This is a genomic window from Nocardioides zeicaulis, from assembly GCF_042432345.1.
Taxonomy (GTDB): Bacteria; Actinomycetota; Actinomycetes; order Propionibacteriales; family Nocardioidaceae; genus Nocardioides; species Nocardioides zeicaulis.
In genome coordinates, this window is record NZ_JBHLXH010000001.1 from 2,633,689 (window position 1) to 2,677,434 (window position 43,746).

Annotated in this window: 41 protein-coding genes and 1 pseudogene (1 of these 42 only partly in view); 29 read left to right on the forward strand and 13 right to left on the reverse strand. The window is 73.4% G+C overall.

All coding sequences use genetic code 11. The features are described from left to right. Positions 1–613 carry the 5' portion of a sigma-70 family RNA polymerase sigma factor gene (locus ACFFJG_RS12940; protein WP_378519142.1) on the reverse strand. The gene continues 158 nt to the left of window position 1, outside the view, so 613 of the gene's 771 nt are visible here — the first part of the coding sequence; it begins with the start codon at positions 611–613; its stop codon lies off the left edge, out of view. Positions 614–696: 83 nt separating this feature from the next. Beyond that, complete coding sequence (locus tag ACFFJG_RS12945) at positions 697–1,584, reverse strand: HAD family hydrolase (protein ID WP_378519143.1); 888 nt, start codon at positions 1,582–1,584, stop codon at positions 697–699. Between the two features lie 31 nt (positions 1,585–1,615). Here ACFFJG_RS12945 and ACFFJG_RS12950 point away from each other — a divergent pair, with 31 nt between their 5' ends. Genes ACFFJG_RS12950 through ACFFJG_RS12965 form a run of 4 tightly spaced genes read left to right on the forward strand, consistent with a single transcriptional unit; the run spans position 1,616 to position 4,854 of the window. Then, positions 1,616–3,163, forward strand: coding sequence for a class I adenylate-forming enzyme family protein (locus ACFFJG_RS12950; RefSeq protein ID WP_378519144.1), 1,548 nt, complete (start codon positions 1,616–1,618; stop codon positions 3,161–3,163). Further along, positions 3,160–3,399 carry a glutaredoxin family protein gene (locus tag ACFFJG_RS12955; protein ID WP_378519145.1) on the forward strand — a complete coding sequence of 80 codons (240 nt, stop codon included), beginning with the start codon at positions 3,160–3,162 and terminating at the stop codon, positions 3,397–3,399. Before ACFFJG_RS12950 ends, ACFFJG_RS12955 begins: the two co-directional genes overlap by 4 nt. A 52-nt stretch (positions 3,400–3,451) precedes the next feature. Beyond that, complete coding sequence (locus ACFFJG_RS12960; protein WP_378519146.1) at positions 3,452–4,420, forward strand: MsnO8 family LLM class oxidoreductase; 969 nt, start codon at positions 3,452–3,454, stop codon at positions 4,418–4,420. A gap of 41 nt (positions 4,421–4,461) precedes the next feature. Beyond that, positions 4,462–4,854: an NUDIX domain-containing protein gene (locus tag ACFFJG_RS12965; RefSeq protein WP_378519147.1), complete on the forward strand. Its 393-nt coding sequence runs from the start codon at positions 4,462–4,464 to the stop codon at positions 4,852–4,854. Positions 4,855–4,892: 38 nt separating this feature from the next. On the opposite strand, the gene ACFFJG_RS12970 is transcribed toward ACFFJG_RS12965, so the two are convergent. Next, positions 4,893–7,436: a hypothetical protein gene (locus ACFFJG_RS12970; RefSeq protein ID WP_378519148.1), complete on the reverse strand. Its 2,544-nt coding sequence runs from the start codon at positions 7,434–7,436 to the stop codon at positions 4,893–4,895. Between the two features lie 444 nt (positions 7,437–7,880). Between ACFFJG_RS12970 and ACFFJG_RS12975 the strand changes: the two genes are divergently transcribed. The 5 genes from ACFFJG_RS12975 to hemB all read left to right on the forward strand — a co-directional run bounded on the left by ACFFJG_RS12975 (position 7,881) and on the right by hemB (position 13,588). After that, complete coding sequence (locus ACFFJG_RS12975; RefSeq protein ID WP_378519149.1) at positions 7,881–8,555, forward strand: redox-sensing transcriptional repressor Rex; 675 nt, start codon at positions 7,881–7,883, stop codon at positions 8,553–8,555. Between the two features lie 76 nt (positions 8,556–8,631). After that, the gene (locus ACFFJG_RS12980) at positions 8,632–9,918 is read left to right on the forward strand and encodes a glutamyl-tRNA reductase (protein WP_378519150.1); all 1,287 of its coding nucleotides are present in this window, start codon (positions 8,632–8,634) and stop codon (positions 9,916–9,918) included. Then, the gene (gene hemC, locus ACFFJG_RS12985; RefSeq protein ID WP_378519151.1) at positions 9,915–10,874 is read left to right on the forward strand and encodes a hydroxymethylbilane synthase; all 960 of its coding nucleotides are present in this window, start codon (positions 9,915–9,917) and stop codon (positions 10,872–10,874) included. The genes ACFFJG_RS12980 and hemC overlap by 4 nt, the downstream gene beginning before the upstream one ends. Next, positions 10,871–12,517 (forward strand): bifunctional uroporphyrinogen-III C-methyltransferase/uroporphyrinogen-III synthase, encoded by a 1,647-nt coding sequence (locus ACFFJG_RS12990; RefSeq protein ID WP_378519152.1) that lies wholly within the window; start codon positions 10,871–10,873, stop codon positions 12,515–12,517. The genes hemC and ACFFJG_RS12990 overlap by 4 nt, the downstream gene beginning before the upstream one ends. 75 nt (positions 12,518–12,592) lie before the next feature. Next, a complete protein-coding gene (hemB, locus tag ACFFJG_RS12995) occupies positions 12,593–13,588 on the forward strand; it encodes a porphobilinogen synthase (protein WP_378519153.1) in 996 nt (331 codons plus the stop codon). Positions 13,589–14,101: 513 nt separating this feature from the next. On the opposite strand, the gene ACFFJG_RS13000 is transcribed toward hemB, so the two are convergent. Continuing rightward, on the reverse strand, positions 14,102–15,319 hold the full coding sequence (locus ACFFJG_RS13000) for a lytic murein transglycosylase (protein WP_378519154.1): 1,218 nt from the start codon (positions 15,317–15,319) through the stop codon (positions 14,102–14,104). 177 nt (positions 15,320–15,496) lie between these two features. Here ACFFJG_RS13000 and hemL point away from each other — a divergent pair, with 177 nt between their 5' ends. The 6 genes from hemL to ccsB are packed head-to-tail and all read left to right on the forward strand — an operon-like array spanning position 15,497 to position 21,466. Further along, on the forward strand, positions 15,497–16,825 hold the full coding sequence (gene hemL / locus ACFFJG_RS13005; protein WP_378519155.1) for a glutamate-1-semialdehyde 2,1-aminomutase: 1,329 nt from the start codon (positions 15,497–15,499) through the stop codon (positions 16,823–16,825). Position 16,826: 1 nt separating this feature from the next. Beyond that, a complete protein-coding gene (locus ACFFJG_RS13010; RefSeq protein ID WP_378519156.1) occupies positions 16,827–17,504 on the forward strand; it encodes a histidine phosphatase family protein in 678 nt (225 codons plus the stop codon). A 5-nt stretch (positions 17,505–17,509) separates the two neighbouring features. Next, on the forward strand, positions 17,510–18,070 hold the full coding sequence (locus ACFFJG_RS13015) for a TlpA family protein disulfide reductase (RefSeq protein ID WP_378519157.1): 561 nt from the start codon (positions 17,510–17,512) through the stop codon (positions 18,068–18,070). Continuing rightward, positions 18,067–18,813, forward strand: coding sequence for a cytochrome c biogenesis CcdA family protein (locus ACFFJG_RS13020; RefSeq protein ID WP_378519158.1), 747 nt, complete (start codon positions 18,067–18,069; stop codon positions 18,811–18,813). Before ACFFJG_RS13015 ends, ACFFJG_RS13020 begins: the two co-directional genes overlap by 4 nt. Continuing rightward, positions 18,810–20,450, forward strand: a complete 1,641-nt coding sequence (gene resB / locus ACFFJG_RS13025) for a cytochrome c biogenesis protein ResB (RefSeq protein ID WP_378519159.1) — start codon at positions 18,810–18,812, stop codon at positions 20,448–20,450. The genes ACFFJG_RS13020 and resB overlap by 4 nt, the downstream gene beginning before the upstream one ends. Continuing rightward, positions 20,447–21,466 (forward strand): c-type cytochrome biogenesis protein CcsB, encoded by a 1,020-nt coding sequence (gene ccsB / locus ACFFJG_RS13030; protein ID WP_378519160.1) that lies wholly within the window; start codon positions 20,447–20,449, stop codon positions 21,464–21,466. Before resB ends, ccsB begins: the two co-directional genes overlap by 4 nt. Here the strand turns inward: ccsB and ACFFJG_RS13035 are convergent. Continuing rightward, a complete protein-coding gene (locus ACFFJG_RS13035; protein ID WP_378519161.1) occupies positions 21,422–21,601 on the reverse strand; it encodes a hypothetical protein in 180 nt (59 codons plus the stop codon). The genes ccsB and ACFFJG_RS13035 overlap by 45 nt on opposite strands. Positions 21,602–21,637: 36 nt before the next feature. Between ACFFJG_RS13035 and ACFFJG_RS13040 the strand changes: the two genes are divergently transcribed. Next, a complete protein-coding gene (locus tag ACFFJG_RS13040; RefSeq protein ID WP_378519162.1) occupies positions 21,638–21,901 on the forward strand; it encodes a DUF4229 domain-containing protein in 264 nt (87 codons plus the stop codon). A 22-nt stretch (positions 21,902–21,923) separates the two neighbouring features. On the opposite strand, the gene ACFFJG_RS13045 is transcribed toward ACFFJG_RS13040, so the two are convergent. The 5 genes from ACFFJG_RS13045 to ACFFJG_RS13065 all read right to left on the reverse strand — a co-directional run bounded on the left by ACFFJG_RS13045 (position 21,924) and on the right by ACFFJG_RS13065 (position 26,170). Next, positions 21,924–23,180 (reverse strand): GNAT family N-acetyltransferase, encoded by a 1,257-nt coding sequence (locus ACFFJG_RS13045; RefSeq protein ID WP_378519163.1) that lies wholly within the window; start codon positions 23,178–23,180, stop codon positions 21,924–21,926. 65 nt (positions 23,181–23,245) lie between these two features. Then, positions 23,246–24,118 carry a 1,4-dihydroxy-2-naphthoate polyprenyltransferase gene (locus ACFFJG_RS13050; protein WP_378519164.1) on the reverse strand — a complete coding sequence of 291 codons (873 nt, stop codon included), beginning with the start codon at positions 24,116–24,118 and terminating at the stop codon, positions 23,246–23,248. Beyond that, positions 24,102–25,457, reverse strand: a complete 1,356-nt coding sequence (locus tag ACFFJG_RS13055) for an MFS transporter (protein ID WP_378519165.1) — start codon at positions 25,455–25,457, stop codon at positions 24,102–24,104. Before ACFFJG_RS13055 ends, ACFFJG_RS13050 begins: the two co-directional genes overlap by 17 nt. Before the next feature lie 80 nt (positions 25,458–25,537). Continuing rightward, positions 25,538–25,879, reverse strand: a complete 342-nt coding sequence (locus ACFFJG_RS13060) for a DUF1801 domain-containing protein (RefSeq protein WP_378519167.1) — start codon at positions 25,877–25,879, stop codon at positions 25,538–25,540. Further along, positions 25,880–26,170, reverse strand: coding sequence for a DUF1330 domain-containing protein (locus ACFFJG_RS13065; RefSeq protein WP_378519168.1), 291 nt, complete (start codon positions 26,168–26,170; stop codon positions 25,880–25,882). Positions 26,171–26,203: 33 nt separating this feature from the next. On the opposite strand from ACFFJG_RS13065, the gene ACFFJG_RS13070 reads away from it, so the two are divergent. Genes ACFFJG_RS13070 through menD form a run of 3 tightly spaced genes read left to right on the forward strand, consistent with a single transcriptional unit; the run spans position 26,204 to position 29,765 of the window. Continuing rightward, the gene (locus tag ACFFJG_RS13070) at positions 26,204–27,220 is read left to right on the forward strand and encodes an AMP-binding protein (RefSeq protein ID WP_378519169.1); all 1,017 of its coding nucleotides are present in this window, start codon (positions 26,204–26,206) and stop codon (positions 27,218–27,220) included. Continuing rightward, entirely contained in the window at positions 27,217–28,161 is a 945-nt protein-coding gene (locus tag ACFFJG_RS13075) for an o-succinylbenzoate synthase (protein WP_378519170.1), read from the forward strand. The genes ACFFJG_RS13070 and ACFFJG_RS13075 overlap by 4 nt, the downstream gene beginning before the upstream one ends. Then, a complete protein-coding gene (gene menD, locus ACFFJG_RS13080) occupies positions 28,158–29,765 on the forward strand; it encodes a 2-succinyl-5-enolpyruvyl-6-hydroxy-3-cyclohexene-1-carboxylic-acid synthase (protein WP_378519171.1) in 1,608 nt (535 codons plus the stop codon). The genes ACFFJG_RS13075 and menD overlap by 4 nt, the downstream gene beginning before the upstream one ends. A gap of 46 nt (positions 29,766–29,811) precedes the next feature. Here menD and ACFFJG_RS13085 read toward each other — a convergent pair whose 3' ends face one another. Continuing rightward, entirely contained in the window at positions 29,812–31,017 is a 1,206-nt protein-coding gene (locus tag ACFFJG_RS13085) for a glycoside hydrolase family 16 protein (protein WP_378519172.1), read from the reverse strand. Between the two features lie 191 nt (positions 31,018–31,208). On the opposite strand from ACFFJG_RS13085, the gene ACFFJG_RS13090 reads away from it, so the two are divergent. Next, on the forward strand, positions 31,209–31,844 hold the full coding sequence (locus ACFFJG_RS13090) for an MBL fold metallo-hydrolase (RefSeq protein ID WP_378519173.1): 636 nt from the start codon (positions 31,209–31,211) through the stop codon (positions 31,842–31,844). A 22-nt stretch (positions 31,845–31,866) separates the two neighbouring features. On the opposite strand, the gene ACFFJG_RS13095 is transcribed toward ACFFJG_RS13090, so the two are convergent. Continuing rightward, entirely contained in the window at positions 31,867–33,108 is a 1,242-nt protein-coding gene (locus ACFFJG_RS13095) for an isochorismate synthase (RefSeq protein WP_378519174.1), read from the reverse strand. 131 nt (positions 33,109–33,239) lie between these two features. Here ACFFJG_RS13095 and ACFFJG_RS13100 point away from each other — a divergent pair, with 131 nt between their 5' ends. After that, the gene (locus tag ACFFJG_RS13100; RefSeq protein WP_378519175.1) at positions 33,240–34,418 is read left to right on the forward strand and encodes an AMP-binding protein; all 1,179 of its coding nucleotides are present in this window, start codon (positions 33,240–33,242) and stop codon (positions 34,416–34,418) included. A gap of 14 nt (positions 34,419–34,432) precedes the next feature. On the opposite strand, the gene ACFFJG_RS13105 is transcribed toward ACFFJG_RS13100, so the two are convergent. Beyond that, the gene (locus ACFFJG_RS13105; RefSeq protein ID WP_378519176.1) at positions 34,433–35,425 is read right to left on the reverse strand and encodes a L,D-transpeptidase family protein; all 993 of its coding nucleotides are present in this window, start codon (positions 35,423–35,425) and stop codon (positions 34,433–34,435) included. Positions 35,426–35,548: 123 nt separating this feature from the next. Between ACFFJG_RS13105 and ACFFJG_RS13110 the strand changes: the two genes are divergently transcribed. The 8 genes and pseudogenes from ACFFJG_RS13110 to ACFFJG_RS13145 form a co-directional block, all read left to right on the forward strand. Further along, positions 35,549–36,238: a demethylmenaquinone methyltransferase gene (locus ACFFJG_RS13110; protein ID WP_378519177.1), complete on the forward strand. Its 690-nt coding sequence runs from the start codon at positions 35,549–35,551 to the stop codon at positions 36,236–36,238. A 238-nt stretch (positions 36,239–36,476) separates the two neighbouring features. Then, on the forward strand, positions 36,477–36,836 hold the full coding sequence (locus ACFFJG_RS13115) for an NADH-quinone oxidoreductase subunit A (RefSeq protein WP_378519178.1): 360 nt from the start codon (positions 36,477–36,479) through the stop codon (positions 36,834–36,836). A 10-nt stretch (positions 36,837–36,846) separates the two neighbouring features. Next, positions 36,847–37,401: a NuoB/complex I 20 kDa subunit family protein gene (locus ACFFJG_RS13120; protein WP_378519179.1), complete on the forward strand. Its 555-nt coding sequence runs from the start codon at positions 36,847–36,849 to the stop codon at positions 37,399–37,401. A 128-nt stretch (positions 37,402–37,529) separates the two neighbouring features. After that, positions 37,530–38,240, forward strand: coding sequence for an NADH-quinone oxidoreductase subunit C (locus tag ACFFJG_RS13125; RefSeq protein ID WP_378519493.1), 711 nt, complete (start codon positions 37,530–37,532; stop codon positions 38,238–38,240). A 1-nt stretch (position 38,241) separates the two neighbouring features. After that, a complete protein-coding gene (locus tag ACFFJG_RS13130) occupies positions 38,242–39,582 on the forward strand; it encodes an NADH-quinone oxidoreductase subunit D (protein WP_378519180.1) in 1,341 nt (446 codons plus the stop codon). Between the two features lie 67 nt (positions 39,583–39,649). Then, positions 39,650–40,348, forward strand: a pseudogene (gene nuoE / locus ACFFJG_RS13135) (NADH-quinone oxidoreductase subunit NuoE); the annotation flags it as partial. Beyond that, positions 40,345–41,664, forward strand: a complete 1,320-nt coding sequence (gene nuoF / locus ACFFJG_RS13140) for an NADH-quinone oxidoreductase subunit NuoF (protein ID WP_378519181.1) — start codon at positions 40,345–40,347, stop codon at positions 41,662–41,664. The pseudogene nuoE and the gene nuoF, both read left to right, overlap by 4 nt. Beyond that, positions 41,661–43,746: NADH-quinone oxidoreductase subunit G (locus ACFFJG_RS13145; RefSeq protein ID WP_378519494.1), on the forward strand; the 2,086-nt coding region annotated here is incomplete at its 3' end. The genes nuoF and ACFFJG_RS13145, both read left to right, overlap by 4 nt.

Genomic DNA, 43,746 nt, shown 5'->3' on the forward strand with positions numbered 1-43,746 from the left:
CGCTCGGCAGCTCGGTGAGCGCGCGCAGGAGCACCTCGTTGGTGAGGCCCGCGAGGACGGCCTCCTCGGGGCCCTCCGTGGCGTCGTCGTGCGGCGTCATGTCCTCGGTGGCCATCTCCAGGCGGGTGCGCCCCGCCTTGAAGTGGTCGGTGGTGAGGTTGCGCGCGATCGTCATCAGCCAGGCGGCGAAGTCGCGGCCCTGCCAGCGGAAGCTGTTCATGCTGCGCAGCGCGCGGAAGAAGGTCTCGGAGGTGAGGTCCTCGGCGAGGGTCTGCGAGCGGGTGCGGTAGTAGAGGAAGCGGTAGACCGCGGGCTGGTAGTGGTCGTAGAGCATCCCGAAGGCGTCCTTGTCGCCGGCGCGGGCGAGCTCCACCAGGGCGATCAGGCGCTCGCGCTCGGCTGCGTCGACCTCCGACGACGCCGCCTGCTCCTCGTCGCCGTACGACGGCCCGGAGCCGCCGGTCGGGGCGCCGGGCGCGCCCGGGGCACCGGGTGCGCCGGGCACGGTGGCGCCGGCCATGAGGAGGACGCGGGGGCCGAGGGCGTCCACGACGGCACGGCGGAGCTCCTCGAGCCCCTGCTCGAGCGTGCGCGCGTCGTCGTGCCGTGGCATGGCGTCCCTCCCAGTGACTGCATCGTCCACGATAGGACGCCGCGAAGCACTTGTGAACCCGTGAGTAACTACGGGTTACAGGCTCAGCCCGTCCTGCGGTGGTGCTCGCGGACCCCCAGGCCGGCCGCCACTGCGCCCGAGACGGCGCCGGCGACCGCGGCCGCGGTGAGGCCGGCCCGGGCCGCCTTGCGGCCGGTGCGGTAGTCGCGGACCCGCCAGCCCTGCGCGCGGGCGTGGGCGCGCAGCCGGGCGTCGGGGTTGATCGCGCAGGGGTCGCCGACGAGGGAGAGCATCGGCAGGTCGTTGTAGGAGTCGGAGTAGGCCGAGCAGGCCGAGAGGTCGAGGCCCTCGCGGGCGGCCAGCGCCTTGACCGCCTCGGCCTTGGCCGGTCCGTGGAGCAGGTCGCCGACGAGCTGCCCGGTGTAGACGCCGTCGACGTGCTCGGCGACGGTGCCCATCGCGCCGGTGAGGCCGAGGCGCCGGGCGATGATGCTGGCGATCTCGATCGGGGCGGCGGTGACCAGCCAGACCCGTTCGCCGGCGTCGAGGTGGATCTGCGCCATCGCGCGGGTGCCCGGCCAGATCCGGTGGGCCATCGCCTCGTCGAAGATCTCCTCGCCGAGCTCCTCGAGCTCGGTCGTGGTGTGGCCGGCGATGAAGGACAGCGCCGAGTGGCGCGCCTCGGCCACGTGCTCGGGGTCCTCGACGCCGACGATGCGGAAGTAGGCCTGCTTCCAGGCCGCCGAGAGGATCTCGCGGGTGGTGAAGAACTCGCGCCGGTGGAGCCCGCGGGCGAGGTGGAAGATGCTGGCGCCCTGCATGACGGTGTTGTCGACGTCGAAGAACGCGGCGGCGACCGAGTCGTGGGGCGTGCTGAGCGCCGTCTCCACCTCGGCGGACGCCGCGGCGGCCTCACCGGCGAGCCGCGAGCGCTGCGTCAGGTTGAGGCGGGGACGCTCCGACGGGGTCACCCGAGCAGACTAGCTGTGGAAGGATCGCGTCATGCCGCGCAACGACATCTCCGCCCTCGTGGCCGAGGCCGCGGCCGAGGTGCCCGACCGCCAGGCGGTGCTGGAGTCCTCGGGCAGGTCGCTGACCTGGGCCGCCCTGGAGGACGAGGTGGCGCGCGTCGCGACCGGCCTCGGCCAGCACGGCGTGCGTGCCGGGCAGCGCGTGATGATCGCGCTCGGCAACCGCCTCGAGTTCGTCACCACCTACCTCGGCGTGCTCCGCGCGCAGGTGGTCGCGGTGCCGGTGAATCCCCGCTCGGCGTCGGGCGAGGTGAGCCGCATGGTGGTCGACTCCGGCACCCGCCTCGTCGTCGCCGACGAGGGCTCGCTCGACGTGGTGCGTGCCGCGCTCGCCGAGCTGGGGGACGACGCCCCGCACCTGGTGGTGGTCGGCGCCGAGCCGGGCCCGGGTGAGCTGCCCCACGACGCGCTGCGCGCCGACGTCGTACGCCCCGTGCCGCCGCTGCCCGACCCCGAGAAGCTGGCCGCCCTGCTCTACACCAGCGGCACCTCGGGCCAGCCTCGAGCGGCGATGCTCAGCCACCGCGCCCTGCTGGCCAACATCGAGCAGGTCGCGGCCGTCGAGCCGCCGATGATGCACGGCGACGACGTCGTCCTCGGCGTGCTGCCCCTCTTCCACGTCTACGGCCTCAACGCCGTGCTCGGCGGCGTGCTGCGCCACCGGGCGCGACTCGTGCTCGTCGAGCAGTTCGAGCCGCAGGCGGTGCTCGACGTCATCGACGACGAGGCCTGCAGCGTCGTGCCGGTCGCGCCCCCGGTCTTCGCCCACTGGCTCCCCGACGAGCACCTGCGCGAGCGGCTCGGCCCGGTGCGCCTGGTCCTGTCGGGCTCGGCGCCCCTCGAGCCGGAGGTGGTCGAGGAGTTCTCCGCCCGCGCCGACGTGCCCGTCCACCAGGGCTACGGCCTCACCGAGGCCTCGCCGGTGGTCACCTCCACGCTCTGCAGCCGCGCCCCGCGACCCGGCTCGGTCGGCGCCGCGCTGCCGGGCATCGAGCTGCGCCTGGTCGACGAGACCGGCCAGGTGGCCGACCTCCAGGACCCCGGCCAGATCCAGGTGCGCGGCGCGAACCTGTTCAGCGGCTACTGGCCCGACGGCTCCGACGGCCCCGACGCCGACGGCTGGTACGCCACCGGCGACGTCGGGTTCATCGACCCCGACGGCGACCTGTTCCTCGTCGACCGGGTCAAGGAGCTGGTGATCGTCAGCGGCTTCAACGTCTACCCCACCGAGGTCGAGGACGTGCTCCGCGAGGTCGAGGGCGTCACCGAGGCCGCGGTCGTGGGGGTGCCCGACGACCAGACCGGCGAGGCCGTCGTGGCCTACGTCGTGGCCCCTGGCGCGGCCCCGGACGCCGTCGTCGAGGCGGTGCGGGCCTACTGCGGCGACCGGCTCGCCCGCTTCAAGCAGCCGAGCCGCGTCGAGGTGGTGGACGCGCTGCCGCTCACCGTCACCGGCAAGGTGCGCAAGGGGATGCTCCGCGGCCTCGAGCGCCGCCGCCACCTCGGGATCCTGGAATGAGCACCCCCCGGGTCACGCTCTACACCCGTCCCGGGTGCCACCTGTGCGACGACGCCCGCGCGGTCGTGGAGCGGGTCTGCGCCGACCTGGGGGAGTCCTTCGAGGAGGTCGACATCACTGCCGACGACGACCTCGAGGACCGCTTCGGCGAGGAGGTCCCGGTGACGTTCGTCGACGGCCGGCAGCACGACTTCTGGCGCGTCGACGAGACCCGCCTGCGCACCGCGCTGGGCTGAGCGCCACACCGGCGGCGGGATGCCCCGCGGGGGACCGCGCGTTGAGGAGGACGTGCTGCTCTCCCTCCTCGACCGCTCCCGCACCCGCGCCGACTCCGACGACGCGGAGGCGCTGGAGGCGACCGTGGCCCGCGCGGTGCACGCCGAGGCGGTCGACTACGAACGGTTCTGGGTGGCCGAGCACCACGCCGTTCCCGGCATCGCGTCCGGCACGCCGACCGTGCTGCTCGCCGCGGTCGGCGCGCGCACGTCGCGGATCCGGATCGGCTCGGGCGGGGTGATGCTGCCGCTGCACCAGCCGCTCGTGGTGGCCGAGCAGGCGCGGCTGCTCGACGCCCTGCACCCCGGCCGGGTGGACCTCGGGCTGGGCCGCTCGCTCGGCTTCACCCCGCCGGTCCGGCAGGCGCTGCGGCGCGAGCTCGACGAGCCCGACACCTTCGAGGACGACCTGCGCGAGCTCCGCGGCTACCTCGAGGACACCGCCGCCGTGACGGTCCGTCCGGTGACCGGTCGCGTGGTCCCGATGCACCTGCTCGCCACCGGGCGCGGCCTCGCTGTCGCGGCCCGGCTCGGCCTCCCCGTCGTGGTCGGCGGTCCGGCCCTCGACTCCGACGAGCTGCCCGGCCTGCTCGCGACGTACCGCCGTGACTTCCGCCCCCACCGCGGCAGCGAGCCGCGGGTGACCGTCTCGCTCGACGTCCTTGTGGCCGACGACGACGCGACCGCCCGCGAGCTCGCGCTGCCCGAGGCGTGGGCGATGGCACGCTCGCGCCAGACCGGCGAGTTCGCGCCGCTGGAGAGCGTGAAGGCGATCCGCGACCAGCGCTGGCCCGACCAGGTACGCCGCCGCGTCGAGTCCTCGCTCGACCGCGCCGTCGCCGGTACGCCGTCGTCCGTGGCGCGCCGGCTCGAACGGCTCGTCGAGCGCACGGGCGCGGCCGAGCTGCTGGCCAGCTCCTCGACCCACGACCGCGACGCCCTCCTCGCCTCGGACCGGATGCTGCGCGACCTCGTGGCGTGAGGTGTCGGACCTTCCTGCTGTGATGGTCGGGTGATGGTCGGGTGATCGAGGTGTCGGCGGGCGCGCTGGTGCGTGACGGCCGGGTGCTCCTCGCGCTCCGGAGCCCCCACAAGCTCGCGTTCCCCGGGGCGTGGGACCTGCCGGGCGGCGTGGTCGAGGCCGGGGAGCCGCCCGTCGAGGCGCTGGTGCGCGAGCTGCGGGAGGAGCTGGCCGTGGACGTGGCCCCGGCCTCCGCGTCCCCGCTGTGCGAGGTCACCGTGGTGCCGGACGGCGGGCCCGTACGACTGCGTGCCTGGCTCGTCGACACCTGGCGGGGCGAGCCGGTGAACGCGGCCCCCGACGAGCACGACGCCCTCGGCTGGTTCGCGGTCGACGACCTCCCGCCCCTCGCCCACGCCTCGCTCCGTGCGGCACTGGTGGCCGCCCTCCGCTGACCCGGCCACCGACGCCGTCGACGAGCGCAGGGGCTGACCTACTCCTCGGTCCCCTCGCCGCTCGCGTCCTCGTTGCACTCGATCTGGGGGGCCTCCTCGCCGGGCGCGGCGAGGAGCTGGAGAGGTGCCACGCGCTGGCCCCGGAGCGCGAACGAGAGCGCGTGCGTGCGCGACGTCTGGCCGTCGCGAGCGACGTAGCGGTAGCCGTCACTGCTCCGCGCGCCGACCGTGAACACGCACTCGTCGAAGTGGGTGATGTCGGCGACGGGCTCCCGCAGGTCCTCGACGTCCTCCTGCAGCGACGCGAGCGCGTCGAGGACGTCGCCTCGGGAGGGCGCCGAGCGGGGGAGCGGGCCGCGCGCCGACGCCCGGTCGACGGCCTCCGCGGGGTCGTCGTCGCACCCGCCCGGTCGGCCGCGACCGCCCAGCGCCAGGAGCTGGTAGTCCGGGTCGTCCCACTCGGTGGTGTCGAGGTCGAGCGCGGGTCGGTAGTGCGGCTTCGTGCCGGGACGACCGGTCAGGTAGCCCAGCCGCTGCCACGCCGCGCCCGACTCGGTCACCGGCACCGAGGTCAGGCACGACTCCCAGCGGTCGAACCGCTGCGTCCGGTCGGCCACCTCGGCGGCGACGAGCCGGAGGTCGGCCAGCCACCGCAGGAGCCGCGCCGGCCCGGCCGCCGCCCGGACCGGGGGTGCTGTCGGGGCCTGTCGCGTGGCGGCGCGCGCGTCCTCGCCCGTGCCTGTCGGGTCGGGCGCGCGCGACAGGCAGCGCGGCGAGGTCGCCAGGTCGAGGAGGTGCCAGTCCGCGCGGCCCGGACGGGTCAGGGTGAGCGCGGGTCTGAGGTCGCGGCCCGTGAAGTCGCGCTCGTCGTAGGGGAAGCCCCAGCGGTGCTCGGGGTCGCCCCGGCGGGCGACGGGGACCTCGGTCAGGCAGGACCGGATCTCCTCGGAGCGCCCGGCCCGCTCGAGCAGGACGGCCAGGCTGCGCTCCAGCCGGGCCACGCGCGAGCGCAGCGACCGGGGACGCCGGTGGGCCCCGCCCGCGGTGGGCGGCTCGAGCCGCGGTGGTCGCGCGGACGGCCAGGGGCTCGCCACGATGACGGCCGCGTCCGGCACCCGCGGGTCCGGTGCGCCGGGTCGGCCGCCACGTCCCTGCGCGGCTCCGATGTCGCACCGTGCCCGTCCGGCGCGGGGGCGGCCCCGCGCGTCGTGCGCGAGCACCTCCTCCCACGACACCCAGCCGGCCAGCAGCTGGCCGGCCGGCAGCGGCCGCGGCAGGCGGGAGGTGCGTCCCTCGCACTGGCGGCGGGGGAGCGCGCGGCGTACGGGGCTGTCCGGCGCGGGGACCAGCACGAACCCGCGCGGGTCGTCCTCGAGCGGCAGCAGCCCGGGGTCGCCCCCGAGGATGTCGGTGGGGGTCTCGAGCCGGCAGGTGTCGTCGTTGACGAAGTTGTAGCCGAGCGAGACGGTCGCGTAGACGCGGCAGCTGCGACGGGTCGGGATCGTGTCACCGGTGACGCCCTCCACCACGGGCGGGCCGATGACGGTCGCGAAGCTGGAGAACGGCCCGCCAGCCCCGAGGTCACCGCCCACCGGGGCGATGTTGGACACCACTGTCGAGTTGAGCAGGGTCATGGCGCCGGCCGAGAGCAGGCCGCCGCCCTCGCCCTCGGCGTAGTTGTTGGCGACCGTCGTGTTGACGAGCACCATGTCACCGCGCGCCCAGAGCCCGCCGCCGGCGTGGGCGACCGCCAGGTTGCGGGCGATGGTGGAGTTGACGACGAGGACGTCGTCCTCGCCCGAGATCGCGCCCCCGCGGTCGTCGGCGCGGTTGCCGATCAGGGTGGAGTCGTAGACGGCCACGTCGCCGTCGAGGGTGAAGATGGCGCCGCCGGGGCCGTCGGCGGCGCTGCCGTCGATGTGGGAGCCGATGACGGTCACGTCGCCGTCCTCGTCGGCGTAGAGCGCACCGCCGTCACCGTCGGTGGTGTTGCCGTCGACCTCCGAGCGCACGACGAGGATGTCGCCGGTGGAGCCGATGGCCCCGCCGGACCCGTCGACGAGGTTGTTGCCGAGGATCGAGTCGTAGACCTGGACGCCGCCGCGCCGGGCGTACAGGCCGCCACCGTCGTCGTTGGCGAGGTTGCCCGTGATCCGCGAGTGGTGGACGGTGATGCGTCGCATCGAGAAGACACCGCCGCCGGGCTCCTCGGCGAGGTTCTGGAAGACCACCACCTGTCGGAGCACGACCTCCCCCCGGGACGTGAGCGCCGCGCCCGGTCCGTCGGACCCGCCTCGCGTGAGCGTCACTCGCCGGACGTCGAGGAAGCCGGTGCCGTCCTGGCGCAGCACCCGCTTCTCGAAGCAGGTCTGCTGGAGCTTGTGGCCGTGCCCGTCGAGGACCAGGGGGACCGGCGACTCGCGCATCGGGTCACCGAGCAGGCAGTTGCGCAGCAGGATGTCGGCGCCGAGGTCGATGCGCCGCCGCAGCGGGTCGCCCCACGCGTCGCGGAGCTCCTGCTCGGTCGTGACCGCTGCCGCCTGCCCGCGCTGCCGGCGGGCAGGCTCCTGCGACGGTGCCACGGGGGCGGCCCCCACCGCGAGGCGTGCTGCTGCCCGCGTCGGCCCGCCGGCCCCCGTGTGCTGCGGTCCCGTGACGCCCAGGCTCCCGGCGCCCAGTGCGGCGCCCAGCACAGCGACGAGGACGGCCGGCGCGAGCACTCCGGCAGGCCGGCGGATCGCCATCTCGCCCCTCCCGTCCCCAGGCGGCCGCTTCCACGATAGGAGCGGGGCGGACGCCGGCCGGGAGGCGCGCGGCACTGGGCGCGGACCCGGTCGTGCGAGGGGTGCGCGACACCCCGCCGATACGCCCCCCGAGGGGCCTCGCGCAAGTCGGGGAGACCCCGGCCGAGGTGGGTCTTCTCACATGTGCTAGCCGACCCCTCCGTCGTTTTGTTCCTCCGTTCACAAACTCCTACAGTGGCGGGGTCAGGCGATCCCCGTCACCTGGCTGGAAAGAAGCTCGCTGTGACCGCACGGACGCACGACTCTGCCCGGGACATCCCCGAGGCGACCGTCGCTCGGCTACCCGTGTACCTCCGTGCGCTGACCGGCCTCGCCGACGGCGGCACCACCACCTGCTCGAGCGAGGAGCTCGCCGCGGCGGCCGGCGTCAACAGCGCCAAGCTGCGCAAGGACCTGTCGTACCTCGGCTCCTACGGCACCCGCGGCGTCGGCTACGACGTGGAGTACCTCCGCTACCAGATCGCCCGCGAGATCGGCGTGACGCAGGACTGGCCCGTGGTCATCGTCGGCATCGGCAACCTCGGCCACGCGCTCGCCAACTACTCCGGCTTCCGCAGCCGTGGCTTCCGGGTCGTCGCGCTGCTCGACGCCGACCCGGCCCGCCACGAGGAGGTCGTCGCCGGCCTCGACGTGCGCTCGTTCGAGGACCTCGAGTCGATCTGCGGCGAGCACGCCGTGTCCATCGGCGTCATCGCCACCCCGGCGGTCGCCGCCCAGGCCGTCGCCGACCGGATGGTCGCCGCCGGCATCACCAGCATCCTGAACTTCGCCCCGACCGTGCTCGCGGTCCCCGAGGGCGTGGGCGTGCGCAAGGTCGACCTGTCGATCGAGCTGCAGATCCTCGCCTACCACGAGCAGCGCAAGTCGGTGGTCCCCGCCGAGGAGGTGGTCACGTGAGTGAGCGCAGCGAGCGAACCATCCAGCACAGTGCGTCATGTGCCTCATGGGCGCACGGAGCGAAGCGAGTACGTCCATGAGCGTCCTCGTCGTGGGGATCTCCCACAAGTCCGCGCCCGTGGAGGTGCTCGAGCGTCTCGCCCTCGACGCCGACGGCACGACCAAGCTGCTCGCCGACGTCATCGGCGGCGAGCACGTGTCCGAGGCGACCGCGATCGTCACCTGCAACCGCCTCGAGGTCTACGCCGAGGTCGACCGCTTCCACGGCAGCGTGGAGGACGTCTCGGGGCTGCTCGTGGCGCGCGCCGGCGAGTCCACCGAGGCGCTGCTGCCGCACCTCTACGTCCACTACGACGAGGGCGCGGTCTCCCACCTGTTCCAGGTCGCCTCCGGCCTCGACTCGATGGTCGTCGGCGAGGGCCAGATCCTCGGCCAGACCCGCGACGCGCTGCGCGTGGGCCAGGAGAACGGCACCGTCGGGCCGGCCCTCAACACCCTCTTCCAGCAGGCGCTGCGCGTCGGCAAGCGCGCCCACGCCGAGACCGACATCGACCGGGCCGCGCCGTCGCTGGTCACCGCCGCCCTCGAGCGCAGCTCGCGCCCCGTCGCCGGCGCCCGCGCGGTCGTCGTCGGCGCTGGTGCGATGGCCTCGCTGGCCGTGGCGCACCTCTCGCGCGGCAGCGCCGCTCGGATCGCGGTCATCAACCGCACCGCCGCCAAGGCCGAGCGCCTCGCCGCCGACTACGACGCCACCGCCGTGCCGTTCGAGCACCTCCACGACGAGGTGCGCGACGCCGACCTGGTGATCTCCTGCACCGGCGCCCGCGGCACCGTCGTACGCCTCGCCGAGGTCGCCGCGGTGCGCAGCGGCGTCGACCGTCCGCTGACGATCGTCGACCTCGCCCTGCCCCACGACGTCGACCCCGCCGTCGGCGACCTGCCCGGCATCGAGCTGATCAGCCTCGCCGGCCTCGCCGAGGAGCTGCGCGGCCTGGAGGCGACCGCAGGCGTCGACGACGTGCGCGCCATCGTCGCGCAGGAGATCTCCGCGTTCCTCGCCGTGCGCCGGCAGGCCAGCGTGACCCCGACCGTCGTCGCGCTCCGCTCGATGGCCACGTCGGTCGTCGACGCCGAGATGGAGCGGCTCGCCGCCCGGCTGCCGGGCCTCGACGACGCCACCCGCGCCGAGGTCCTCCACACGGTCCGCCGGGTCGCCGACAAGCTCCTCCACGAGCCGACCGTCCGGGTCAAGGAGCTCGCCGACGCCGAGCCGGCCAGCTCCTACACCGCCGCGCTGGCCGAGCTGTTCCGGCTCTCGCCGGAGGCCGTGGACGCGATCTCCAGGGTGGAGGGCCAGTCATGACCGCCCCCCTCCGCCTCGGCACCCGCGCCTCCGCGCTCGCCACGACCCAGTCCGGCCACGTCGCCGACCTGGTCCGCGAGCGCCTCGGCCGCGAGGTCGAGCTCGTCGAGGTCGCCACCGAGGGCGACGTCAACCGCGCGCCCCTGGCGAGCATGGGCGGCACCGGCGTCTTCGTCAGCGCGCTGCGCGACGCGCTCCTCGACGGTCGCGTCGACTTCGCCGTCCACTCGCTCAAGGACCTCCCGACCTACCCCGCCGACGGCATCGCCCTCCCCGCGGTGCCCCCGCGCGAGGACCCGCGCGACGTCGTGGTCGCCCGCGACGGCCTGACCCTCGGCGAGCTGCCCGTCGGCAGCCGCGTCGGCACCGGCTCGCCGCGCCGGGTCAGCCAGCTCGCCGCCCTCGGCCTCGGCCTCGAGCTGCAGGGCATCCGCGGCAACGTCGACACCCGCATCCGCAGGGTCCGCGACGGGGAGGTCGACGCCGTCGTCCTCGCCCGCGCGGGGCTGGCCCGCCTCGGTCGTCTCGACGAGGCGACCGAGGTCCTCGACCCGCTCCAGATGCTCCCCGCCCCCGGGCAGGGTGCGCTGGCCATCGAGTGCCGCTCGGCCGACACCGACCTCGTCGAGCTGCTGGGCCGGCTCGACGACCCCACCACCCGCGCGGCGGTCACCGCGGAGCGGGCGGTGCTCGCCACCCTCGAGGCCGGCTGCTCGGCCCCGCTGGGTGCGCTCGCCGAGGTCGTCGAGGGCGAGGACGGCGAGGAGCTGTGGCTGCGTGCCGTGGCCCTCTCCACCGACGGCGGCCTGACCGTCCGGATGAGCGCGTCGGGCCCGGTCGCCGACGCCGCCGGACTCGGCACACGCCTCGCGGGCTCGATGCTCGACGAGGGAGCAGCAGACCTGATGACGGCATCACTTGAACAGGGACCACCAGTGAGGAACGAGCAGGCATGACGCGAGTACAGACCCCGCAGGCCAGCACCGCCGACGCGAGGACGAACCCGGGCTGGGTGTCGTTCGTCGGGAGCGGTCCCGGAGACCCGGGCCTGCTGACCCTGCGCGCCGTGGAGCTGATCCAGGCCGCCGACGTGGTCGTCACCGAGGCCCCGGAGCACGCCGACCTGGTCCGCACCGTGCTCGGGCTCGCCGAGGGCGAGCCGGGTCCGGAGATCGTCGACGGCGGCTTCGGCGAGGACGGCCAGCCGCTGACCCACGCCGCCCGCGCCAAGGTGGTCGTGCGCCACGGCAAGAAGCAGCGCGTGGTGCGCCTGATGACCGGCGACCCGTTCCTCTACGCCTCCGGGCCCGAGGAGGCGCAGGCCTGCGCGAAGGCCGGCGTCGGCTTCGAGGTCGTCCCGGGCGTCTCGTCGGTGAGCGCCGTCCCGGCCTACGCCGGCATCCCGCTGACCACCAAGCGCCACCGCGAGATGGCCGTGGTCACCTGCGGCGAGAAGATCGACTGGAGCGCGTACGCCGACGACCGCACGCTCGTCCTGCTCTCCGGCGTGGGCAGCATCGGCGAGACCGCCGCCGCGCTGATCGAGGCCGGCCGCCCGGCCACGACGCCCGTCGCGATGACCCGTGTTGGCACCACGACCGAGCAGCAGACCCTCATCTCCACCCTCGCCACGGTCGCGGCCGACGCCCGCGCCGCGCGGATCGCCCCGCCGGCCATCACCGTCATCGGTGACGTGGTCGACCTGCGCGAGACGCTGTCGTGGTTCGAGACCAAGCCGCTGTTCGGCTGGCGCGCGCTGGTGCCTCGCACCAAGGAGCAGGCCGGGTCGCTCTCGCGCCGCCTGCGCGACTACGGCGCGGTGCCCGAGGAGGTGCCGACCATCTCGGTCGAGCCGCCGCGCAACCCGCTCCAGATGGACAAGGCCGTCCGCGGCCTGGTCGAGGGCCGCTACGAGTGGATCGCGTTCACCTCGGTCAACGCCGTCAAGGCGGTGCGCGAGAAGTTCGAGGAGTACGGCCTCGACGCCCGCGCGTTCTCCGGGCTGAAGATCGCAGCGGTGGGCGACAAGACCGCCCAGGCGATCGCCGCGTGGGGCCTGCGGGCCGACCTGGTGCCGTCCGGCGAGCAGTCGGCCGCCGGCCTGCTCGAGGAGTGGCCGCCCTACGACGAGGTGCTCGACCCGATCAACCGGGTCTTCCTGCCCCGCGCCGACATCGCGACCGAGAACCTCGTCGCCGGCCTGGTCGACCTCGGCTGGGAGTGCGACGACGTCACCGCCTACCGCACCGTGCGCGCCACCCCGCCGCCGGCGCCGGTGCGCGACGCGATCAAGACCGGCAAGTTCGACGCCGTCGTCTTCACCTCGTCCTCGACCGTGCGCAACCTCGTCGGCATCGCCGGCAAGCCGCACCCGTCGACCATCATCGCGGTCATCGGCCCGCAGACGGCCAAGACCGCCGAGGAGCACGGCCTGCGGGTCGACGTGCTGGCCCCCACGCCCGACGTGGAGGTCCTCGTCGACGCGCTCGCCGACTTCGGTGCCGCACGCCGTCTGGCGATGCTGGAGAACGGCGAGCCCGTGACCCGGCCCAGCGAGCGCACCGCGTCGGGTCGTCGCAAGAGCCGCGCCGTCAAGTGACGCCGGGCGGGTGACGTACGCCCGCACCGGCACCGAGAGCCACCCAACCTTCGAGACCTCCAGGAGGAAGCCCGCGTGAGCGAGGACAGGCAGATCGAGGTGCCGCTGGTGCGGCCGCGACGGCTGCGGCGCACGCCGGCCCTGCGCCGGATGGTGGCCGAGACCCACGTGGTGCCGAGCTCGCTGGTCCTCCCGGTCTTCGTCCGGGAGGGCCTCGACGAGCCGCGGGCGATCTCCTCGATGCCCGGCGTCGTGCAGCACTCGCGCGACTCGCTCCGCGCGGCCGTCACCGAGGCCGCCGAGCTCGGCCTCGGCGGCGTGATGCTGTTCGGCATCCCGGAGCACAAGGACGCCACGGGGTCGGGCGCGATCGACCCCGGCGGCGTGCTCAACCTCGCGATCACCGACGTCGTGGCCGAGGTCGGCGACCAGCTCACGGTGATGTCCGACCTGTGCCTCGACGAGTTCACCGACCACGGCCACTGCGGCGTGCTGACCCCCGACGGTGAGGTCGACAACGACCGCACCCTCGTGGCGTACGCCGAGATGGCGCTGGCCCAGGCCGCCGCCGGCGTCGACATGGTCGGGCCCAGCGGGATGATGGACGGGCAGGTGGCGGTCGTGCGCCAGGCCCTCGACGAGGCGGCGCACAGCAACGTCTCGATCCTCGCCTACTCCGCGAAGTACGCCTCCGCGTTCTTCGGCCCGTTCCGCGAGGCCGTGGACTCCTCGCTCCAGGGCGACCGACGCACCTACCAGCAGGACCCCGCCAACGCCGTCGAGGGCGTGCGCGAGGTGCTGCTCGACATCGAGCAGGGCGCCGACATCGTCATGGTCAAGCCGGCCCTGGCCTACCTCGACGTCATCCGCCGGGTGCGCGACGCCGTCGACGTCCCGGTCGCGGCCTACAACATCTCCGGCGAGTACGCCATGGTCGAGGCCGCCGCCGCGAACGGCTGGATCGACCGCGAGGCCGCCATCCTGGAGACCCTGACCTCCATCCGCCGCGCCGGCGCCGACGTGATCCTCACCTACTGGGCCTCCGAGGCCGCCCGCCTGCTGCGCCCCTGACCTCCGCCACCTGGTCCGACTCGTCGCCCGCCGTGGTCGCTGGACGCCCGCCATGGCGGGGGTTGAGCGGCCACAGGTCCGCTCGAGTACAGCCGTGGTCGCTGGACGCACGCCATGGCGGGGGTTGAGCGGACACAGGTCCGCTCGAGTAGAGCCGTTGACGCTTGTCGACCGCCGTTGACGCTAGACGCACGCTATGGCGGGCGTTGAGCGGCCACAGGTCCGCTCGAGTACAGCCGTGGACGCTCGGGGGGTGTGGTGGTCGTCGTACGGCGACTAGACGCACGCCGTTGACGCTAGACGCACGCTATGGCGGGCGTTGAGCGGCCATAGGTCCGCTCGAGTACAGCGGTGGACGCTCGGGGGGTGTGGTGGTCGTCGTACGGCGACTAGACGCACGCCGTGGACGCTAGACGCACGCTATGGCGGGCGTTGAGCGGCCACAGGTCCGCTCGAGTACAGCCGTGGACGGCGGCGGACAGCTGTCCGACGACCCCGGCGACCCCCGACGGGTCAGGGGTTCATCAGGTCGTTGATGCAGGCGTTGAGGGCGACGAGGTCGAGGGAGGAGATGCCGCTGGCGAGGCACTGGGCCTGGGCCTGGGCCCAGGTGAGGGTCTGGCTGATGGTCGGCACCGGGACCGTCGGGAGGGGCGGGAGGGTGGTCGGCACGGGCAGCGTCGGCGTCTCGGTGGGCGTCGAGGTCGGTGTCGGGCTCTGGGTGGGCGTCGGCGACGAGGTGGGGGTGGGGGAGGACGTGGGCGTGGGGGTCGGTGTCGGGGTCGGTCCGCCGGTGGGCGTCGGGCCCTTGGTGGGGCCGCCGTCCTGACCGCCCTTGCCGCCCTTGCCGCCCTTGCCGCCGTCGGTCCTGCCCCCGTCGGCCTTCCCGCCGTCACGGCCACCCCGCGACCCGTCGCCGGGCCGTCCCTGCACGTCGGGCAGGACGCCCGTGGAGGGCAGGCTCGAGGTGGGGACCGCGCTGAAGTCGCCGTCCATGTAGGCCTGCATCACCTGGAGCACGAGGTCGACGTAGTCGTTGGAGTGGTTGTAGCGGTAGACCGCTGCACGCTGGCCCTTCTCCTGCGACAGGTCGTCGTCGCCGGAGCAGAGGTAGACCGCCGTGGCCAGCGCCGCGTCGTCGACGTCCTGCGGGTCACGGGTGCCGTCGTCGTCGCCGTCGACCCCCACCACCGACCAGGTGGAGGGGATGAACTGCATCGGTCCGACCGCGCGGTCGTGGCGCGCGTCGTCGTCGTACTGGCCGCCGTCGGTGTCGGCGATGTCCTGGGTGCCGTTGCGGCCGTCGAGGGCCACGCCGTAGATGCCGGGCCGGGCCACGCCCCGGTCGTCGAGGGAGCTGCCGCCGGAGCGGCCGTGGTCGCTCTCGACACGCCCGATCGCGGCCACGAGCTCCCACGGCAGGCGGCAGGACCGGTCGGCCTGGTTGATCACGGCCTCGGCGCGCTGGTAGGCCGCCAGCGCGACCTCCGGGATGCTGCTCGCGTCGGCGGGGGAGAAGGTGGCGGCGCGGGAGACGGCGTCGCCGACGCTGGCGGGCGCCTCGATCGCGGCACTGGGCAGGACGGTGCCGTCCGGGAGCGTGCCGGACCCGTCGGAGTCGGCGTTGGCCGTGCCGGTGCCGACGCCCGCGAGGCTGGCGGTCCACGCCATGGAGAGCAGCGCGAGCGGCACGAGCGCGGTCGCCCGGTGCACCCGACCGAATCCCGTCATGTGGCGTTCCCCCCTGTGTGACGCTTCTCCCATGATGCCCCCTCCGGGCTGACCTACACCACCAACGAGGGCTGCACGCGGAGGTTACGCGCGCGCCGCGTGTGGTCCAGTGCACATCCGGGGGTCCTGCGCGGTGCCGAATGCGGAACGCTTGCCGGTCTACGCGACAATGAACGGGTGACTCCCGCGACGACTCACCCCACGACCGCGGCGAGCGAGGCGCTCTTCGAGCGCGCGCGCGCCGTCACGCCGGGCGGCGTCAACTCCCCGGTCCGCGCGTTCACCGCCGTCGGCGGCACCCCGCGCTTCATCACCTCGGCCTCCGGGGCGTGGCTGAGCGACGCGGACGGCAACGACTACGTCGACCTGATCTGCTCGTGGGGCCCGATGCTGCTGGGCCACGCGCACCCCGAGGTGCAGGCGGCGGTCGCCGACGCGGTCGCCCGCGGCACCTCCTACGGCACCCCGACCCGCCCCGAGGTCGAGCTGGCCGAGGAGATCGTGTCCCGTACGCCGGTGGAGCGGGTGCGCTTCGTCTCCTCCGGCACCGAGGCGACGATGTCCGCGATCCGGCTGGCCCGCGGCGCCACCGGGCGCGACCTCGTCGTGAAGTTCGCCGGCTGCTACCACGGCCACGTCGACCCGCTCCTGGCCGAGGCCGGCTCCGGCGTCGCGACGCTGGCGGTGCCCGGCACCAGCGGCGTCCCGGCGAGCTCGGCGGCCGAGACGCTCGTCCTGCCCTACAACGACCGCGCCGCCGTGCAGGCGGCCTTCGACGCCCACGGCCCCCGGATCGCCTGTCTCATCACCGAGGCCACCCCCGGCAACATGGGCATCGTCCCGCCGGAGCCCGGCTTCAACGCCTTCCTGGCCGAGACCTGCCGCAACCACGGCGCGCTCTTCATCAGCGACGAGGTGATGACCGGCTTCCGCGCCACGGCGCAGGGCGGGTGGGGCCTCGACGGCGCCGTCGAGGGCTGGGTGCCCGACCTGATGACCTTCGGCAAGGTGATGGGCGGCGGCTTCCCGGCCGCGGCCTTCGGTGGCCGCTCCGACCTGATGGCCCACCTCGCTCCCGAGGGCCGCGTCTACCAGGCCGGCACGCTCTCGGGGAACCCCGTCGCGACCACCGCCGGCCTCGCCACGCTCCGGCTCGCGACGGACGAGGTCTACGCCCACCTCGACGCCACGGCGCGCACGATCCGCGAGGCCGCGTCCGAGGCGCTGACCGCCGCGTCCGTGCCGCACACCGTGCAGACGGCCGGGTCGATGTTCTCGGTGTTCTTCTCGGGCGAGCCGGTGCGTGACTTCGCCGGCGCCTCGCAGCAGGACACCACCGCGTACGCCGCCTTCTTCCACGCGATGCTCGACCAGGGGGTCTACCTCCCCCCGTCGGCCTACGAGTCGTGGTTCGTCTCCGCGGCCCACGACGAGCGGGCGGTCACCACCGTCCTCGACGCACTGCCCGCGGCGGCCCGCGCTGCGGCGACGGCCGGGGGGTACTGACATGGGTGTGCAGACGATCGTCCACCTCCTGCGCCACGGCGAGGTCCACAACCCCGACGGCGTCCTCTACGGCCGCATGGACGGCTTCCACCTGTCCGCGCTCGGTCGCCAGATGGCCCAGCGCATCTCCGAGACGATCGGCGAGCGCGACATCGTGCACATGCGCACCTCGCCGCTGGAGCGGGCCCGCGAGACCGGCGCGCCGCTGGCGGCCGTGCGGGGTCTCGAGCCGGTCGTCGACCCGCGCGTGATCGAGTCCGGCAACAAGTTCCAGGGCGTGAACTTCGGTGCCGGCGCCCGGACCTTCCTCAAGCGTCCCGACCTGCTGCGCCACATGTACAACCCGCTCAAGCCGTCGTGGGGCGAGCCCTACGACGAGATCGCCGGACGCATGCTCGCCGCCGTCCACGACGCCCGTGACGCCGCGATGGGCCACGAGGCGGTCGTGGTGTCGCACCAGCTGCCGATCTGGACGACGCGGCTGTTCCTGGAGAAGCGCAGCTACCTCCACCACCCCAAGAACCGGCAGTGCACGCTGTGCTCCCTGACCAGCATCGTCTTCGACGACGAGCGGATGGTGCAGGTGCGCTACTCCGAGCCGGCCGGCGACCTGATCCCGGCGGCCGACCGCGCGGCCCCGTTCTCGGCCGGGGGCGCCCCGCGGGACGAGCGGCCCTGACCGTCATGCGCGCCACCGTCGTACGCCTGCTCCTCGCGGCCTGCCTGCTCCTCGTCACGGGCTGCTCGAGCCTGTCCGGCACCGGTGACAAGGGCTACATCACGGGCGAGGGCGTGCCCACCGAGGTCAAGGCCGTCGACCGGGGATCACCGGTGGAGCTGACCGGCACCGACCTCGACGGCGAGGCCGTCGACCTCGCCGACCTGCGCGGCAAGCCCGTCGTGGTCAACGTGTGGTGGTCGCAGTGCCCGCCGTGCCGCGTCGAGCAACCCGACCTCAACGAGGCGGCCGCCGAGCTCGGCGACCGCGCCGCCTTCGTCGGGCTCAACATCCGCGACTCCTCCGCCGACCCGGCCCGCTCCTACGTCCGCGGCTTCGACGTGCCCTACCCCTCGATCTACTCGCCCGACGGCTCGGCGCTGCTGGCCTTCGCCGGCACGCTCAACCCGCGCTCGATCCCCAGCACCGTCGTGCTCGACGCCGAGGGCCGGATCGCCGCGTCGGTCCAGGGGCGGGTGCCGACCCCGACGACCCTCGTCGACCTCGTCGAGGGAGCCGAGAAGTGAGCGACTGGTTCCAGCAGACCGCCCTGTCGGGCTCGCTGCTCCTCGCGCTCCCGGTGGCGCTGGTCGCCGGCCTCATCTCGTTCTTCAGCCCCTGCGTGATCCCGCTGCTGCCGGGCTACCTCTCCTACGCCAGCGGCATCTCGGGCGCCGAGCTCGAGGACGCCCGGCGCAGCCGGCTGGTGGCCGGTGCGGTCCTGTTCGTGCTCGGCTTCGCCGTCGTGTTCGTGCTCCTCGGCAGCCTCACCGGGGCCGCCGGGGCGTGGCTTTTCGGCCACTACCAGCAGCTCAACATCGTCCTGGGGGTCATCACGATCCTGCTGGGGGTCGCGTTCCTCGGCGGGATCGGCTTCCTCCAGCGCGACTGGCGCATCCACAAGGTGCCGGCGGTCGGTCTTGCGGCCGCCCCGCTCCTCGGGTTCCTCTTCGGCGTGGGCTGGACGCCCTGCGTGGGCCCCACGCTCGCGGCGATCAACGTGCTGTCGGTCAACGAGGCCACCGCGGGCCGCGGCGCGGTGCTGTCCGCCGTCTTCGCCCTCGGGCTCGGCCTGCCGTTCATCGCCGCCGCGGTGGCCTACCGCCGGATGCTCGGTGCGTTCGCGGCGGTCCGCCGCCACCAGGTGCTGGTGATGCGGTTCGGCGGCGCGATGATGGTCGTCGTCGGCGTCCTGCTGCTCACCGGCTGGTGGGACGTGCTCCTGCAGCAGCTCCAGGGCTCGGTCGTCGGCTTCGGGACGGCGCTGTGACCGACCTCGAGCAGCGCCGCGCCGCCGAGCGTCCCTCCGACGCCCGCCAGGCGACGCCGATGCCCACCGACATGACCGCGCGCGAGCTCGTGCGCTGGTCGTGGCGCCAGCTCACCTCGATGCGCACCGCGCTGGTGCTGCTGCTCCTGCTCGCCCTCGCGGCGATCCCGGGGTCGGTGATCCCCCAGGAGGACATCGACTCCCTCAAGGTCTCGCAGTGGCGCGACGACCACCCGCGGCTCGCGCCCGTCTGGGACCGCCTCGACCTGTTCTCGGTCTACGGCTCGGTGTGGTTCTCCGCGATCTACATCCTGCTGATGGTCTCGCTGGTGGGCTGCATCGTGCCCCGCCTGCTGGTCTACGCCCGCGCGCTGCGCGCCAAGCCGCCGAAGGCCCCCCGACACCTCTCGCGCCTTCCGGAGTCGACGTCCTACGAGACCGACGAGGCCCCCGAGGTCGTGCTGGCCCGCGCCGCGAAGGTGGTGCGCCGCCGGCGCTACCGCGTCGACCGGCCCGAGGGGTCCGACGCCGTCGCCGCCGAGCGTGGCCACCTGCGCGAGGCCGGCAACCTGGTCTTCCACCTCGCGGTGATCGTGGTGCTGGTCGGCGTCGCGGTGGGCAGCCTGTTCGGCTACAAGGGCGGCGTCATCCTGTTCGTCGGCAAGGACTACGGCTTCTCCAACAGCCTCACCCAGTACGACGACTTCGCGCCGGGCAGCCTGTTCGACGAGGCGGCCATGGAGCCGTTCTCCTTCACCATCGACAGCTTCGACGTGGAGTGGATCACCGACCCGGAGAGCCGCCGGGTCGGCATGGCGCGCAAGTTCGTCTCCCACCTCACCTACCGCACCGACCCGGGTGCGCCGGAGCAGGAGTACGACCTCAAGGTCAACCACCCGCTCTCCATCGGCGGCACCGACGTCTTCCTCATCGGTCACGGCTACGCCCCCGTCATCACGATCCGCGACGGCGACGGCAACATCGCGCAGTCCGGGCCGCAGGTCTTCCTGCCGACCAACGCGCAGACCTTCGAGTCGTTCGGCGTCGTCAAGGCCCCCGACGCCGAGCCGACCCAGATCGGCCTCGAGGGCACCTTCTACCCGACGTTCGCCATGGGCCGCGACGCCGACGGCAGGCTCACCATGCCGAGCTCGGCCTTCGGCAACGCCCTCGACCCCCTCGCGTCGCTGTTCGTCTACACCGGCGACGTCGGCCTCGACGACGGGACCGGCTCGTCGGTCTACGTCCTCGACAAGTCGAGGACCACGCAGCTGATGAAGCCCAACGGCCAGCCGTTCCGGATGGACCTGCGGCCCGGCGAGACCGTCACCTTGCCGAACGGCCTCGGCAGCGTGACGTTCGAGGGCCTCGAGCGGTGGAACAAGATCCAGATCAGCCGGACCCCGGGCAAGCTCGTCGCGCTCACCGGTGTGGTGCTGGCCCTGCTCGGCCTGCTCGGCTCGCTCTTCGTGCGGCCGCGCCGGCTGTGGGTGCGTGCCCGCCGTCGCGAGGACGGGAGCACACTGGTGGAGGTGGCTCGGCTCGACCGGTCCTCCGGTGGCGATCCGGAGAACGGGCGCGACGAGCTGGCCGCGATCGTGGCAGCACTGAAGAAGGACGAAGGGGTGTCATCGTGACCGACCTGCAGTGGGAGACGCTCAGCAACCAGGCCGTGGCCGCGGCGGGGGTCGTGTACTTCCTCGCGCTCCTGGCCTACGCGGTCCAGTGGGCGGCGCTGCGCGACGTCCCCGTACGCCGTCAGGCGCAGGTCGCCGTCGGCGCCGGAGGGGCGGCCGACGAGGTCGGGGCACCGTCGCCGGACGCGATCGACGACCTCAGCTCGGAGCGCCCCGAGATGTTCGGGCGCCTCGGGCTGCTGCTCACCGGCATCGCGGCCCTCGCCCACCTCGTCGCCCTGGTCGGGCGCGGCGCGGCCGCCGACCCCAACCGGGTGCCGTGGGGCAACATGTACGAGTTCACCCTCAGCGGCACCTTCGTGGTGGTCGCGCTGTTCCTGGCCACCACCGGCCGCTGGCGGCTGTCGTGGCTCGGCCCGATCGTGGTGGGCTTCACCCTCTGCGTGATGCTCGCCGACGTGCTGTGGCTCTACGAGCCGGTCGCGCCGCTGACCGAGGCCCTCGAGTCGTACTGGCTGGTGATCCACGTCGTCGCCGCCGTGATCGCCACCGGTGCCTTCACCCTCGGCGGCATCACCTCCGCGCTCTACCTGCTCAAGGCCCGCTCGACGAAGCAGACCGGCTACCTCGCGCGCCTGCCCGAGCTGGCGGCCCTCGACCGCATCTCCTACCGGATGCACGCCTTCGGGTTCCCGGTGTGGACCTTCGGCGTGCTCATCTCCGGCCCGATCTGGGCGCACCAGGCGTGGTCGTCGTACTGGAACTGGGACCCCAAGGAGGTGTGGGCGTTCATCACCTGGGTGGTCTACGCCGCCTACCTCCACGCCCGGGCGACCGCGGGCTGGCGCGGGCGCAACGCGGCGATCCTGGCGCTGGTGGGTGTCGCGACGCTGTGGTTCAACTTCATCGGGATCAACTTCTTCAGCACCAGCAGCCAGCACTCCTACGCCAACGGCGCCGAGGCGGAGCGCTCAGTCGTCCTCCGGGTCGCGCCGGCGCCGGTCGAGACCCCGTAGGAAGTCGGGGTCGTCGTCGGGGCCGACCACCCGCGGCGGCTGGCCGGCCGGGCCGTCGATGCGCCGCAGCACGACACGCACCAGGGCCCACACCGCCAGCGCGATGAGGAGCACCACCAGCAGGACCTTCAGCATTCCTCCAATGTAGCCAGCCCCGCCTAGGCTGGAGGGGTGAAGGAGTTCGTGACCTACACCGCCCTGCGGATCGTGCTGCTGCTCGCCTCGTTCGGGGTCGTCGTCGGGGTGATGGCGCTGCTGCTCGACGGCCAGGTCCACCTGTTCTGGGCCCTCGTGGCGGCGTTCCTCATCTCCGGGATCGCCTCCTACTTCCTGCTCGACCGCCAGCGCGAGGCCTTCGCCCGCCGGGTCGAGCTGCGCGCCTCGCGGGCCGCCGCGGCGTTCGAGGAGCGCAAGGCCCGCGAGGACCGGGACTGACCCGCCCCTGCGGGCACGGGCCTCAGAAGCCGGTGAGGCTGTAGGGCTCGTCGGTCAGGTCCGCCATTGCGGCGAGGCGTCCCAGCGCCCCCGGGTCGCCGGCCAGCCGGCCCGCCCGCTGCAGCTCGACCACGCGTACGCCGCCGAGGTAGAGGGTCGCGAGGGTCTCGGCGTCGAGCCGCACGTCCGCGTCGGACCCGGTGCGGGTCACCGTCGCCACGCCGTCGCGGGTGGTGACCTCGAAGCGTCCCGCGGCCCACCCCTGCGCGTCCGCCACCTCGAGCACCACGGTGCCGTCGGAGCTCCACGGGCGCGCGGCGAGGGCGCGCGGCACGTCGAGGACGCGCAGCCACAGGAAGTGGCGGGTGCCGGTCACCTTCAACCGGTCGACGTCGGCCAGGGCCCACCGCAGCGGGTCGTCCGGGTGCGCCAGGCTGAAGGTGAGCTTCTTGATCCGGTCCATCTGCGCCAGGAAGTCCCACAGGCCGAGCTGGGCCTCGGGAGGCAACGCGATCATCTCCTCGACGGTGAGGGAGTAGTCCTCGCCGTGCTTGAACACCGCGAAGCCGTCGACGGCCCCGTCGGCGTCGACGTGGAGCGCGGTGCGGATCTTGCGGTTGGCGCCGCCCCCGTTGAAGTCGAAGGCGCCGCTGTGGATGTCCTCGTACTGCACGGGCCACTCCACCGACCCGCGCTGGCGGGCGTGGAAGGCGTCGAAGACGGCCTTCACGTGGGGCCAGGCGACGTCGGGCTCGAGCAGCTCCACTCGACCGGGGTCGGCGGAGGAGCGGAGGGCGAAGCCGGGCGTGGCGTCGACCTCGACGAGGGTGTTGAACGTCGCCGGGCCGAAGCCCCAGCGGCCGTAGATCGTGGCCTCGGACGCGGTCAGCGCGGCCATCGGGACACCCTGCTCGACGGCGTCGGCGAGGTCGGCCTCGATCATCTGCCGCAGCAGCCCGCGCCGGCGGTGGCTGGGGCTGGTGGTGACGTCGGTGATCATCCGCAGCGGCAGCAGCTCGCGCCCCGCGTTGAGGGTCTTGTCGAGGCTGGCGTACGTCGCGACCGGCAGCGGCCCCGACCCGAGCTCGCCCTCGGGCAGCCAGGCGCCGCGCGCCGTGGCCGCGTCGGCGCGGTAGTGGGTGACCCAGCGGTCGACGAGCTCGTCGCTGGGCCGGTCCTCGCGGAACCCGCGCAGCACGGCGGTGATCCACCCGCGCCGCCGGGCGACGGCCTCCTCGGAGTCGTCGGACAGGTCGAGGATGGCGTGCTGGTAGTCCACGGTCGTCACGCTAGCCAGCGGCCCGGCCAGGCGGCCACGGGTTATCGGCCGGGCAGGCGCGGGGCTCAGGCCAGGAGCAGCGGCGCGGCGACGAGCAGCGACCACAAGAGCTCGGAGGCGCCGGTCGCGGCGAGCACCGGGATGAGCGCCGGGCCGGTCGCGCCGCCCAGGACCGCGCGTGCAGGCGGGACGGCGCGGACGAGGAAGGCGAGCCCGAGCAGCGCCCACCAGGTCGTGGCCGCGGCGACCGCGACCACCGCGGCGGCCGCGACCAGCACGAGGAAGGCGTAGAGGTAGCGGGTGCGCTCGTCACCGAGCCGGACCGCGAGGGTGCGCTTGCCGGCGACCGTGTCGGTGGGGATGTCGCGCAGGTTGTTGGCGACCAGGATGGCGCAGGCGAGGGCGCCGATGCCGATCCCGGCGTAGAGGGCCGCCCAGTCCCACGCCTCGACCTGCACGTAGGTCGTCCCGATCACCGCGACCAGCCCGAAGAAGACGAAGACCATGACCTCGCCGAGGCCGAGGTAGCCGTAGGGGGTGGAGCCGCCGGTGTAGTACCAGGCCGCGACCACGCACACCGCGCCGACCGCGACCAGCCACCAGGCAGTCGTCGCCGCCAGGACGAGGCCGGCCAACGCCGCCACGCCGAACGCGGCGAACGCCGCTGCCTTGACCGCCCCCGGCGTGGCCGCACCCGACCCCACCAGTCGCATCGGCCCGACCCGGTCGGCGTCGGTGCCGCGGATGCCGTCGGAGTAGTCGTTGGCGTAGTTGACCCCGACCTGCAGGGCCAGGCTCACCACCAGGGCCAGCGCGGCCTTCCACCACACGGCGGCGTCGGCGTGTGCCGCGACACCGGTGCCGGCGAGGACGGGCGCCACGGCGGCGGGGAGGGTGCGCGGGCGGGCGCCGGCGATCCAGTCAGCGGAGGAGGTCACCGGTGGATTCTGGCAGGGGCGCCTCGGGCTCCAGCATCGTGGGCGGCCCGGCAGGAGCGACCTCCGCGGGGGCGGGAGCATCGGCCCTCGCGTCCGCGAGGACGTCGGCGGGCACGTGCTCCTCGAGCCAGCGACGGCCCGCGTGCGCGGAGGCGTGCAGGCCCGTCGCGGCCAGCGCCACGATCAGCGCGATCGTCAGCCAGCCGAAGGCGCCCCACTGCATGGCGAGGAAGCCGTAGACGGCCGGCGCCCAGAAGCGTCCGAGCGTGCTGCCGAGCTCGGCCACGCCCTGGTAGTCGCCCCGTCGCCGCGGGTCCATCAGCTCGGCCTCGAGCGTCCAGCCCGACGCGGAGAGGAACAGCTCGGCCCAGGTGAGCACGACGTGGCCGAGGAAGAACATCGCGATCGTCAGCCACCCCACCGTCTCGTGGGTGGCCAGCGTGATGAGGCAGGTGAGCACGAAGAAGAAGGTGGACAGCCGCACCGCGCGCAGGGCCGTGCCGACGTCGTGGATGCCCCGCGACGCCAGCCGCGGCAGCACGATGCACATCACCGTGTTGGTGCCGAAGAGGACGGCGACGAGCACCTTGGGGGCGTCGGTCTCGGTGACCAGCCAGACCGGGATGACGGTGTGGAGCAGCACCTGGTTGGTCCACATCACGCCGGTGAAGAAGGTCACCGCGATCCAGCTGCGGTTGCGGATCGCCGGGGTGCCCTCGGGCTTGACCCGCGGCTCGCTGCTGCGGACGTCGTGGGTGGCGTCGGGCAGGCGCAGGATGGCACCGGCGTTGGCGAGGAAGAGCACCGCGCTCAGGACGGGCGCCCAGCGCAGCACGTCGGTGCCGAAGGCGATCGCGCCGCCGCTGAGGAAGGCGCCGACGCTGAAGCCGACGTTGAGCGCGGAGTACATGTAGGCCCGCGACTCGACCCGCTCGGACGGTGGCAGCACGTCGATGACGTAGGCGCCGTGGGCGGTGCCGCTGAGCGTGCCGGCGACCTCCATCGCCACGGCGAGCGCGACGTACTCGGGGAAGCTGTCGATGAACGGCCAGGCCAGGAACAGCGCACCCTGGATGACGGCGCTGAGCGACCACATCCGCTTGGGGCCGAAGTGGTCGACGAGCTTGCCCATCGGGACCGCCACGAAGAAGCTCGAGACCGCCGCGACCGTCAGGCCGATGCCGACCTGGCCCAGCGAGAGCCCGACGACGAGGGTGAAGAACACCGCCGAGCCGGCGATGAAGGCACCGTCGCCGGAGGCGAAGATGAGCGACTGCAGCGACAGCCGCCCGGCGAGGGTCGACGGGGGTCTGGCGTAGTTCTTCAGGGCGGTGAGCATCGCCGTCCATCCTCTCCCGCGGCACCGACACCCGCCTCCGATTTACGGCGCGACGGACGTCACACGCAGCCGCCCGGACGTCAGGCGCGGTTGGCGGCGACGGCGGCGCGGACGAGGGCGACGAACGCGTCGCGGTCGACCTCCTCGCCCTCGTGGACGTCGAGCGCACGGCGGGTGCCGGCGTCGAGGCTGGCGTTGAAGACGCCGGAGGGGTCGCGCAGGGAGGCGCCGCGGGCGAAGGGCACCTTGACCTTGTCCTTGTAGGTCTCCAGCGTGCACACCAGGCCGTCGAGGGAGAAGGTCGGGACGCCGTCGGGGTTCGAGGCCTTCCTCCACTTCGCCTCCTCCACGACGTCGGGCTCGGCCTCCCGCACCAGCGCGCGGAGCAGCTCGACGGTGTCGGCCCGCCAGTCCGTGGCCACCTACTCCACCCCGGGGGCGATGCGCAGGTCGCGGTCGGCGCCGCCGTCGAGCGCGGCCAGGGCCTGCTGGTAGGCGTCGCTGTCGTGGGTGGCGACGGCCGCCTCGACCGAGGGGAACTCGATGACGACGGTGCGAGTGGCCTCGCCGTGCTCGTAGGTGCGCTCGGGCGTGCCGCGCACGAGGAAGCGGCCGCCGCCGTCGCGGATGGCCGGTCCGGCCAGCTCGGCGTAGGCCGCGACCTTGTCGGCGTCGTGCACGGCCCGGTAGGTGCAGATCCAGTAGGCGCTCATGGCCCCGACCCTACGACCGCTAGCGTGGGGCGGGTGACCCTGCTGCGCCCCTCGGACGACCCGCCGGCCGCGGTCGCGCAGCTCTCCGGCTGGCTGGGCGACGACGCGCCGCCGCCGCTGGTGATCGAGACGTCCGGCTCCTCGGGCCGGCCCAAGCGTGTCGTGCTGCCGCGCGAGGCGGTGCTGGCGAGCGTGGCGGCGTCCGCTGCTCGCCTCGGAGCGACGGGGCGCTGGCTGCTCGCGCTGCCGTCGTCCTACGTCGCCGGGGTGCAGGTCGTCGTCCGCTCGCTCGTCGCCGGGCACGACCCGGTCCTCGTCCCCGACCTCGACGTGGCGGCGGCCGTACGTGCTGCGGGGCAGGGACCCCTGTTCACCTCCCTCGTGCCGACCCAGCTCCACCGGCTGCTCGCCGAGGACGACCAGGCGGCGGCGCTCGCCGGGCTCCACACGGTGCTCGTCGGCGGCGGCGGCCTCGACCGCGACCTGCGCCGGCGCGCGGAGGAGCGCGGCGTCCACGTCGTGACGACCTACGGCTCGTCGGAGACCGCGGGCGGGTGCGTCTACGACGGCGTGCCGCTCGACGGCGTCGGCGTCGTGCTCGACGCCACCGGCCGGATCCGCCTCGGCGGGCCGACGATCTTCGCCGGCTACGACGGCGACCCCGACCTGACCGCGCAGGCCCTGGTCGACGGCTGGTTCGTCACCTCCGACACCGGACGCCTCGACCCCGACGGCCGGCTGCAGGTCACGGGACGGGTCGACGACGTCGCCGTCTCCGGCGGCGTCAAGGTGCCGCTGCCCGCCGTCGCCGAGCGGCTGCGCCAGCACCCCGGCGTCGTCGACGCCGAGGTGCTCGCGGTGCCCGACGAGGAGTGGGGCCACCGCGTCGTCGCGGTCGTGGTGGGCGACGCCGACGAGGCGGGCCTGCGCGACTGGGTCGGCGAGGTCCACCCCCGGTCGTGGGCGCCCCGCACCGTCGTCCGCGTCGACGCCCTGCCGCTGCTGTCCAACGGCAAGGTCGACCGCCAGGCGATCCGGGCGGCGCTGTGACCCACGTCTTCTCGATCCCGATGCGCACCCGCTTCCGCGGCATCACCGTTCGCGAGGGCGTGCTGGTGCGTGGTGACGCCGGGTGGGGCGAGTGGTCGCCCTTCCTGGAGTACGACGACGTCACGTCGCGCCCGTGGCTGGCCTGCGCCCGGGAGGCGGCCGACGTCGGCTGGCCCGCACCGCTGCGCGACCGGGTGGCGGTCAACGTCACCGTCCCGGCGACCGACCCCGAGCGCGCGCACGCCATCGTGCGGGCGGGCGGCTGCACGACCGCCAAGGTCAAGGTCGCCGAGCGCGGGCAGGTGCTCGCCGACGACCTCGCCCGGGTCGAGGCGGTGCGCGACGCGCTCGGCCCCGGCGGGCTGGTGCGGGTCGACGCCAACGGTGGCTGGGACGTCGACGAGGCGGTCCGCGCGATCGCGGCGCTGGAGCGTGCCGCGGGAGGCCTGGAGTACGTCGAGCAGCCCGTCATGGACGTCGAGGACCTCGCGCTCGTGCGCCGTCGCGTCGACGTCCCGGTCGCCGCCGACGAGTCGATCCGCCGCGCCGAGGACCCCTACCGCGTGCGCGACCTCGAGGCCGCCGACGTCGCGGTGCTCAAGGTCCAGCCGCTCGGTGGGGTCCGGGCCTGCCTGCGGATCGCCGAGGACATCGGCCTGCCCGTCGTCGTGTCGAGCGCCGTGGAGTCGAGCGTCGGCATCGCGGCCGGGGTGGCGCTCGCCGCGGCCCTGCCGGAGCTCCACCACGCCTGCGGGCTCGCGACCGTGCAGCTGCTCACCGACGACGTCGTCGCCGAGCCGCTCCTGCCGGTCGACGGGATGCTGCCGGTGGGCCGACCGGTGGTCGACGAGGCCGCGCTCGCCCGGCTCGCCGCGCCGCCCGACCGGGTGGCGCACTGGGAGGCCCGGCTGGCCGCGGTAGGGCAGGATCAGGCCTCGTGACCCAGCCCTCGACCGTCCTGGCCCGCACGGTCGTGACCGCCCTGCGCGGCGCCCGCGTCGAGGAGGTGGTGCTGGCCCCCGGGTCGCGCAACGCACCGCTCTCGTTCGCGCTCTTCGACGCGGCGCAGGCGGGCGGGCTCCGGCTGCACACCCGCATCGACGAGCGCACCGCCGCCTTCCTGGCGCTCGGCCTGGCGAAGGTACGCCGCAACCCGGCCGCCGTGGTCTGCACCTCGGGCACGGCGGTGGGCAACCTCCTCCCGGCCGTCATGGAGGCGGCGCACGCGGGCGTCCCGCTGGTCGTGGTGACCGCCGACCGGCCCGCCCGCCTCCGGGGCACCGACGCCAACCAGACCACCGACCAGGCCGGTGTGTTCGGTCCGTTCGCGCCGACGCTCGACGTGGCGGTGGCCGACCTCGAGGAGCTGCTCGGGTTCGTGCGCCTGCACCACCACCGTGGCCCGGTCCACCTCAACGTCCAGCTCGACGAGCCGCTCCTGCCGGACGACGACGGCTGGGACGGCGGCGAGGCGCCCGTGTGGACCGACACCGACCCGGGCCCGACGCAGAGCCAGCACGTGCTGGAGACGGGGCCGCGCACGGTGGTCGTCGCCGGCGACGACGCCGGTCCGTTCGCCCGCAACCTCGCCGAGCGCGCCGGCTGGCCGCTGCTGGCCGAGCCGTCCAGCGGCTCGCGCACCGGCGACCACGCGATCCGCACCTACCGCCTGCTGCTCGCGGGCCCGCTCGGGCGCCGCGTCGAGCGCGTCGTCGTCCTCGGCCACCCCACGCTGTCCCGGCCGGTCTCCCGCCTGCTCGCGCGCGACGACGTCGAGGTGGTCGCCGCGACGCACCGCGGCATGTGGAGCGCCCGCCCCTACCCGGTCGACCACGAGGCGCAGCACCTGCTGCTGGCCGGGGCTGACGACCCCGCGTGGTTCGAGGAGTGGCGCACGGCCGACCGCGCGGTCTCGCGCGCCCTCGACCGGCTGCTCGCCGCCGAGCCCGACCTCACGCCGCACGAGGTGGCCGGCGCCGTGAGCCGCGCGCTGCCGCCGGGCGGCCTGCTCTTCGTCGGTGCGTCCAACCCGGTGCGCGACCTGGACCTCATGGTGGCGCGCTACGACGTCGGTGCCCGTCGCATGGTCATCGCCAACCGCGGCCTGGCCGGCATCGACGGCACCCTCAGCTCCGCGATCGGCGCGGCGCTCGGGCGCCCGCACTCGACGCGCGCCCTGGCCCTCGTGGGTGACGTGACGTTCCTGCACGACACGACGGGGCTGGTCATCGGCCCCCGCGAGGCGCGGCCCGACCTCACCATCGTGGTGGTCAACGACGACGGTGGCTCGATCTTCGCGACCCTGGAGCAGGGCGCACCAGAGCACGCCGACCGGTTCGACACGCTGTTCGGCACCCCGCACGGGGTCGACCTGGCGAGCCTCTGCGCCGCCGCCCGGGTGCCCCACCTGCGGGTCGAGAGCCTGCCGGAGCTGGAGCAGGCCCTCGCCTCGCCCAACGGCGGCATCGAGGTGGTCGAGGCGCGCGTGCGCCGCGACAACCGCCGGGAGCTGGACGAAAAGATCCGCGCGCTGGTCCTTCCCTGAGGAAGGTCCAGCGCGCGGACCGGGTCGTGCGTGGTGCGTCAGTCGATCAGGCCTGCGGGGTCTCCCACACGCGGACCCAGTCGACGTACATGTGCTGGGGGAGCTTGGAGTCGGGCATCTCCAGCGCCTCGTAGTCGGAGGCGAGCAGGCTCAGGATGAGGTACTGCTGGGCCTTCGACACGCGGGCCGACGTGCGCCAGGTCTCCTTGCCGTCGATGCGCATGATGATGGCCTTCGGGGTCCACTGGACCGAGAAGACGTGGTAGTTCTTCGACCAGCCGTCGCCCTTGTTCTTCAGGAACGACTTCGAGTCCTTGATCCACGAGCCGGTCTTGATCAGGCGCTGGCCCTTGTACCAGTGGATGAAGCTGGTGAGGCCGCCCTGGGGGTGCTTGTCGCCGAAGTACTCGATGACGTCGATCTCGTGACCGTCGCTGCCCGGGTGGTTCTCACCGACCGGCTGCAGCCAGAAGCTGGCGTGCTGGCCCTGGAGCTTCTGCATCTTGATGCGGGCCGCCGCGACGCCGTACTTGAAGTTGAAGGCGTCCTGCGTGCCGATGTGGCCGTTGAGGCGGTAGGAGATCTTCTTCTTCACCTTGCGCGAGACCGCGAGGCACTTGCCCTTGGCGGACTTGTCCTTGATGACGCTCAGGCGCAGCGCGCCGCCGCCGACCTTGACGGCCTTCGGGGAGCCCTTGGAGCACTTGCGCTTGCTGGTGGGCTCGTAGTCCTGGCCGCGCATGCTCCACACGGGGTTGAGCGTGGAGCCGGAGAACTCGTCGGAGAACGTCGGGGTCAGCCACTGCGAGGTGTCGGCGCTGCCGCTGGTGAAGGACTTGAGGCCCTTGTAGCTGGGGGCGGTGACCCGGTAGGTCAGCGCCGCGCCACCCTTGGACACGGCGGCGGCGAACTGGGCGCGACCGGCCTTGTCCTGCTTGGCCTTGGCGACCTTCTTCCAGGAGGTGCCCTGGAGCTGCTCGAGGACGACCGGGCGGCCGACCTTGACCGGCTTGATGGTCGCCGTGACGGCGGCCTTGGCCGAGGCTGCGCTGGCGGTGCCGCGACCCTGCTGGACGATCTGCGGGAGCACCTCCAGCGAGATCTTCTGGCCGGCCTTGGTGAACGCCGAGGACGACGCCGCGGCAGGCGCGGCGCCCGAACCGGCAGCAGTGCCGGCCTCGGTGCTCATGAGCAGGGACGCGGGCAGGAGCAGCGCGGCGACGCTGCCTGCGAGCACGCGGCGTGCAGACATGTGAACTCTCTTTCGAGTCGGGTGCGAAAACGTGGTCCCCCGGGGCACTCCACCCGTCGGAGGCGCCCTCACCATAACCGGGGGCCGGGGATCGCACCGATTCTTCGGCCGAACCGTCCACTGTGACGGGTGTGACAGGTGGTGCCGTGCGTGCGGGTCCGTCCGGCGCCCGCGGGCCTAGGCTGGACCGCATGCGGATCACCAAGCACGGGCACGCCTGCGTACGCCTCGAGCACGACGGCCAGGTCCTCGTGATCGACCCCGGGGTGTTCACCGACGCCGCCGCGCTGGAGGGCGCCGACGCGGTCCTCGTCACCCACGAGCACGCCGACCACGTGCACCCCGACCACCTGCGCGGCACCGACGTGCCGGTGTGGACGATCGCCGCCGTCGAGCGGCTGCTGCGCGAGCAGGCGCCCGACGTGGCCGAGCGCGTCACCCTCGTGCGCCCCGGCGACCGGCTCGAGGTGGCCGGGCTGTCCGTCGAGGTGGTGGGGGAGCTGCACGCGGTGATCCACCCCGACTACGACCGCTTCGACAACTCGGGCTACCTCGTGGAGTCGGGCGAGCGCAGCGTCTACCACCCGGGCGACGCGCTCACCGTCCCCCCGCGGGCCGTCGACGTGCTGCTCGCGCCGGTGAGCGCCCCGTGGCTGAAGGTCTCGGAGGCGGTCGACTTCGTGCGCGAGGTCGGCGCCCCCGTGGCGCTCGGGATCCACGACCGGGTCTACAGCGACGTGGGCCTCGACATGGTCGCGGCCCACATGGGCAACCTGCTGCCCGACGGTCAGGTCTTCGAGCGCCGCGAGCCGGGCCAGGACCTCTAGCGGCCGCCCGGTCCGGAGCGGATCAGCCGATCTCGAGCGCGTCGCGCACGGGGACGAACTTGGCCTGCGACTCGGCGAGCTCGGCCTCGGGGTCGGAGCTGGCGACGATGCCGCAGCCGGCGAAGAGGCGCACGCCGGCGTCGGTGAGCATCGCCGAGCGCAGGGCGATGCCCCACTCGCCGTCGCCGGAGGCGTCCATCCACCCGACGGGGCCGGCGTACCGGTCGCGCGTCATGCCCTCGATCTCGGCGATGAGCGCGGTCGCCGCGGGCGTCGGCGTGCCCCCGACGGCCGCCGAGGGGTGCAGCGACTCGGCGAGCTGGAGCGAGGTGGCCTCGTCGTGGACGACGCCGTTGACGTCGGTCGCGAGGTGCATGACGTTGGGCAGGTGGAGCACGAACGGCGCCTCGGGCACGTTCATCGAGGAGCAGTGCGGCTCGAGGGCGTCCGCCACCGAGCGCACGGCGTACTCGTGCTCCTCGAGGTCCTTCGAGGAGCGGGCCAGCGTGGCGGCGAGCGCGAGGTCGCGCTCGTCGTCGCCGGTGCGGCGGATGGTGCCGGCGAGCACCCGCGAGGTCACCAGTCCGCGCTCGCGGCGCACCAGCATCTCGGGCGTCGCGCCGAAGATGCCGTCGACGTGGAACGTCCAGCACATCTCGTAGTCGTCGGCGAGGCGCCGCAGCGGCCAGCGGACGTCGACCGGCTCGTCGGTCGAGGCGATGAGGTCGCGCGCCAGCACCACCTTCTCGAGGTCGCCGGAGGAGATCCGCGAGACCGCCTCGGCCACGACCGACATCCACTCCTCGCCGTTGAGCGCGCCGTCGGAGAACGCGATGCCGGCGGGCGGCCGGGGAGCGGGGGCGGCGACGAGGTCGGGCGTGGGGACCGAGACGGTGGTCAGCCAGGTGCGGTCGCCGCGCCGGCCCACGACGACCTGCGGGACGACGAGCGTGGAGTGGCCGGGGTCGTCGGCGAACGCGAAGGTGCCGAAGCACACCGGACCGGTGCCGGGCTCACCGACGCGGTCGTCGACCTCGGCGCGCGCCACCAGCTCCGACCACCACTTGTCGGCGTCGCTGAAGCGGGTCGGGCCCGAGGTGTCGAGCCGTGCCGCCACGCCCCAGCCGACCAGGCCCTCGCCGCGGCGCAGCCAGCTGACGGGGTCCTGCTCGGGCAGCAGGTCGAGGAGCGGGATGTCCGCCAGGTCCACCGGGACGGTGCGCACCACGAGCGGTGCGGTGGAGGCGGACGCAGGGGTCGTCACGAGGGTGAAGCGTACGCCGGGTGGTGCAGCCCAGTGACGGGAGATCGGCCAATCGGCGAACAGGAGGCGGCCGGCTGACCTAGGTTTCGCACGGATCTCGGACGAACCCCGGAGGAACGAGGAGACCGGACGTGCCTGCACACCCCTCGCCGCTCGTGCGGCTCGAACGCCACGCGCGTGAGCGCGCCCTGGAGGTCGCGGTCGTCGAGCGCTCCGGCGACGGGTGGTCGTCCCTGACCTGGAACGAGCTCTACCGCCGCGTCATCGACGGGGCGGCCGGGATGATCGAGGCGGGGGTCTCACCCGGCCACGTGGTCGTCGTCCGGGTGCCGACCGGCGCCCGGCTGGTCGAGCTCGAGCTGGCCGTGCGCGTCGCCGGCGCGGTGCCGCTGCTCCTGCCCGAGCACATGGACCCCGACGAGGTCGGTCGCCTGCTCGACGACATCGAGGTGCGCCTGGTCGTGGTGGACCACGAGGGCCGCCTCGCCCTGCTGCGCCAGGCATCCCTCCTCGACGCCCAGCTCTTCGAGTGCGACGACCGCTCGTGGGAGCGCCTGCGCGCGATGGGCCTCGAGCGGCGCAAGCGACAGCCCGACCTGCTGGCCTGGGTCGACCGCGCCCGCACCGACGCCGCGTCCGGGGCGGTGCTCGGCCTGCCGCGCGAGAAGGCCGAGGCCTGGCTGTTCCGCCCCGAGTCCTCCGGCATGCTGTCCGACCTGCGCGGCGACGACGTCGTCCTGCTGACCGGCGAGGCCACCGACCGCTTCACCGCAGTGGTCCGCGACGCCCACCTGACGTCGGGCTGCCTCCTCGCCTGGGTGGAGACGCCCGCCGAGCTCGAGGGCGCGCTCGCCCACGTCTCGCCGACCCACCTCCTGCTCGACCACGTCACCGCGAAGGTGCTCGAGGACCTCGTCGAGGCCGGCCGGGTCGACGGCGCTCCGTGGCACGAGGCGCCGCGTGACGTGCTCGACGCCACCTCCGCGCGGGTCGCGGAGGCCCGGCTGAGCTCGCGTGAGCGCAAGCTCGCCGACGAGGTGTCCACGCTCGCACCCTGGTGGGGCGGCCGGCTCAAGGTGCTGGCCCTCGACGGCCGGGTGCACCGCACCGTGAGCGCGCTGGCCACGACCTTCGGCTTCCGGATCGGCCGGATCGCCCACCACCCCGCCGTCCGGCTCGACCTCAACGCCGAGCACCTCGTCGTGCCGGTGCCGGCCCCCGCGGTCGTCGAGGTGGACGCGGCCACCTCGCTGCCGCGCCGCGGTCGCGGCGGTGCGCAGCTCGACTCGGCGTTCTCGCTGACGCCCTGAGCCGACCGCCCGGGTCAGGAGCGGTAGACGATCACCGCGTCGCCGATCCTGACCCGGTCGAAGAGCCACTCGACCGCCGCGCGGTCGCGCACGTTGACGCAGCCGTGGGAGGCGCCGTCGTAGCCGTTGGCGGCGAAGTCGGGGGAGTAGTGCACCGCCTGGCCGCCGGAGAAGAACATCGCGAACGGCATCGAGGTGCCGTAGAGGTTCGAGACGTGGTCGCGCGACTTGCGGTAGACCGCGAACGCCCCCTCGCGGGTCGGCAGCTCGTCGGAGCCGAAACGCACCTCCACCGTCTTCAGCACCACGCCGTCGACCACCCAGCGCAGCGAGCGCGACGACTTGTCGACGCACATCGCGCGCCCGGTGGTGCAACGCGGGTCGAGCGGCGGACCGGCCGGGACGATGTTGAACAGCTCGGCGCGGGTGGGCTCGCGCGTCATCTCCTTCAGCCGGTCGAGGGTGCGGCGGTCGACCTGGCCGGTCACCGGGATCCGCCGCTCGGCCTGGAAGCCCTCGACGGCGGCGACGGTCGTGCGGGCGTAGCGGCCGGTGACGTCGCCGTCGTACTGGTCTACCTGCTCGAGCCGGGCCTGCACCTGGCGCACGAACATCCCGCGGTCACCGCGCTGGAGCAGCGGTCGCCCGGGCGTGTAGACGTTGTGGAGGGCGTCGGAGGTGGGCTCGGTGGTGCGGGCCACGATCTTCGTCCAGGTGCGCTGGTCGACCACGCCGTCGGCGTTCCAGCCGCGGCGCCGCTGGAAGGTCGCGACGCCCGTCTGCGTCTCGGCGTCGAAACGGCTGGTGACCACCTCGGAGTGCAGGTCGAGCTGGTGCAGCCGGCTCTGCAGCTCGCGCACCCGCCAGCCCGTGTCACCGGGGCGGAGGGGCTCGAAGTCCTGCGCGGCCGTCGCCGGGGCGGTGACGAAGCAGGTGAGCGCGAGCAGGAGCGCTGCCAGCCACGCCGTCAGGCCTCGCGCGGACGGGTGCAGGTGTCGGTGCGGCACGGGTCGTTCCTCCCCCTCGGTCCGGCTCGGGGCCGGTCCCGGTCTGGTGGTCCCCGAGTGTAGGGACGTACGCCGACAGCCCCGCGTTGCACGTCCCGGGGACCGGACGCCTACGCTCGGCGCGTGGCCCGCGCTGACCTGGACAAGCAACCGACCGACGTCCGACGCATGTTCGACACGGTCGCGAGGCGCTACGACCTCACCAACGACCTGATGACCGCGGGCATCCAGCGCAGCTGGCGCCGCTCGATGGTCGACGCGGTCGGCGCCCGGGCGGGCGACCTCGTCCTCGACCTCGCGGCCGGCACCGGCTGCTCCAGCGAGCCGTTCTACGCCCACGGCGCCACGGCGGTGCCGTGCGACTTCTCCGTCGGGATGCTGCAGCAGGGCAAGAAGGACCGGCCCTCGCTGCCGTTCGTCGCCGGCGACGGCACCCGCCTGCCCTTCCTCGACGACACCTTCGACGCGGTCACCATCTCCTACGGCCTGCGCAACTTCGTCGACCCGGTCGCGGGGCTGCGCGAGATGCTCCGCGTCACCCGTCCCGGCGGTCGGCTCGTGGTGTGCGAGTTCAGCACGCCCACCAACGGCGCGTTCCGCTCGCTCTACATGGACGGGTTCATGCGCGCCCTGCCGAGGATTGCGTCGGTGACCGCGAGCGCCAGCGACGCCTACGTCTACCTCGCCGAGTCGATCCGGGCGTGGCCCGACCAGCCCGGCCTCGCCGCGATGATCGCCGAGGCGGGCTGGAAGGCGCCCGAGTGGCGCGACCTCACCGGCGGCATCGTCGCCCTGCACCGCGCCACCGCCTGATCCTCTGCCTGCCCCTCCGCTGATCCTCCCCTCCGACCTGCACCGGCCGCCGCCAATTAGGGCACGTCCGGATGACCTAAATGCGCAGGTCAGGGCGGCTGCGCGACACGTGAGCCAGGTCACGACCCCGGCGTGACGCACGCCGCACCGGAGTCCTAGACTGTGGCGCGCGCCACTCGTGAAGTGCTTCACAAGGTCACATGCCGGCAGCGGCGCGCGGCTCACCGGAAGGGAAGCGATGCAGCTCTACACGCCGATCCTGGCGCTGGCACTCCTCGCGACGGGGTTCGCGGTCTTCTCCGTCGCCATCAGCGCGTTCACCGGGCCCAAGCGCTACAACCGCGCCAAGCTCGACTCCTACGAGTGCGGCATCGAGCCGACGCCGCAGCCCGTCGGCGGCGGCCGCTTCCCGGTGAAGTACTTCATCACCGCGATGCTCTTCATCGTCTTCGACATCGAGATCATCTTCCTCTACCCGTGGGCCGTCCACTTCGACGCGATGCGCCTGTTCGGCCTGGTCGAGATGGTCCTGTTCATCGCCACCGTCTTCGTCGCCTACGCCTACGTGTGGCGCCGCGGCGGACTTGATTGGGACTGAGGGAAAAGCCATGGGACTCGAGGAGAAGCTGCCGTCAGGCGTCCTGCTGACCACCGTCGAGGGGGTGGCCGGCTACATGCGCAAGGCGTCGTTCTGGCCCGCCACCTTCGGCCTGGCCTGCTGCGCCATCGAGATGATGACGACGGGTGGCCCGAAGTACGACCTCGCGCGCTTCGGCATGGAGGTCTTCCGGGCCAGCCCGCGCCAGGCCGACCTGATGATCGTGGCCGGTCGCGTGAGCCAGAAGATGGCCCCCGTCCTGCGCCAGATCTACGACCAGATGCCCGAGCCGAAGTGGGTGCTCGCGATGGGCGTGTGCGCCTCGTCGGGCGGCATGTTCAACAACTACGCCATCGTGCAGGGCGTCGACCACGTCGTCCCGGTCGACATGTACCTCCCCGGCTGCCCGCCGCGCCCGGAGATGCTCATCGACGCGATCCTCAAGCTCCACGACCAGGTCCAGCACACCAAGCTCGGCGCGAACCGCAAGAGCGAGATCGAGGAGCTCGAGACCGCGGCGCTGCGCGCGCTGCCGACCTCGCAGATGAAGGGCCTGCTCAGGTGAGCGACGACAAGACCGACGACAAGACCGACGGCAAGACCGACGACAAGTCCGACAAGAACGAGTCCGCCCGCCCGGCCGAGGAGCGCAACCTCGAGAAGGCCAAGGACGCCACCGGCACCGGCAGCGGTGTGGGACAGCCGGCGCCCGAGCAGTCCCCGGAGAACGTCCCGGCCCCGACCCACGAGGTCCGTTCGGTCGGCGAGCGTCGCGGCATGTTCGGCGTGACCGGCTCGGGCGACACCTCCGGCTACGGCGGCCTGGTCAGCGCGAAGGTCTTCCCCGCGCCGACCCAGCGTCCCTACGGCGGCTGGTTCGACGAGGTCGCCGACGCGTTGGAGGCCCGCCTCGGCGCCACCGACCTGACCCACGCGATCGAGTCGGTGGTGGTGCACCGCGGCGAGATCACCTTCCACGTCCGGCGCGAGGACCTGCCCTTCGTGGCGCAGATGCTGCGCGACGACGAGGCGCTGCGCTTCGAGCTGTGCTCCGGCGTCAGCGGCGTGCACTACCCCGACGACGCGGGCCGCGAGCTCCACGCCGTCTACCACCTGACGTCGATGACCCACAACCGACGCATCCGGCTCGAGGTCTCGGTGCCGGACTCCGACCCGCACGTGCCGAGCCTGGTGAGCATCTACCCGACGCTCGACTGGCACGAGCGGGAGACGTACGACATGTTCGGGCTGGTCTTCGACGGCCACCCCGCTCTGACCCGGGTGCTCATGCCGGACGACTGGCCGGGCCACCCGCAGCGCAAGGACTACCCGCTCGGCGGGATCCCCGTGGAGTACAAGGGCGGCAGCATCCCGCCGCCCGACCAGCGCAGGAGCTACAACTGACATGACGACCGAACAGGACTTCTACGCAGCGCCCGGCGACACCAGCCAGGGCCGCGTCTTCACCGTCACGGGCCAGGACTGGGACTCGGTCACGCAGAGCATCGGCGAGTCGGCCGAGGAGCGGGTCGTGGTCAACATGGGCCCGCAGCACCCGTCCACCCACGGCGTGCTCCGGCTGATCCTCGAGCTCGAGGGCGAGACGGTCACCGAGGCGCGCTGCGGCATCGGCTACCTCCACACCGGCATCGAGAAGAACATGGAGTACCGCTCCTGGGTGCAGGGCACGACCTTCTGCACCCGGATGGACTACCTCTCGCCGTTCTACAACGAGGCCACCTACGTCCTGGGCGTGGAGCGCCTGCTCGACATCGAGGACGACATCCCGGAGAAGGCGCAGGTCATGCGGGTGCTCCTGATGGAGCTCAACCGGATGTCGTCGCACCTCGTCGCGATCGCGACCGGCGGCATGGAGATCGGCGCGCTGACCGTCATGACGATCGGCTTCCGCGAGCGCGAGCTGGTGCTCGACCTGTTCGAGCTCATCACCGGGCTGCGGATGAACCACGCGTTCTTCCGCCCCGGCGGGGTCGCCCAGGACCTGCCGCCCGGCGCGCTCGACGAGATCCGCGACTTCATCGCACTGATGAAGAAGCGCCTGCCCGAGTACGCCGCGCTCTGCAACGCCAACCCGATCTTCAAGGGCCGCCTCGAGGGTGTCGGCCACCTCGACCTGGCGGGGTGCCTGGCCCTCGGCATCACCGGTCCGGTGCTCCGCTCCACCGGCTACGCCTGGGACCTGCGCAAGACCCAGCCCTACTGCGGCTACGAGGACTACGAGTTCGACGTCCAGACCTGGGACACGTGCGACTCCTACGGCCGCTTCCGCATCCGGCTCAACGAGATGTGGGAGTCCCTGCGGATCGTGGAGCAGGCTGCCGACCGGCTCGCCGGCCTCGAGGGCGCCCCGGTCATGGTCGCCGACAAGAAGATCGCCTGGCCCAGCCAGCTCGCGATCGGCAGCGACGGCATGGGCAACAGCCTCGACCACATCCGCCACATCATGGGCGAGTCGATGGAGGCGCTGATCCACCACTTCAAGCTGGTGACCGAGGGCTTCCGCGTGCCGGCCGGCCAGGCCTACGTCCCGGTCGAGTCGCCGCGCGGTGAGCTGGGCGCCCACGTGGTGTCCGACGGCGGCACCCGCCCGTTCCGGGCGCACTTCCGCGACCCGTCGTTCACCAACCTGCAGGCCACGAGCGTGATGAGCGAGGGCGGCATGGTCGCCGACGTGATCGTCGCGATCGCCTCCATCGACCCCGTGATGGGAGGAGTCGACCGATGAGGCACCCCACGAAGTTCTCGACCTCCTCCGCTCCGCTCCTCCGTCCGACAACTCCGAGGGGACCCCGCCGATGAGCACCGAGTCGCGTCTCGACGCGAAGACGTGGGACGAGCTGCGCGAGATCGCGGCCCGCTACCCCGAGGCCCGCTCGGGACTGCTCCCGATGCTGCACCTCGTGCAGTCGGTCGAGGGCAAGGTCACCCCCGAGGGCATCGAGGCGTGCGCGGAGATCCTCGGCATCAGCGCCGCCGAGGTCAACGGCGTGGCGACCTTCTACACGATGTACAAGCGCAAGCCGGTCGGCGACTACCACGTCGGCGTGTGCACCAACACGCTGTGCGCGGTCCTGGGCGGCGACCTCATCTTCGAGCGGCTCAAGGAGCACCTCGACGTCGGCAACGACGAGACCACCGAGGACGGCAAGGTCACCCTCGAGCACCTCGAGTGCAACGCGGCCTGCGACTACGCCCCGGTGATGATGGTCAACTGGGAGTTCATGGACAACCAGACCCCCGAGTCCGCCGTCCGGGTCGTCGACGACCTGCGCGCCGGCAAGGAGGTCCACTCCACCCGCGGCCCGCGCCTGTGCACCTGGCGCGAGGCCGAGCGGGTGCTCGCCGGGTTCCCCGACGACCGCGCCGACGAGGGCCCGTCCGCCGGACCCGCCTCGCTCGTGGGGCTCTCCATCGCCCGCGAGAAGGGCTGGACGGCCCCCACGACGACCCCGCCGGCGCCCGCGTCCGACGAGAAGGGAGAGGGCAAGTGACCGACGTGCTGACCCCGGTCCTCACCGACAACTGGGACACCGAGCGCTCGTGGACCCTCGCGGCCTACGAGGAGCGCGGCGGCTACGACGCCCTCGACAGGGCGTTCGCGATGACGCCCGACGAGGTCATCGAGACCGTCAAGGCCTCCGGCCTGCGCGGCCGCGGTGGCGCCGGCTTCCCGACCGGCATGAAGTGGGGCTTCATCCCGCAGGACAACCCGCGCCCGAAGTACCTCGTGGTCAACGCCGACGAGTCGGAGCCGGGCACCTGCAAGGACATCCCGCTGATGATGGCCACGCCCCACACCCTGGTGGAGGGCGTGATCGTCAGCTCCTACGCGATCCGCGCCCACACCGCGTTCATCTACGTCCGCGGCGAGGTCCTCCACGTGATCCGGCGCCTGCAGCGCGCGGTGCAGGAGGCCTACCTCGCCGGCCACCTCGGCAAGAACATCCACGGCTCGGGCTACGACCTCGACCTCATCGTGCACGCCGGCGCCGGCGCGTACATCTGCGGCGAGGAGACGGCGCTGCTCGAGGGCCTCGAGGGCCGTCGCGGCCAGCCGCGCCTGCGTCCGCCGTTCCCCGCGGTCGCCGGCCTCTACGCCAGCCCGACGGTCATCAACAACGTCGAGTCGATCGCCTCGGTGCCGGCCATCATCACCCGCGGCGCCGAGTGGTTCGCCTCGATGGGCACCGAGAAGTCGCAGGGCCACGGCATCTTCAGCCTCTCCGGCCACGTCGCGCGCCCGGGTCAGTACGAGGCGCCCCTCGGCATCACGCTGCGCCAGCTCATCGACCTCGCCGGCGGCATGCGCGAGGGCCACGAGCTGAAGTTCTGGACCCCCGGGGGGTCCAGCACGCCGCTGCTGACGCCGGAGCACCTCGACGTCCCGCTCGACTTCGAGTCCGTCGGTGCCGCGGGGTCGATGCTCGGCACCCGCGCGCTGCAGCTGTTCGACGAGACCACCTGCGTGGTGCGCGCCGTGCTGCGCTGGACCGAGTTCTACAAGCACGAGTCGTGCGGCAAGTGCACCCCCTGCCGCGAGGGCACGTGGTGGCTCACGCAGACGCTGGCGCGGCTCGAGAAGGGCCAGGGCAGCGAGGACGACCTCGACCTGCTGCTCGACCAGTGCGACAACATCCTGGGCCGCTCGTTCTGCGCGCTCGGCGACGGTGCCACCAGCCCGATCTCGAGCTCGATCCAGCACTTCCGCGACGAGTACCTCGCCCACCTGACCCACGGCGGCTGCCCGTTCGACCCGGCCGCCTCCACCGCCTTCGAGACCAGCACCCCCGTGGGAGCCGACGCATGACGACCACCCCCGCGCGCACCGAGGTCGAGACGGTCACGCTGACCATCGACGGCGTCCAGGTCAGCGTCCCGAAGGACACGCTGGTCATCCGCGCCGCCGAGCAGGTCGGGGTGCAGATCCCGCGCTTCTGCGACCACCCGCTGCTCGACCCCGTCGGCGCGTGCCGCCAGTGCCTGGTCGACATCCCCGACGCCGGCAACGGCCGCGGCTTCCCCAAGCCCCAGGCCTCCTGCACCCTGCCGGTGGCCGAGGGCATGGTGGTCAACACCCAGGCGACCAGCGAGGTGGCCGACAAGGCCCAGCAGGGCGTCATGGAGTTCCTGCTGATCAACCACCCGCTCGACTGCCCGGTCTGCGACAAGGGCGGCGAGTGCCCCTTGCAGAACCAGGCAATGAGCAACGGCCGCGGCGAGAGCCGCTTCGCGGAGAAGGGCGGCGTCAAGCGCACCTTCCCCAAGCCGATCAACATCTCCGCCCAGGTGCTGCTCGACCGGGAGCGCTGCGTGCTGTGCGCGCGCTGCACGCGCTTCTCCGAGCAGGTCGCCGGAGACCCGTTCATCGCCCTGGCCGAGCGCGGCGCGCTCCAGCAGGTCGCGATCTACGAGCGCGAGCCCTACGAGAGCTACTTCTCGGGCAACGCCATCCAGATCTGCCCGGTCGGCGCGCTGACGTCGGCCGACTACCGCTTCCGCTCCCGCCCGTTCGACCTGGTCTCCACGCCGGGCGTCGCCGAGCACGACGCGTGCGGGGCGGCGATCCGCGTCGACCACCGCCGTGGCAAGGTCATGCGCCGGCTCTCGGGCAACGACCCCGAGGTCAACGAGGAGTGGATCAGCGACAAGGACCGCTTCGCCTTCCGCTACGCGCAGGCCGAGGACCGCATCACCTACCCCCAGGTCCGCGAGGACGGCGTGCTACGCCCCGCCTCGTGGCCCGAGGCGTTCGCCGTGGCCGCCCGCGGCCTGCGCGACGCCGGCGCGTCGGCGGTCCTCACCGGTGGCCGCCTGACCGCCGAGGACGCCTACGCCTACGCCAAGTTCGCGCGAATCTCCCTCGGCACCCACGACATCGACTTCCGCGCCCGCCCGCACAGCGCGGAGGAGGCCTCGTTCCTGGCCTCACACGTCGCGCTCACCGGTGACGTGACCTACGCCGACCTCGAGGCCGCGCCCGTCGTGGTGCTCCTCGGCCTCGAGCCCGAGGACGAGGCCGCCACGATCTTCCTGCGGCTGCGCAAGGCGGCCCGCAAGGGACGTACGCAGGTCGTCTCGGTCGCGCCGTGGACCTCGCGCGGGCTGCGCAAGATGAAGGGCCGCCTGGTCCCTGCCGCCCCCGGCACCGAGGCCGAGGTGATCGGCTCGCTCAAGGACGCCGAGCACGGGGTCACCAAGGACGCGGTGATCCTGGTCGGCGAGCGCCTCGCCGGCACCCACGGCGCCCTGTCGGCCGCCGCCGAGCTCGCCGCCACCACCGGCGCCCGCCTCGCGTGGGTGCCGCGTCGTGCCGGCGACCGCGGTGCAGTCGAGGCCGGCGCGCTGCCCACCCTGCTGCCCGGGGGCCGCCCCGTCGGCGAGGCCTCGGCCCGCGTCGACGTCGCCGCCGCCTGGGGCGTGGACTCGCTGCCCGCCAGGGCCGGGCGCGACGGCAACGCCATCGTGGCCGCGCTGGCCAAGGGCGACCTCGGCGGCGTGGTCGTCGCCGGCGTCGACCCCGACGACACCGCCGACCCGGCCGCGTTCCGCGCCGCGCTCGACGCCGCGGGCTTCGTGGTCAGCCTCGAGCTGCGCGAGAGCGACGTGACCCGCGTGGCCGACGTCGTGCTGCCGGTGGCCCCGGTCACCGACAAGGCGGGCACCTTCGTGACCTGGGACGGGCGCGCCCGCTCCTTCGACGCGGTCTTCGCCAACCCCGCCTCGCTGCCCGACCTCCGGGTCCTGGCCGGCATCTCCGAGGAGCTCGCCGCCCTCGGCGCGGGCCACGCCCTCGGCTTCCGCACGGTGGAGGAGGCACGCGCCGAGATGGAGGCGCTCGGTCCGTGGGACGGCCCCCGTCCCGCCCTCGACGCCGGCAAGGCGCCCCGGG

Coding starts and splice junctions, on each gene's coding strand:
- ACFFJG_RS12950 (WP_378519144.1), top strand. CDS start 1,616: ATGCCGCGCAACGACATCTCCGCCCTCGTGGCCGAGGCCGCGGCCGAG.
- ACFFJG_RS12955 (WP_378519145.1), top strand. CDS start 3,160: ATGAGCACCCCCCGGGTCACGCTCTACACCCGTCCCGGGTGCCACCTG.
- ACFFJG_RS12980 (WP_378519150.1), top strand. CDS start 8,632: ATGAGCGTCCTCGTCGTGGGGATCTCCCACAAGTCCGCGCCCGTGGAG.
- hemC (WP_378519151.1), top strand. CDS start 9,915: ATGACCGCCCCCCTCCGCCTCGGCACCCGCGCCTCCGCGCTCGCCACG.
- ACFFJG_RS12990 (WP_378519152.1), top strand. CDS start 10,871: ATGACGCGAGTACAGACCCCGCAGGCCAGCACCGCCGACGCGAGGACG.
- ACFFJG_RS13000 (WP_378519154.1), bottom strand. CDS start 15,319: ATGACGGGATTCGGTCGGGTGCACCGGGCGACCGCGCTCGTGCCGCTC.
- ACFFJG_RS13010 (WP_378519156.1), top strand. CDS start 16,827: ATGGGTGTGCAGACGATCGTCCACCTCCTGCGCCACGGCGAGGTCCAC.
- ACFFJG_RS13015 (WP_378519157.1), top strand. CDS start 17,510: ATGCGCGCCACCGTCGTACGCCTGCTCCTCGCGGCCTGCCTGCTCCTC.
- ACFFJG_RS13035 (WP_378519161.1), bottom strand. CDS start 21,601: ATGCTGAAGGTCCTGCTGGTGGTGCTCCTCATCGCGCTGGCGGTGTGG.
- ACFFJG_RS13055 (WP_378519165.1), bottom strand. CDS start 25,457: ATGCTCACCGCCCTGAAGAACTACGCCAGACCCCCGTCGACCCTCGCC.
- ACFFJG_RS13065 (WP_378519168.1), bottom strand. CDS start 26,170: ATGAGCGCCTACTGGATCTGCACCTACCGGGCCGTGCACGACGCCGAC.
- ACFFJG_RS13085 (WP_378519172.1), bottom strand. CDS start 31,017: ATGTCTGCACGCCGCGTGCTCGCAGGCAGCGTCGCCGCGCTGCTCCTG.
- ACFFJG_RS13090 (WP_378519173.1), top strand. CDS start 31,209: ATGCGGATCACCAAGCACGGGCACGCCTGCGTACGCCTCGAGCACGAC.
- ACFFJG_RS13115 (WP_378519178.1), top strand. CDS start 36,477: ATGCAGCTCTACACGCCGATCCTGGCGCTGGCACTCCTCGCGACGGGG.
- ACFFJG_RS13120 (WP_378519179.1), top strand. CDS start 36,847: ATGGGACTCGAGGAGAAGCTGCCGTCAGGCGTCCTGCTGACCACCGTC.
- ACFFJG_RS13130 (WP_378519180.1), top strand. CDS start 38,242: ATGACGACCGAACAGGACTTCTACGCAGCGCCCGGCGACACCAGCCAG.